The sequence below is a fragment of the Oscillospiraceae bacterium genome (assembly GCA_031265355.1).
In the GTDB taxonomy this organism is placed as follows: Bacteria; Bacillota; Clostridia; order Oscillospirales; family UBA929; genus JAIRTA01.
Window position 1 is genome coordinate 57,672 of sequence record JAISCT010000011.1, and the last position, 41,474, is coordinate 99,145.

General features: G+C 55.0%; 38 protein-coding genes (1 of these 38 only partly in view). 13 read left to right on the forward strand and 25 right to left on the reverse strand.

Annotated features, from left to right (window positions below; all coding sequences use genetic code 11):
* The 7 genes from mglC to LBK75_01420 form a co-directional block, all read right to left on the reverse strand.
* Positions 1-608 carry the beginning of a beta-methylgalactoside transporter permease gene (mglC, locus tag LBK75_01390; GenBank protein ID MDR1156952.1) on the reverse strand. 670 nt of this gene lie to the left of the window's left edge, so only the first 608 of its 1,278 coding nucleotides appear in the window; it begins with the start codon at positions 606-608; its stop codon lies off the left edge, out of view.
* Positions 605-2,131, reverse strand: a complete 1,527-nt coding sequence (locus LBK75_01395) for a sugar ABC transporter ATP-binding protein (GenBank protein MDR1156953.1) — start codon at positions 2,129-2,131, stop codon at positions 605-607. The genes mglC and LBK75_01395 overlap by 4 nt, the downstream gene beginning before the upstream one ends.
* Positions 2,132-2,394: 263 nt before the next feature.
* A complete protein-coding gene (locus LBK75_01400) occupies positions 2,395-3,525 on the reverse strand; it encodes a galactose ABC transporter substrate-binding protein (GenBank protein ID MDR1156954.1) in 1,131 nt (376 codons plus the stop codon).
* 183 nt (positions 3,526-3,708) lie between these two features.
* Positions 3,709-3,945 carry a hypothetical protein gene (locus LBK75_01405; protein MDR1156955.1) on the reverse strand — a complete coding sequence of 79 codons (237 nt, stop codon included), beginning with the start codon at positions 3,943-3,945 and terminating at the stop codon, positions 3,709-3,711.
* A gap of 10 nt (positions 3,946-3,955) precedes the next feature.
* Positions 3,956-5,011 (reverse strand): beta-methylgalactoside transporter, encoded by a 1,056-nt coding sequence (locus tag LBK75_01410; protein ID MDR1156956.1) that lies wholly within the window; start codon positions 5,009-5,011, stop codon positions 3,956-3,958.
* A 14-nt stretch (positions 5,012-5,025) separates the two neighbouring features.
* Positions 5,026-6,534, reverse strand: coding sequence for an ATP-binding cassette domain-containing protein (locus LBK75_01415; protein ID MDR1156957.1), 1,509 nt, complete (start codon positions 6,532-6,534; stop codon positions 5,026-5,028).
* 200 nt (positions 6,535-6,734) lie between these two features.
* Entirely contained in the window at positions 6,735-7,820 is a 1,086-nt protein-coding gene (locus LBK75_01420) for a galactose ABC transporter substrate-binding protein (protein MDR1156958.1), read from the reverse strand.
* A 380-nt stretch (positions 7,821-8,200) separates the two neighbouring features.
* Here LBK75_01420 and LBK75_01425 point away from each other — a divergent pair, with 380 nt between their 5' ends.
* The 3 genes from LBK75_01425 (at position 8,201) to LBK75_01435 (ending at position 11,729) form a co-directional block, all read left to right on the forward strand.
* The gene (locus tag LBK75_01425; protein ID MDR1156959.1) at positions 8,201-8,809 is read left to right on the forward strand and encodes a biotin transporter BioY; all 609 of its coding nucleotides are present in this window, start codon (positions 8,201-8,203) and stop codon (positions 8,807-8,809) included.
* A 369-nt stretch (positions 8,810-9,178) separates the two neighbouring features.
* A complete protein-coding gene (locus tag LBK75_01430) occupies positions 9,179-11,005 on the forward strand; it encodes a TIGR03960 family B12-binding radical SAM protein (protein ID MDR1156960.1) in 1,827 nt (608 codons plus the stop codon).
* The gene (locus LBK75_01435; GenBank protein ID MDR1156961.1) at positions 10,998-11,729 is read left to right on the forward strand and encodes a TIGR03936 family radical SAM-associated protein; all 732 of its coding nucleotides are present in this window, start codon (positions 10,998-11,000) and stop codon (positions 11,727-11,729) included. The genes LBK75_01430 and LBK75_01435 overlap by 8 nt, the downstream gene beginning before the upstream one ends.
* Before the next feature lie 7 nt (positions 11,730-11,736).
* Here LBK75_01435 and LBK75_01440 read toward each other — a convergent pair whose 3' ends face one another.
* The gene (locus tag LBK75_01440; protein ID MDR1156962.1) at positions 11,737-12,294 is read right to left on the reverse strand and encodes a sigma-70 family RNA polymerase sigma factor; all 558 of its coding nucleotides are present in this window, start codon (positions 12,292-12,294) and stop codon (positions 11,737-11,739) included.
* 12 nt (positions 12,295-12,306) lie between these two features.
* Complete coding sequence (locus LBK75_01445; protein MDR1156963.1) at positions 12,307-13,605, reverse strand: ATP-binding protein; 1,299 nt, start codon at positions 13,603-13,605, stop codon at positions 12,307-12,309.
* A 274-nt stretch (positions 13,606-13,879) separates the two neighbouring features.
* On the opposite strand from LBK75_01445, the gene LBK75_01450 reads away from it, so the two are divergent.
* Positions 13,880-15,508: a recombinase family protein gene (locus tag LBK75_01450; GenBank protein MDR1156964.1), complete on the forward strand. Its 1,629-nt coding sequence runs from the start codon at positions 13,880-13,882 to the stop codon at positions 15,506-15,508.
* A gap of 380 nt (positions 15,509-15,888) precedes the next feature.
* Here LBK75_01450 and LBK75_01455 read toward each other — a convergent pair whose 3' ends face one another.
* The 3 genes from LBK75_01455 to LBK75_01465 form a co-directional block, all read right to left on the reverse strand.
* A complete protein-coding gene (locus LBK75_01455) occupies positions 15,889-18,318 on the reverse strand; it encodes a response regulator (protein ID MDR1156965.1) in 2,430 nt (809 codons plus the stop codon).
* 104 nt (positions 18,319-18,422) lie between these two features.
* Entirely contained in the window at positions 18,423-18,797 is a 375-nt protein-coding gene (locus LBK75_01460) for a response regulator (GenBank protein MDR1156966.1), read from the reverse strand.
* 125 nt (positions 18,798-18,922) lie between these two features.
* Positions 18,923-19,723: a TetR family transcriptional regulator gene (locus tag LBK75_01465; GenBank protein ID MDR1156967.1), complete on the reverse strand. Its 801-nt coding sequence runs from the start codon at positions 19,721-19,723 to the stop codon at positions 18,923-18,925.
* 223 nt (positions 19,724-19,946) lie between these two features.
* On the opposite strand from LBK75_01465, the gene xth reads away from it, so the two are divergent.
* A complete protein-coding gene (xth, locus tag LBK75_01470) occupies positions 19,947-20,705 on the forward strand; it encodes an exodeoxyribonuclease III (protein MDR1156968.1) in 759 nt (252 codons plus the stop codon).
* A 38-nt stretch (positions 20,706-20,743) separates the two neighbouring features.
* Positions 20,744-22,369: an S-layer homology domain-containing protein gene (locus LBK75_01475; GenBank protein MDR1156969.1), complete on the forward strand. Its 1,626-nt coding sequence runs from the start codon at positions 20,744-20,746 to the stop codon at positions 22,367-22,369.
* A gap of 118 nt (positions 22,370-22,487) precedes the next feature.
* Here LBK75_01475 and LBK75_01480 read toward each other — a convergent pair whose 3' ends face one another.
* The 4 genes from LBK75_01480 to LBK75_01495 form a co-directional block, all read right to left on the reverse strand.
* Positions 22,488-23,561, reverse strand: coding sequence for a response regulator (locus tag LBK75_01480; protein ID MDR1156970.1), 1,074 nt, complete (start codon positions 23,559-23,561; stop codon positions 22,488-22,490).
* A gap of 109 nt (positions 23,562-23,670) precedes the next feature.
* Positions 23,671-26,472: a response regulator gene (locus LBK75_01485; protein ID MDR1156971.1), complete on the reverse strand. Its 2,802-nt coding sequence runs from the start codon at positions 26,470-26,472 to the stop codon at positions 23,671-23,673.
* Positions 26,473-26,644: 172 nt separating this feature from the next.
* Positions 26,645-28,078 carry an adenylosuccinate lyase gene (purB, locus tag LBK75_01490; protein MDR1156972.1) on the reverse strand — a complete coding sequence of 478 codons (1,434 nt, stop codon included), beginning with the start codon at positions 28,076-28,078 and terminating at the stop codon, positions 26,645-26,647.
* Positions 28,075-29,355, reverse strand: a complete 1,281-nt coding sequence (locus LBK75_01495) for an aminotransferase class I/II-fold pyridoxal phosphate-dependent enzyme (GenBank protein MDR1156973.1) — start codon at positions 29,353-29,355, stop codon at positions 28,075-28,077. Before LBK75_01495 ends, purB begins: the two co-directional genes overlap by 4 nt.
* A gap of 329 nt (positions 29,356-29,684) precedes the next feature.
* On the opposite strand from LBK75_01495, the gene LBK75_01500 reads away from it, so the two are divergent.
* The 4 genes from LBK75_01500 (at position 29,685) to LBK75_01515 (ending at position 32,568) form a co-directional block, all read left to right on the forward strand.
* Positions 29,685-30,590: a cation diffusion facilitator family transporter gene (locus LBK75_01500; GenBank protein ID MDR1156974.1), complete on the forward strand. Its 906-nt coding sequence runs from the start codon at positions 29,685-29,687 to the stop codon at positions 30,588-30,590.
* Between the two features lie 97 nt (positions 30,591-30,687).
* Entirely contained in the window at positions 30,688-30,942 is a 255-nt protein-coding gene (locus tag LBK75_01505; protein MDR1156975.1) for a type II toxin-antitoxin system prevent-host-death family antitoxin, read from the forward strand.
* A complete protein-coding gene (locus LBK75_01510) occupies positions 30,935-31,279 on the forward strand; it encodes a type II toxin-antitoxin system RelE/ParE family toxin (protein ID MDR1156976.1) in 345 nt (114 codons plus the stop codon). Before LBK75_01505 ends, LBK75_01510 begins: the two co-directional genes overlap by 8 nt.
* A 59-nt stretch (positions 31,280-31,338) precedes the next feature.
* Complete coding sequence (locus LBK75_01515; protein ID MDR1156977.1) at positions 31,339-32,568, forward strand: ATP-binding protein; 1,230 nt, start codon at positions 31,339-31,341, stop codon at positions 32,566-32,568.
* 55 nt (positions 32,569-32,623) lie between these two features.
* On the opposite strand, the gene LBK75_01520 is transcribed toward LBK75_01515, so the two are convergent.
* From LBK75_01520 to LBK75_01555, 8 genes are all read right to left on the reverse strand, one after another.
* Positions 32,624-33,178 (reverse strand): hypothetical protein, encoded by a 555-nt coding sequence (locus LBK75_01520; protein ID MDR1156978.1) that lies wholly within the window; start codon positions 33,176-33,178, stop codon positions 32,624-32,626.
* 82 nt (positions 33,179-33,260) lie between these two features.
* Positions 33,261-33,566: an SdpI family protein gene (locus tag LBK75_01525; GenBank protein ID MDR1156979.1), complete on the reverse strand. Its 306-nt coding sequence runs from the start codon at positions 33,564-33,566 to the stop codon at positions 33,261-33,263.
* A gap of 211 nt (positions 33,567-33,777) precedes the next feature.
* Positions 33,778-34,329 (reverse strand): hypothetical protein, encoded by a 552-nt coding sequence (locus LBK75_01530; protein ID MDR1156980.1) that lies wholly within the window; start codon positions 34,327-34,329, stop codon positions 33,778-33,780.
* A 134-nt stretch (positions 34,330-34,463) separates the two neighbouring features.
* The gene (locus LBK75_01535; GenBank protein ID MDR1156981.1) at positions 34,464-35,789 is read right to left on the reverse strand and encodes a hypothetical protein; all 1,326 of its coding nucleotides are present in this window, start codon (positions 35,787-35,789) and stop codon (positions 34,464-34,466) included.
* Between the two features lie 886 nt (positions 35,790-36,675).
* Complete coding sequence (locus tag LBK75_01540) at positions 36,676-37,245, reverse strand: accessory gene regulator B family protein (GenBank protein ID MDR1156982.1); 570 nt, start codon at positions 37,243-37,245, stop codon at positions 36,676-36,678.
* On the reverse strand, positions 37,205-38,563 hold the full coding sequence (locus LBK75_01545) for a GHKL domain-containing protein (protein ID MDR1156983.1): 1,359 nt from the start codon (positions 38,561-38,563) through the stop codon (positions 37,205-37,207). Before LBK75_01545 ends, LBK75_01540 begins: the two co-directional genes overlap by 41 nt.
* A 3-nt stretch (positions 38,564-38,566) precedes the next feature.
* Positions 38,567-39,274, reverse strand: coding sequence for a LytTR family DNA-binding domain-containing protein (locus LBK75_01550; protein MDR1156984.1), 708 nt, complete (start codon positions 39,272-39,274; stop codon positions 38,567-38,569).
* 90 nt (positions 39,275-39,364) lie between these two features.
* Positions 39,365-39,496 carry a cyclic lactone autoinducer peptide gene (locus LBK75_01555; protein MDR1156985.1) on the reverse strand — a complete coding sequence of 44 codons (132 nt, stop codon included), beginning with the start codon at positions 39,494-39,496 and terminating at the stop codon, positions 39,365-39,367.
* Between the two features lie 294 nt (positions 39,497-39,790).
* Here LBK75_01555 and LBK75_01560 point away from each other — a divergent pair, with 294 nt between their 5' ends.
* The 3 genes from LBK75_01560 to LBK75_01570 all read left to right on the forward strand — a co-directional run bounded on the left by LBK75_01560 (position 39,791) and on the right by LBK75_01570 (position 41,059).
* Positions 39,791-40,030 carry a DUF3791 domain-containing protein gene (locus tag LBK75_01560; GenBank protein MDR1156986.1) on the forward strand — a complete coding sequence of 80 codons (240 nt, stop codon included), beginning with the start codon at positions 39,791-39,793 and terminating at the stop codon, positions 40,028-40,030.
* A gap of 55 nt (positions 40,031-40,085) precedes the next feature.
* A complete protein-coding gene (locus LBK75_01565) occupies positions 40,086-40,322 on the forward strand; it encodes a hypothetical protein (protein ID MDR1156987.1) in 237 nt (78 codons plus the stop codon).
* Positions 40,323-40,480: 158 nt separating this feature from the next.
* Positions 40,481-41,059: a DUF4364 family protein gene (locus LBK75_01570; GenBank protein MDR1156988.1), complete on the forward strand. Its 579-nt coding sequence runs from the start codon at positions 40,481-40,483 to the stop codon at positions 41,057-41,059.
* 80 nt (positions 41,060-41,139) lie between these two features.
* On the opposite strand, the gene LBK75_01575 is transcribed toward LBK75_01570, so the two are convergent.
* On the reverse strand, positions 41,140-41,474 hold a 335-nt coding region (locus LBK75_01575; GenBank protein ID MDR1156989.1), incomplete at its 5' end, for an S-layer homology domain-containing protein.

Here is a 41,474-nt window from a genome sequence, read left to right on the forward strand (position 1 = left end):
ATAAGGCCGAAACATATGCAGGCCCCGATGGCGATGAGAATCGGCCAGATGACGGAGATGTCTATGTACTTGCCAAAGAACAGATGTCCGTAATCTGCGTTTTGCAGCATCGAACCGACGATGACGGCCGAGAGGCCCACCATGCGGCCGGCCGACAGGTCCGTACCGGCAATGATCAGCGAGAAGCAGATGCCGAGGGCGATGACGAGGCGCGGGGACGCGAGTTTGAAGATGTCCAGCACCACCGTCACCTGCATGAACATCGGCTGGATGACACAGATGACGCCCACGAGCACGAGGAGCGCGATGATGATGGCGTTGTTGAAAAAGAACTGCGAGGCCGTCCGACCGGAGATGATCACTTCACTACTGAGTCTGGCGCGCCGCAGGAACTGCACGCCGCCCCTGAGAAACAAAATGATACCGATGAGCACGACCAAAATCGGAAGGTCATAAATCGACGCCTTCAGTGACGTATTCAGACCGGGGATCACGGCGCCCAGAAGGCCTACCAGAAACAGGGCTCCCCCCGCAATGATGAAGATCATGGAATACGACGTCCGAGAGAGGGAAAAGCCGCTGCGGGCACCCGCCTGAGAGCTGTTCATGACACTTCCTCCTCAATATGTTGCGTCTCGAATTGGGTGGCGAGGCGCATGATTTCCACCTGGCTGAAGGTGGAGGGATCGTCTAAGATGCCGGTCACACGGCCTTCGCACATCACCATGATGCGGTCGCTCATGCCGAGGAGCTCGGGCATTTCGGAGGAGATCATGATGATACTCTTGCCCTGCGCGGCCAGGCTGTGCATGATGGTATAGATCTCAAACTTGGCGCCCACGTCGATGCCGCGGGTGGGCTCGTCGAGAATCAGGATGTCCGGCTCCGTGAGCAGCCAGCGGGCCAAAAGTACTTTCTGTTGGTTGCCGCCGGAGAGATTCTCCATGAGAACAGAAAGACTCGGCATTTTGACGTCGAGTTGTTTGCACCCCCGGTCGGCCGCCTCAATGCGGCGGCGGCCGTTCAGCACGCCGGCCCTTGCATAATTTTTTTGGTTGGCAATGACGGTGTTGTCGAGCACCGAGAGGATGCCAAAGATGCCCGTGGCCCGGCGTTCCTCGGTGAGCAGGGCAATGTGGTGCTTCTTGGCCTTGCGCACATTGTCGACCTCGACCCTGCTGCCGTCCTTGTACACAATGCCGCTGCGCAGGCCGCGCAGGCCAAAGAGCGATTCGACGAGCTCGGTGCGCTGGGCCCCCACGAGACCGCCGATGCCTAGGATCTCCCCGCGCCGCAGCTCAAAGTTGACGTCGCGAAAAGAGCGCAGGTTTGAGGACGAGTAGTTCTCCGTCTTCAGTGTCACTTCCGTGCCCGGCGTATACTCTTTTTTGGGGAAACGGTGGGTGAGGTCACGGCCCACCATGCGGTTGATGATGATGTCGGTGGTGAGTTCGCCCGCGGGCCAGACGCCCACGTTTTTGCCGTCGCGCATGATGCTTACTTCGTCGGAGATCTTGAGGATCTCCTCCATCTTGTGCGAGATGTAGATGATCGCACGGCCCTCCGACCGCAACCGGCGGATGATTGTGAAGAGATGTTCCACCTCTGTCTCGGTGAGCGAGGAGGTGGGCTCATCCATGATGATGATTTTCGCGTTGTAACTGATGGCTTTGGCGATTTCCACAAGCTGCAAGGTGGAAGCCGAGAGATCGCCCGCCAAAACCTCGGGCTGGACGTCGAGGTCCACCTGTTTAAACAGTTCCCGCGTCTGTTCGGCCATGGCCCTGTGGTTGACCGCGCACAGCATCTTGGGGAACCGGCCCAGCCAAATGTTTTCCATCACGGGGCGGAAACGGATGGGGTGCAGCTCCTGATGGATCATGGAGATGCCGAGATCCAGCGCCTGCTTGGACGATGTGATCTTGGTGGGGGTCCCGTCCAGAATGATCTCGCCGGCGTCTTCCTGATAGATGCCAAACAGGCACTTCATCAGCGTGGACTTACCGGCGCCGTTTTCACCCATCAGGGCGTGGACCGATCCGGGACGCAACTTGAGATTCACATTGTCCAGAGCGACAACGCCGGGGAATATCTTGGTAATGTTGTTCATTTCCAGAACATATTCGCCCATGCAATTGATCCTCCTAGAGGCCTTGCCGGATCCGCGGCGCCACGCACCAAAGCGGGGCCGTGAAACCCGCGGCAAGGGAGATTTTTCATATGCCCGAGGACAGGAAGATACAGCCGGCGTGCCGAGAACACGCCATTCTCCATAGATGCTATCGCGAGGTACGGAACGGGGGACGCGTAAGCGCCAGCTTCCGCGTCCCCCGTCGTATCATGACGCTTTGGCAAGCAAACTCGTCATGTCAAGTTCTTGCGCAGACGATGTGATTACTGGAAGTCCGTGTAATTGTCAACGGTGACCTTCACATAGGGGATCCAGACATATTTGCCGTCTGTCACCGCATAGCCGATGTTGGCTTCGTTGATCTCAAGCCCCTTCGCGGCGGCATTCGCGATCTGCACGGTGGCGGCGCCCTGGTTCACGGCGTCGTTCAGAACCGTGCCCAGCAGCTCGCCTTTGCTCATGGACTCCAGCGCCGGCGCGGTGGCGTCAACGCCGACCACCGGGATGTACTTGGTAGCGTCGCCGGTGTTGTAACCGTTCGCCTTCAGGGCCTCAAGGGCACCGAGCGCCATGTCGTCGTTGTTCGCGAGCACGGCTTCGATCTTGTCCAGGCCGATGGAGGAGATCCATGTGTTCATGAGGTCGGTCGCCTTCGGTTTGTCCCACGTGGCGGAGTCGATGGCGAGCAGAGAGTCGTCGAGGTTCTGGTCGGAGTCGACCGCAAGATTGGCTTCCACGAGAGCCTTCTGGGAGTACTCGGTGCGCAGCTCGGCGTCCTGGTGGCCTTGCTCGCCCTTCAGCAGTACGTACTGGAGCTTGCCGTCGCCGTTTTTGTCAACGCTGGAGTTTGCATTCCAATAGTCAACGAGGATCTGGCCGGACATGGTGCCGGACTCCTCGGCCTTTGCGCCGACATACCAGATCTTGTCATACCCCTGCATGACGTCGGCTTCCGGCTCACGGTTCAGGAAGACGACCGGCAGATCAGCGCTGCGGGCCAGATCGGTGATAGAACCGGCGGCGGTGCGGTCAACGGCGTTGATGGCCAGCGCGTTGACGCCCTTCGTGATGAAGGCTTCCACCTGGCTGTTTTGGGTGGGCTGGTCGTTGCGGGAATCTTGGATATCCAGCAAGGCGCCGAGGCCGGTGGCGGTGTCTTGCATGGCGTTGCGCACGCCGGTCATGAAGGTGTCGTCAAACTTGTAGATGCAGGAACCGATGTTTGCTGTGGCGGCGGCCGGCGGGGGTTCGGGGGTGTCGTCGCTCGCGGGCGGGGTGGGCGTGTTGGTGTCACCGCTGGCCGGCGGGGTGGGTGTGGGGGTGGTATCTCCACCACAGGCGGCTACCGAGATAACCAGGAGCAGGGCAATCGCGAGCACCAAGAACTTTTTCATGCTTTGTCCTCCTTATTATGATATTGAATCCGCATGCGAACAACCAAATTGCTTGCCCACACAAACAAATTATAAACAACGTTTTCTCAAAAGGCAATAGAAATTTTTCGTCTTTTCCTTAAAATTTTTCTATTCTAGGGCCTCTGACGGCGCTATACCTGGAACGCAGCCGGCGGTCGACTTCTATGATTTTAAAAATATTCCAATTGCAATGGCTACGATCAACGCGGCGCAAACGATGCCGATGACAATGTTCATCGTACGAACGGACACATTGATACGAGCATACAGATTGTCCCGCAAGCGCCTCCGCACCGCCCTCTCGCGCTCGGCAAGCGCCTTCTCTCGCGCCGCCAGTTCGGCTTCGCGCTGGACGAGGGGGGTTTCTTCATCGCCTGTGAGAGAATTCTTGTTGTCCATGATCTACTCCTTACTTTTTGACCAGGTACTTCCTTACATCGATGGACACGGCCAGAATGATGATGAGGCCTTTGATGATGTACTGGAGGTAAGGGTTGACGCCGAGAAAACTCAGCGAGTAGTTGATCATCTGAAGCAAGACGACGCCAATCACCACCCCGGGGATGGTGCCGACACCGCCGGAGAAAGAGACGCCGCCGATGACGCAGCCTGAGATGGCATCCAAGTCGTAGTTGAGACCCGTGCCTGTGTTGACAGATTGGATGCGACCGGCCTCCAGACAGGCGGCCACACCGTACAGCACGCCCGCGACCAGATAAACGCCCATGATGTTTTTGGCAATGTTGACGCCGGACACGGCGGCGGCCTCTTTGTTTCCGCCAATAGCGAACATGTTCTTGCCCAGTGCGGTCTTGTTCCACACCACCCACATGATAACGGCCGCGACGGCGAAATAAATGATGAGGTACGGCAGCGTGAACCCGCCTGATCCATCCTCTTTTTTCTTGATAATCTCGAAGCCGCCGTTCACAAAGTTCAGGAACGTCTGGTTGAAAGAGGAGAGCGCCTGTGCGCCGTTCTCCTGACTGTCAATGTAGATACAGGTGACGCCGAAGGCGATGAGCTGGGTGCCCAGCGAAACGATGAAGGCGTGCAGATTTAGTTTAGACACGCCGAAGCCATTGATCGCGCAGAACACCATCGCGATGGCGATACTGAGCACGAGCGGCACGATCACCGGCAGATCCGTCGTGATGTTTTTGTACATGCGAGACGCGTAAGTCACGGACTGCATCAGGGAAGCGGACACCGCGGCACAGACGCCGACGATGCGCCCGGCGGACAGGTCGGTACCCGCCAGTACGATCATACCGGCGGCGCCGAGCGCCAAAATACCCCTTGTGGAGGCTTGGGTGAGAATCTTGGTGAAATTAGAAATCGATAGAAATGCGGGGTTGATCGAGATGACCACGACGATCATCAAGCCAAGGATGATGTACAGTGCGTAACTGAGCAAAAAATCGTTAACTTTCTGCCTGTTTAAGGGGGATTTTGTATTCTCCATCGTTGATCCCTCACTCAATTGTATTTGGCGGCCAGACGCATGATGTCTTCCTGCGCGGTTGCCTTTACCTGTTCGTTGATTTCCAGTGCCCCCGCAAGCCGACCGTTGGACATGACCAGAATGCGGTCACAGATGCCGATGAGCTCCGGCATTTCAGAAGAAACCATCACAATGCTTTTTCCACGGCTCGCCAAATCGATGATCAACTGGTAGATCTGATATTTGGCGCCCACGTCAATGCCGCGGGTGGGTTCGTCCAGAAGCAGTACGTCGGGGTCCGTGAGCAACCAGCGGCCCAGAATGACTTTCTGCTGGTTCCCGCCTGAAAGCGAACGGATGTGGGTCTTGTAGCTAGGCGTCTTGATGCTCATGGAATCAATCGCCCAGTTGGTGTCTTTGAGCATCTTCTTTTCGGAAAGCAGCCCGTAGTGGTTGTACGCGGGGAGATTGGCCAGCACGGTGTTGAAGAGGATGCTTTGCAGCGGGATGATCCCGGTGGCGCGGCGCTCCTCTGTGAGCAGTGCGAACCCGTTTCGGATCGCGCGCTTGGAATCCCGGTTGTCTACCTTCTGCCCCCTGAGGGTCACACATCCATCGCTGTGGTGCGCGATCCCAAAAATGGTCTCCACCAGTTCTGTTCTGCGGGAACCCACCAGACCGGAAACGCCGAGGATCTCTCCCTTGCGCAGTTCAAACGACACATCGATGCAAGAGGGCATATATTTTCCGGTGAGACTCTGCACTTGCATAAGTACTTCACCGGGTACATTCTTTTTAGGCGGGAAACGGTTGGTCAGCTCGCGGCCGACCATCAGCCGGATGATTTCATCTGTGGTAAGGTTGCTGGCCTGCTTGGTGGCCACCCACTGTCCGTCCCGCATGATGGTGACATCATCAGAGATTTGCAAAATCTCCTCCATTTTATGGGAAATATAAATGATGCCAACACCCTTGTCCCGCAGTTTGAAAATGATTTGGAAGAGATGTTCTACCTCCTCGTGCGTCAGAGAAGATGTCGGTTCATCTAGCACAAGGATTTTGGCGTTGTAAGAAACAGCTTTGGCGATTTCTACCATTTGACGTTGCGAGACGGAAAGCTTGCCGATCATGAAGCGGGGATCTACATTAATATCCAAATCTTGAAAAATTTCTTTGGTTTTTTCGTACATGAGCTTGTGACTAATCAGACCGTTTGCTTTGGGGAAGCGCCCCAGCCAAAGATTTTCCATGACACTGCGCCGCAATACCTGGTTCAGTTCCTGATGCACCATGGCCACGCCGTTTTCCATGGCCTGCCTAGGGTTGTCAAACCGCACTTCCTGCCCTTCGATACGAACGGTACCACTGTCTTCGCGATATACGCCGAACAAGCATTTCATCAGTGTACTCTTGCCTGCGCCGTTTTCTCCCATCAGAGAGTGTACGGTGCCTTTTTGGAGCACCAGATGGACATCGTCCAGGGCTTTGACGCCGGGAAAAGTTTTGTTGATGCCAATCATCTCTAAAAGAGCAGACTGTTCCATCCGTCGTCTCACCACACTTTCAGTATTACTCTGCCGAGTGATGCTCTTTCAGGGTCGCTCTGATCACATTGGGGACGCACCGGCAACTTGCTGGATGGCGAGTTTCCGTATTAGCACAAGCCGGGGCTTTCCCGCAGGGAAAGCCCCGGCCGGGCCATGGTCGTGTTATGCGCCACAAAAGGCGCCGTGCCGCAGATTGATTACTGGACGGGCGCGTACGGAATACGCACGGACACGCCGTCGTCGGCCAGGGTGTACCCCGTGCCTTCCAGCACGTCGGCCTTGCCGAGCGCGGCGTTTGTGGAGATGGCCACAACCGCTTTGCCCATGGCGTCGCCGTCCTGCTTGACGGTCGCGGCCATTTTGCCGGTGTTGATGGCCTCAAGGCCCGCGTCGGTGGCGTCCACGCCGATGACGGGGATCCACTTCTCACTGTTGGCCGCCGTGTTGTAGCCAACGCCGTTCAGCGCAGCGATCACGCCGAGGGCCATGTCGTCATTGTTGCAGAAGACGGCCTCAATCTTGCCTTCCTGCGCGCCGAGGATGGCCTCCATCTGGGCTTGCGCCTGATCGGACGCCCAGTTGGCCACCACGGGCTCGCCGTTGATATTTTCCATCGTCATGCCGCGGGCCTCTGCCTGGCTGATGGAATACGCGGTGCGGGCCTCCGCTTCGGGGTTGCCCGGCTCGCCCTTAAAGACGAGGAACTGGCATTTGCCATCGCCGCTCAGGTCAAAGTCGGGGCTGGCCGCCCAGAGGTCGGCCAGCAGGTCGCCCTGCATCACGCCGGCTTCGGAGGCGGTGGTGCCGATGAAGATGCTGCCGGAAGACTCCATGACGGACTTATCGGGCTCACGGTTGAAGAACACTGCGGGGATGCCGGCCGCGACCGCTTTATCGGCCAGACCCTGTGCGGAACCGGCGTCAACGGCGTTGATCACGATAACGTCCACGTTCTTCTCAATGAGAACGTCCAGCTGGTCATTCTGCTTGGACTGGTCACCCTGGCCGTCCTGCATGTCCAGTGTGATCTTCACGGAGGACGCCTGGGCATACTTATCGATGGCCGCGCGAACGGTGGAGATGTAAGTGTCGTCGAATTTATAGATCAGGACGCCAAAGGTGACTTCGTCGGCAGCGGGGGGCGGAACGGACTCGGGTGGGACGGGCGTGTTGGTATCGCCGCTTGCCGGCGGGGTGGGTGTGGTGGTGTCTGCGGGCGTGCCGCAAGCGGCCAGAGAGAACACCAACAGCAGAGAGAGGCCGATGAACAAGATCTTTTTCATGGAATAAACCCTCCTTATTATGATGCGGCGACGTATAGGCTTACGAGACCGCACAGTTCGTCACTGGGAGCTTCCAGTGACATACCCATTATACTTCAAGATTTTTAAAATTTCCAGAGATATTTTTCAAAATTTCCAGAGAAAATTTTCGTTTATACGAGATAAAAAGAATTTTTATACAATTTATCGCAACATTAATTGTATATTATCACATGTCCCAATATATTGGGATCACAACGCGAAATTGTTTTTTCTCCGCACCGCGCAGGTCCGCATCGAATATGTATTCACAATTGTCAATATAAAATTTTTTTATATTGACAATTGGCTGTGCCTTCTTTTATAATGCTATTATTGAACGAGTTTAAGGAGGATGCGATATGCCGCCGACACCGCAGACCGCTGCGCCGAAGACCGCGGAACATCCGCCCGCGCCGAAGGCGCCGCCGCACGGGGCAAAAGGTATCCGGGCGCGCGATCTCGTCTTTTGTGCGCTGTTTGCCGCGCTGAGCGCGGTGCTGTCTCCGCTCACAATCCCCATTGGGCCCGTACCCGTCGGCCTTGCGCATGTGTCGATCTTTCTGGCGGCGGGTCTTTTGGGCGCGAAATACGGCGCCGTGAGTCAGGTGGTATTTGTGCTGCTCGGCGTTATGGGCGTCCCCGTGTTCTCGGGCTTTCGCGGAGGACTCGGGGTGTTGGCCGGCCCCACGGGCGGGTTCATTGTGGGGTATATCCTGTGCGCGTTCCTCGTCGGTCTGTGGCTTGACCGCCGCGGCCGGTCGCTGCGCGTGCTGGTGCCGGCGATGGTTTGCGGCCAGCTCGTGACGTACCTGCCGGGCCTTCTCTGGTACATGTATCTGACACAGACGGGCCTCGGCGCCGCGCTGCTCGTCTGTGTTCTCCCGTTTTTTGTGGGCGACGCCGCAAAAATCGCGCTCAGCGCCATATTGATCCGCAAACTCTGGCCACGTCTGCACCGCGGACCATGAAAAAAAGCCTCAGGGTCTGTCGAAAAATAACCTGTACATTTGACTTGCCCTTTTGCGCCCCGGCCGCGTTGCCGGAACCCTTGAATACTACAAGTATTCGCGGAACCAAGCGCCTTGCCGGGACACAAAATTGCTGCGCCAACTGCACACTTTATTTTCCGACAGACCCTTATCGCAAGGCGGCCATGCAGGCCTGCGGCGCCGGCGTCCGCTTTCGCCGCGGAGCAGATTGAAAAAAGACCGCAAATCTGGTACAGTAAGGGGTATGGACGCACGAAACGCGCCAGACCCCACTTTTTACGGTTGAATTTGGTAAAAATTGGTATATTTATGGAACTTGAAGTCGGCGAAAGGAATTGCGAAGCGGTGATGAACAGACTTGAGGATCTCCTGCCCACATTGCGCAAGCCCGCCCGCTATGTGGGCGGCGAATACAATGCCGTCATGAAGAACAAGGACGCGGTCGAGCTGCGGGTGGCCTTTTGTTTCCCCGACACGTACGAGATCGGTATGTCACACCTCGGGACACGCATTTTGTATGGACTCATGAACGAGCTGGACTTTGTCTGGTGCGAGCGGGCGTTTGCTCCCTGGACGGATATGGAGACCATGCTGCGGACGGAGCGCCTGCCGCTGTGGGCGCTGGAGAGCGGCGACCCGCTTTCGGCCTTCGATGTGTTGGCCTTCACGCTGCAATATGAGCTTTCCTATACCAATGTGCTGAACATGCTCGATTTGGGGGGGCTGCCCATACGTGCGGCGGACAGGGACGATGCTGCGCCCTTAGTCATTGCCGGCGGCCCCTGCGCCTTCAACCCGGAACCCATGGCGGACTTCATCGATCTGTTTGTGATTGGGGAGGGGGAGGAGGTCACGGCGGAACTCATGGATTTGTTCCGCGCGCGCCGGCGTCACGGCTGGTCCAAGGCCGAGACGCTGCGCCGGGCCGTATTGCTGGAGGGTGTGTATGCACCCTCGCTGTATGCGGTATCTTATCGGGAGGACGGCGCCGTGGCGGCCGTGGCGGCGCAGCCCGGCGCGCCCGCGCGGGTGACAAAGCGCATTGTGCGGGACCTAGACAGTGTGTATTTTCCCGTCAAACCGCTGGTGCCAAACACCGAGGTGGTACACGACCGGATCATGCTGGAGCTCTTTCGCGGCTGCATCCGGGGCTGTCGTTTTTGCCAGGCGGGGTTCACGACGCGTCCGGTGCGCACCCGCTCGGTGGAGACGCTGGTGCGGCAGGGTCTCACGTCGCTGGCCGCCACCGGGTACGAGGAAATCTCGCTGACATCGCTCTCGACGAGCGACTACCGGCCGCTTGAGGGTCTGTGCGACGCTCTGCTAGGCGAGTGTCAAAAGCGCCGAGTGGGGCTGTCTCTGCCTTCACTGCGGGCCGACTCCTTTTCGCGCGCGCTGATGGAGCGGGTGCAGTCGGTGCGCAAGAGCGGCCTGACCTTTGCCCCCGAGGCCGGGAGTGCCCGTCTGCGGGATGTCATCAACAAGAACCTGACGGAGGAGGACCTGATGCGCGCCTGCGGCACCGCCTTTGAGGGCGGGTGGAACCATGTAAAGCTTTATTTCATGTGCGGGTTGCCCACAGAGACCGATGAAGATCTCGCCGGCATTGCGGACCTGGCCCACAAGGTGTATGCGCTGGGCCGTGCCACGGCGGGTCGGGCGCGCGGCGTGGGCGTCACGGTGAGCACAGCCTGTTTTGTGCCAAAACCCCACACGCCGTTTCAGTGGGAGGCGCAGGACAGCGTAGCGGTCTTTGCCGAGAAGCAGGCGTTCTTGCGCGCCCGGCTCAGAAAGCAGATCACCTTCCGCTGGCACGCCGCCGACACGAGTTTTCTGGAGGGCGCGTTGGCCCGCGGCGACCGTCGGGTGGGCGCGGCGGTGGAGGCGGCCTGGCGGAGCGGCTGCCGTCTGGACGGCTGGAGCGAGTGCTTCTCGTCGGAGGCCTGGCACAAGGCCTTTGCGTCGTGCGGGCTCTCACTGGCCTTTTATGCGGCCCGCACGCGCGCCGAGGACGAGGTGCTGCCTTGGGCGCACATCTCCGCCAGTGTGGACAATGCGCACCTGTGGCGGGAACGGACGCGCGCCTACGCCGGCACGGCTTCGCCGAACTGCCGGGAACATTGTCTCGGTTGTGGGGCATCCCGTCTGCTCGCGGGGGGTGTCTGTGATGGATAATCTTGTAAGCCCTGGGGTGCACACGCCGGACGATGCCAGAGCGGAGCCGGCGGTCCGCCGCAAAATGCGGCTGTTGTTTGAAAAGACGGGACCCGCCCGGCTCATCTCGCACCTCGACCTGATGCGTACGCTGCAGCGCGCCTTTGCCCGGGCCGAACTGCCGCTGGCCTTTTCAGAAGGATTCAATCCGCATCCGTACCTGTCCATCGCCCGTCCGCTGTCGGTGGGGGTGGAAAGCCGGTACGAGCTGCTGGATTTCGGTTTGGCTGATGCGGTGGATCCGGATGCGCTGCCGGCGTGCCTGAACTGCGTGCTCCCCGCCGGCGTGCGGGTGCGGCGCGCCTACCCGGCGTCGGAGGGCCGGAAATCTTTCGTCGACATCGCCTGGGCCGGTTATGAGATCCGCCTTGCATGGGGCCGCTCGGCCGCCCACGCGGCGGATGGCCTGCGCGCCCTCTTTGCCGGGGGTCCGCTGCCCGTCCTGAAGAAGAGCAAGCGGGGAGAGCAGACGATTGACATCGCGCCGCTGATCCGGCTATTTGCGCTGACGCCGGAGGAGGAGGGCCTGCTGTGTATGGACGCGGTGCTGGCGGCGGGCGCCGCCTCCTTGAATCCGTCGTATGTCCTCGAGGCCATCCGGCGTCACGCCCCGGCGCTGTGGCCGGACCGTCAATCGGTGCTCCGCGTTTCCCTGCTGGACGCCGACGGGACGCTGTTCGTATAAAGGGCGGTCAGGGGACCTCGCTCTCCTGCGCCCGGTAAGCGGCCTCCAGTTTCCCAAGCGCCTTCTTCTCCAGCCGCGACACATAGGAGCGGGATATATGCAGATGGACCGCCACTTCCCGCTGTGTCAGCGGACAGGCCCGGTGCAGGCCGTAACGCAGTTCGATGATCTCCCGTTCACGGTCGTCCAGTGTCTCCTGCACGAGGCGGCGCAGTAACACGGCGCTCTCCGCCTTCTCCATTTGTTCCAACACCAGGTCGTCGGCCGACAGCACATCGATCAGTGCCAGCGCGCCGCCTTCCTTGTCCGTATCGATCGGTTCGCTCAGGGAGATCTCCCCGGCGCGGCGGCGCTGGCGGCGGAAGTACATAAAAATTTCATTTTGGATGCATTTACAGGCATAAGTGGGCAGCTTGACATCCCTTTCCGGCCGGTAGGACGAAATGGCCTTGATGAGGCCGATCGTACCAATGGAGAGCAGGTCGTCCTGATCCGACGCGGTGGTGTAATATTTTTTGAACAAACCAAGCGAAAGGATATTTTGAGTTGATTTGTTTGCAAACAAATCAACAGACCCTTAATATGACTCCAACGTTTCTACCGCCCAAAGCGGAAGATTCAACAGCCAGTCGTCCTGCTTATAATCCGCCATAGAGGTACGAATGGACACAGTTGGATTGAACTTCTCCCGGTATGCCTTTAAACTTTTTGCCTGCAAATTGACCTCGGCTTTGACCTCGATGGGGATGATGACGCTGCCTGTATCGACGACGAAGTCTACCTCGGCGGTACCGTGCTCGGCCGTCCAGTAGTGTGTTTGGATGCCTTTCAGCGTTTTGAGCTGCTGCAACACGTATTGCTCGGTCAGCGCGCCCTTGAATTCCCGAAACAGCTTGTTGCCGTCCAAAAGAACACCCTGGCGAAGCCCCACAAGACAGGAGAGCAGCCCCACATCCACCAAAAACAGCTTGAACGCTTTTAGATCCTCGTAGGCCTTTAGGGGCAGGTGAGGGGCGGTAACCCGATGCACCTTGTGGACAAGCCCGCAGTCGGTCAGCCAAAGCAAGGCGAGTTCATATTCCTTCGCCCGCGCGCCCTCTTTGACGAGCCCGTACATGAACTTCTTGTTTTCCCGGGTCAACTGCGCCGGAATGCTGCTCCAGAGCATCCGGATGTGCGGCACCACTTCGTTGGGTGCGTGTTTGGAAAAATCCTGCTCATAAGCGGCGAGAATACGCTGCTGAATCTCTCGGACTTCATTAAAGTCCCTGTTCTCACAAAAACTCAGCACCACCTCCGGCATACCGCCCACATAGTAGTAGTGCTTCAACAGGTCAATATAATCCTGTTTAAAGGTGACAGCCATCTCAAAATCGCCTTTTTGCAGCAGCGCTGCAAACTGTTCCTTGCCCATTGCCGCCATAAACTCAAAAAATGACAGTGGACACAAGTCGAGAAACTCCACTTTGCCCACGGGGAACGACGTGCCTTTGTGCAGCGCCACGCCCAGCATGGAACCGGCGCAGACAATCTGATATTGCGGCGCGTCCTCATCGAAATATTTCAGGCTGGTCAGCGCCCTTGGTACCTCCTGCACCTCATCGAAAATCAGCAGCGTGTTTTCAGCATCGATCTTGTGCCCGGCGTAGAGCTCCAGGCCGGTCGTCAGACGATCGATTTCTAAGCTGCCCTCAAATAGATTCTTCATCCGTTCGTTGTTGTCAAAGTTGATGTAGACCACCTTGTCATAGTAGGCGGCCCCAAATTCTCTCATCAGCCAGGTCTTGCCCACCTGACGGGCGCCGCGTATGATCAGAGGCTTGCGACGGCGTTTCGCTTTCCACGCCTTCAAGTATTCCATTGCCGTACGATACATAGTGATCACTCCGCATAAAATCTAACCACATTATAGCATATAATAACAAAAAATCAAGCGATTTTTTGCACCCGTATTTTTTGCACCTGAAAATCATAAAGTCTTGGAGAGGTGATGGTGATGGAAAGTGTGCGAAGAGACATTCTAGCCGCTTTGCTGAAACGGCTTTTTGCACGGGGACTCATTGCGGAGTCGACATACCAAGCGGCCAGAAATTCTCTGGATTCTTCCCTGAGTGGGCCGAAGGCATGTTTGACAGAGGGGGCGACGGCGGATGGAGGTTCGAAAAATACGGGCTGAAATGCGGCAGGGACGGTCGATTTTCGACCTGCCGCTGCGAGTTACCTTCTACGCGAGGGTGTCCACAGAAAAATGCGAACAGCTCAACAGCCTTGAAAACCAGATACAGTATTATACGGAGCTGATTGAAAGCCAAGCAAATTGGACATACGTCGAAGGGTATGTCGACGAGGGAATCAGCGGGACAAGTACAAAAAAGCGGGATCGTTTCAATCGGATGATAGCGGACGCCAAAGCGGGGCGCTTTGACTTCATCATCACGAAGGAAATATCCCGCTTTTCACGCAGTACGCTGGACAGCATCCGGTACACGCAGGAACTTCTGGAACACGGCGTGGGCGTACTGTTCCAGAACGACAACATCAATACGCTGGACTCGGACAGCGAGTTTCGGCTGGTCGTCATGGCCGGCGTCGCCCAAGACGAAGTGCGCAAACTCTCCGAACGCCTGCAATTTGGTTTTCGCCAGTCCATCCGTAACGGCCGCGTGCTGGGCAACGACAAGATATGGGGCTATGACAAAAAAGACTGCCAATTGACCGTCAACGAAGAAGAAGCGGAAGTGGTGCGTCTTATCTTCGATCTTTATGCCCAGCAGGGTTTGGGCCTCCGCCGTTTGTCACGGACGCTCTATAACATGGGTCACACCAGCCGCAAGGGCAACGAGTTTAACGTGCTGACGATCCGACACATCCTCACAAACCCCAAGTACAAGGGTTGGTACTGCGGCCACAAGACGCAGTCCCTCGACTATCGCAGCAAAAAAACCGCCTGCCTCGATGAAAGCGAATGGATTACCTATCCGGACCCGAATGTGCCCGCCATCGTCTCCGAGGCGCTCTGGGACAGGGCCAATGCCCTTTACAAATCCCGCGGCGCGCAGATGAGGTCCCATCAGAGCGCGGCGACATTTCACAACCGCTATGCTTACAGCGGCAAGCTCATCTGTGAAGAGCACAAAACCGGCTTCCACCGGCGGGTGCTCAAAAGTGCCGGTGGAAGCAAAGAGGTTTGGCAGTGCCGCGTTTACCGCCAGCGCGGGCGCGCGGCCTGCGCCGCGCCGCAGCTTCGGACGGCGGAACTGGATGAGATCATGGCGAAGATTTTTACCGGTCTCATACGAGATCCCAAAGCCATTGTTGACGCACTCGCCGCCGTCATCCGAAATGTATCCGACGAACGCGGCTGCGAGCGTGACACCGCGAAACTGGAAGCAGAGATGACTCGGATACAGGCAAAAAAAGAGCGTTTGTTGGAGATGAGCGTGGCGGACGCTCTCAGCATATCGGAATTTAAAAGCCGCAACGACAGCTGCAACAAACAGCTGTTTGCAACAAAAAAAAAGCTGGACGCCCTGCAGGCTGAACGGACAAAGTCCGCCGCCACAGAGAATCCGGCGTCAATCAAGGCCGCCCTTCAGCGGGAACTTAATTTTGCCGACGGCATCCACTCCGAGCTGGTGGTAAGCATATTGGACCGTATCGTAGTCAAGAAGGACAGTACCAAAGAGGATATCCACTTGGAAATCCACCTGAAGTGCGGACATCCGCGGGATGTGCGTTTTCGGCGGGAAAAATCGTCCCTCCGCTTGATGTGTTTTTAATGACGTGTGCGACAAGACGCATATTTTTTTCGATCAGCAGCGCACGCATGCTCAGGTCCCCGGCGGCAAGTCGTTCGAGCGCCTCCTTCTCCTCCCGCGCGGAGAGCGGGCGCGGGAAAGATCCCGTCGGTCCGCCCAGGCGCAGCGACAGGGAGAGTCCGTGCATGAGCAGCAGCAGCGCGATAGAGAACATATCGGCCTCCTCCTTGCGCCTCACGGCGCAAGGGAGGGCGGCGGCTCAGCGCCGCGCGCCCTCCCTACTGTTGGTCGCGGGAGGGAGGCCTGCCCGGGACTGCCAGCCCCCCGCGTAATGTACTCTATGAGGCGGGTCGATTGTCCTATACGGTTTTTTTGCCCGCCGCCGGCCCGGGCTCTCAGCTCTATACGGTGACCTTGTCCTGCGCGGGAAGCAGACCGGTGAGTTCCCGACAGACGTCGGCGGCGGTGTCGTAATCGAAGGACGCCACCAGTTCGCAGAGCGCAGCCAGCCGTTCCTCCATCAACTCGTTGTAGGCGGCGTGCCGCAGGGCAGCAGCGGCGGCGTCCGCCCGGTCCGTGTCGCACTCAAGGCAAGCCTGTGCCAGCGTGTCCAGCGTCTCCCGCAGCCGGCCGGTATCGATGGCCTGTTTCTCTTCGGTCCCGACGGCCTCCGTGAGAGACGTCTTCGCCAGCGCCGCGCCAAAGTCCTCCGCAGCGCGGCAGAAAGGGTCCGTCTGCCGCCGCGTCGTGTCTTCGTCGCCGTCTTTGGCCGCCTGCTCCAGCCGAAACGCCCATTCGGCCAAAGACGCGTGACCCAGGTTGGCACAGACACCCCGCATCGCGTGTACCGCGATCGCGTAGTCGCTCCACCGCTTGTCTCCGGCAAAGGCGCGGAGATCGGCGAGCCCCTGCGAAAGTCCTTTGCAAAACTGGCGCAGCACCCGAATGTAAGTCTCGCGGTGGCCATTCACATGGGAGAGGCCGGCCTCTACGTCCAGCCCCTCGACATTGGCGAGTACGGCCAGCAACGGTTCGTACCGGCTGCCCTCCGCCGGCGCTTCGTCGGCGCCGTCTATCGATTCTGTTCGGCTGATCTTGTCGGCCGGCAACCAGCGGGCTAGGATCTTATTCATCTCCGGGGCTTCGATGGGCTTTAACAGATAATCATTCATGCCGGAGGAGAGAAAAAGTTCGCGGCTGTCGCCCACCGCGTTCGCGGTCAGCGCGATGATGGGCAGATCTTCATAGCGCCCACCCAGTGCTCGGATGTGTGTGGTGGCCTCGACGCCGTCCATGATCGGCATCATGTGGTCCATGAATACGAGATCGTAGGCCTCCGCCTGCACCTTTTCGATGGCCTCCACGCCGTTGACCGCCGTGTCCGCCTTGATGCTGTGCGTCGCCAAAAAGCCGAGGGCTACGGTGAGATTGATCGAGTTGTCGTCCACCACCAGAATCTTGGCTTCCGGCAACGCGATGACGCGTCGGACGTCGCCCTCAAGAACCAGATTGGCGGGATTGCCCTCGATAAGCGGCAGCAGGATCGTGAAGACGGACCCTTTGCCGTACTCGCTGGAGATCAGAATCTTGCCCTCCATCATGTCCACAAGCCGTTTGGTGATCGAGAGCCCCAGGCCGGTGCCAACGATACTGCGGTTTTTGACATTGTCGAACTGCTCAAAAGCGTCGAACAATTTGGGGATATTCTCCGGCTGGATCCCGATGCCCGTGTCTTCCACCCGGATCGAGAGGACGTCGCGGCCGTCGTCCCCGGGCACCCGGCGCACGTCCAGCAGCACATGGCCCGCACGCGTGTACTTGAGGGCGTTGTTTAAGATGTTGGTGACCACCTGCCGAATGCGCACTTCGTCTCCAAACAGGACCTGCGGGACGTCGTCCTCCAGATGGCAACGGAATTGCACCGGTTTTTCCGACGCTGTGAACTTCATGAGCGAACAGAGGTTGTCGTACATGATGAAGAAGTCGAAATCCGCGGGAACCAAGTCGAGTTTTCCGGCTTCGATCTTCGAAAAATCCAGAATGTCGTTGATGATCTGCAACAAAAAATGAGACATTTTGCGGATGTCGGAAAAGTAGCGCTGCTGTACCTCATCCAGATTTTCGGTGTGCACCAGGGCGCTCATGCCGATGATCGCGTTCATCGGCGTGCGGATCTCGTGACTCATGCTGGCCAGGAAATCGCTCTTGGCCCGGTTGGCCTGTTCGGCCTGCTTTTTGGCCCGCAGCAGATCGGTGGTGTCGTTGAGCTGTAAGAGGATGCCGTCAAAGTCACCCCCTTTGTCGAACATCGGCGACGTGTGGACGATGTAGTTGCGAACGTCGCCGCGGCGCCCCAGATCGATCACGATCTCCGCGTGGATGATCCGGTTTTCCTCCAGGGCGCGCATAAGCATCCGGTTCGTTTGGTCAAGCAGCGACTCGTCGTCCATGGCCATCCGATAGACCTCTTCGTAGGTGCGCCCGTTGATCCACCCGAAATTCTCGATTCCGGCCGCCTTGAGGAAGGAATCCGTACAATAGGCAAAACGGCCGTCTTTGTCAAGCAGGATGATGATGTCCTCGCAGTGCGCGAGCAACATGTTCAAATACTTCTCCTGCCGAGACTTCTCGGTGAGCAGGGCGTTCGTGAAACGCGTGCGCACGGCAAACGCGCGTTCCATGCGGTTCATGGTTTGAAGCGATACGTCCATCTTCCGGTTCAGCTTGGCAATCTGCCTGGTGAGCGCCGCATTTTCCGCGCGCAGGCGCGCCAACTCGTCTTCGGCCGACTCCGCGGTCGTCTCCGGGGCGGTGTTGACTCTCTCGTCCATAGTCGGCTCCTTTAATAACGTGGGTTGCACCTGCAACCCACAACCCAAATTCTTGTTTTTGTTGCCGCGAAGCGGCAACAAAAACTATAATATAGATCAAAAGATCACGCAAGGCCGAGCACGCGCCGCACCTTTTCCCGCAGGGCCTGCGAATCAAACGGCTTGACCAGATAGTCCTTCGCGCCGACTTTGGCCGCGCGGGCGATGAAATCCCGCGTGGCGTGCGCGGTTACAAAAATAACCGGGATATCTCGGAAATCCGGGCTCTTTTGCAGCTCGTTCATCACGTCGAACCCCGAGAGCCCCGGCATCTCGATGTCCAGCAAGATGAGATCAACCTGGATGCGCGCGAGCGCCGAGAGAGCCATTTGGCCGGACTTGGCCAGTCGCACCGAGAACTCATCGGAGAGGAGACTCTGGAGGATTTGCAGATTGGTCGGCATATCGTCCACCGCCAGAATGATTTTTTTGTTTTCCAAAGAATCGCCTCCTACGATATAGGTGTGCCGACTTCCCTGAGCCCCGGTGCGCCCAGAGAATAAACACACCCGCTTATACTATACTAAAGCCGCCGGGGAATGTCAATTTATTTCAGAGGCGCCCTTCAGTGCGCGTCGATGGAAACCGGAGCGTTTAAGTCCGTGATGTTGTGCATCAGGTACTCGCCCAATCGCTTTTGGTACCGGTCGAGCATTGTGATATGGCTTGTATCGGCGTCGATCAGCCAGATCATAAAGGCGAAGCAGCGAAGCATGACACGGTACATGGCCATCTCCTGGATGTCCATCGGTGCGAACCGGCCGATCTCCACCGCCCGCTCGAAGACATGCGATACATACTGCAGACTGGAGTCCCAGAAGATGAGCTGAAAGATCTCCTTCGCGTGGTCGTCGATGAACGCGCGCTGAAAGATGATCTTGGTACAGGTGAGCATCAACTCCCGGTACTCCGGCCTGAAATCGTAATAGACGCAGTCGAAGATCTCCTGCAGAGTACCGTTGCGCAAGATTGGCTCAAGTTCATCCACGGTGGGTCTATCCACCGTATAATAGTGGGCGAAGAAGTCGTAGATGGCGTCCAGAATTTCCTGTTTGGACTTGAAATGGTTGTAGAACGCACTCTGTGTGATGCCGACTTGGTCTGTGATGTCCTTCACCTTGACAGTGTCGTAGGAGTGGGTGGAGAAGAGCTCCACCGCTTCTTCGAAGAGCTTCTTTTTTGTACCGCGAAACATGAGATGCGACGTGTTGGAGCGGATGGGGCAGGGGGTGGCGGACGGAATGAACCAAATGCCGCCGCGCTTCACAGCATCTGGAATTTTCTCATTTCGGCACAGACGCTGGACATATTTGTCCGAAATATCCCATCTCTTTGCGATCTCTTCCACGGTCAGGTAATCAAACATGGACATTCCTCCGAAATCTGAAATTTTTGAAATTAATGATATAGCTGTTCAAATTGATCTCTCATGAAGACAAGATTGTAATATTGCATTCATATTATAACACCTTATCCTGGAAAAATCAAATGATTTTCCACGTGTTTATACTTTGTTCAAAAATAGAGGCGCCCGATTGCACATGAGGCGGTCTTGTGATATACTGGACAAAACGGGGAGGGAGTGGACGATGAAGCTGGTATCGTGGAATGTCAACGGGCTGCGCGCCTGTCTGGGCAAGGGTTTTTTGGAGAGCGTTCGGGCGCTGGACGCGGACGTTTTTGCGCTGCAGGAGACCAAGATGGCGCCCGGCCAAGCGGAGATCGACATGCCCTGTTACGCGGAGCATTGGAACACGGCGTGCAAAAAGGGCTACTCCGGCACGGCGGTGTTCACGCGCGTGCCGCCGCTGTCCGCCGCGACGGACATGGGCGTGGCTGAACACGATAAAGAAGGTCGGATCATCACATTGGAGTTTCCGTCTTTTTTCTTTGTGAACGTTTACACGCCCAACGCACAGCGGGATCTCGCGCGGCTTGCGTACCGCATGCGCTGGGAGGACGATTTTAGGGCATTTTTATGCGGCCTGGATGCGCAAAAGCCCGTGGTTGTCTGCGGAGACTTAAATTGCGCCCATCAAGAGATCGATCTCAAACATCCGGCCGCCAACCGCCGCAACGCCGGGTTCACGGACGAGGAGCGTGCCAAGCTGACGGCACTGCTGGAAGCGGGATTTGCCGATACCTTTCGTACGCTCTACCCGGACAGGCGCGACGCTTACACTTGGTGGTCGTACTTTTCTCAGGCACGCACACGAAATGTGGGCTGGCGCATCGACTATTTTCTGGTGTCCCGGCGCCTGCTGCCCCATGTGCGGGAGGCCGCCATCCACCCCGACGTCCACGGCAGCGATCACTGCCCGATATCTTTGACAATTGACGACAATTGATGATTGATGTGATGGAATGACAGGGGAGGGTGGCGTTGATGAGGCGTGTTGCGGCGGTGGTTGTTTTGTTGGCGTTTGCGATTGGGGGGGCCCGGGGCCGGCCGGCGCGGGCCGCGGCCGATTTTGCGGATGTGCCGTCGGACCACTGGGCGGCGGCGTACATACGTGAACTGCGCGATCTTGGCGTCACAGACGGCGTGGGCGACAACCAGTTCGGCCTCGGCCGGTCCGTCACGCGGGCTGAGTTCGCGTCGTTTTTGTGCAAACTCATGCGCTGGGAGGAGATTCGGCCCGCACAGGGGCACTTTGAGGACAGCCGCGACGGCGCGTGGTACTACGGATTTATCGAAACGGCGCTCGCGCACGGGGCCATTGCGGCGGATGCGCCGCGGTTCAGGCCGGATGAGCCCATCACGCGGGAGGACATGGCGGTGATGGTCGTGCGCACGCTGGGTTATGACGCATTGGGGATACGCCTGGCTGTACTCGGCAGCCCATTTCCGGATGTGACGGGGCATGCCGGGTACATCACGGCGGCCAAAGATCTGGGCATCATCGACGGTATGAGCCCCACACGCTTTGCGCCCGGTGAGACCGCCCTGCGTGAACACGCGGCGGCCATGATGATGCGGATGTACCGGCTGGAACAAAATCGGGCCGGTTTTTCCAACGCCTTCTATGCAGTTCGCTCCGCCGGGCAGATGGACCTGGTGTCCTCGTTTGACGCGGTGAGCTTCGGCTGGAGCCGGCTGACGCTGTCCGGCGGGGTTTTGACGCTCGACAGCGCCGCGTCGGGCGGCAGCGAGTATGCCGTACCGGACGGCTACGAAGAGCCGTTCGGCAAAGCCTCGGGAGAGACCCTGCTGATGGCCGCGGTGAGTGCGGCGGACAGTGTGGCGATCATCGGCGACGGCGCGCTCCGGGCGCGGGCGGCACAGCTGCTGGCGGACGCGGCGCGCGACGGGGTCCCAGCCGCGTCGGGCGGGCGGCCTGTCTTCGATGGGATCGTCGTCGATTTCGAGACGCTGCGCGGGGTGCAGGCGCAAAACGACTTCAATCGTTTCCTCACCGATCTGCGGGCGCGGATGCCCGCGGGCCGGCGCCTCTACGTAGCCGTTCACCCGCGGCGGCGGCCCGGCGTGGCCGTCTATGACGGTTATGACTATCGGACAATCGGCGCGCTGGCGGACAAAGTGATCTTGATGGCACACGACTATTATCCCAAGCGTCTGACCCAGGCCGAGCGGGAGGCCGGTGTGACGCATACGCCGGCGGCGCCGCTGGATGAAGTATATTACGCGCTGCGCGCGATCTGCGACCCCGACACGGGGGTGGCGGACCGGAGCAAGGTTCTGCTGCAGATTTCTTTTGACGCCGTGCAGTGGAAGATGCAAAACGGCGTGATTCTCAACGAGACGCCTTACGCGCCCGCGTACAGCGCCATTGAAGCCCGTATTCAGGCCGGAGCCTCCGTCACGTTCGACCCGGTGGCTCAGAGCCCGTGCGTCGCCTTCCGCGACACGCAAGACAAGACCGACAATATTATATGGTACGAGGACGCCCGCAGCGTGAAAGCCAAGGCCCAACTGGCCGCGCGCTTCGGCCTCGGTGGTCTGTCATACTGGCGCCTGGGACTCATCCCAGACGGGATCGTCGTCGACTGACCATATCCGTCTGCTGCGTCGCCGCTCTCCCCAACTATACAAAATAAAAATTTTGTATAGTTGGGGAGAAGGATTCAAGACGACCATGCCAGGCACAGTTTTTTGACGCCCGGACTCGCTATTGGCTCTGTGCGATCTCTGCGAACTGTCGGGCCACTTTGTGGAACACCGTGACCAGAATCGGATCGAAATGGGCGCCTTTTCCCTCGTCGATGATTCGCTCGGCCTCTTCGACGGAAAACGGTTTTTTGTAGGGGCGCGCGGAGATCAGCGCGTCGTATACGTCGGCAATCGCCATCAAACGTCCCTCCAGAGGAATTTCTTTTCCTCTCAGGCCAGCCGGATAACCGGAACCGTCCCATTTTTCGTGATGTGTGCCCGCGATAATTTTTGCGTGATGCAAAAATGCGTTTTCCGCCGTGGTCTGTTCGATCCGCCGAATGACATCCACCCCGACCGACGCGTGATTTTTCATCTCCTCAAACTCCTCCGACGTAAGTCGGCCGGGCTTGTTCAGAATCAGATCGCTGATGGCAATTTTACCCACGTCGTGGAGCTGTGCCGAGGGGAGCAGGAATTCCAGATCCCAGCCGGATATTTCATCTTGATAGATATCTTCCTCCAGCAGTTTATCCAGCAGCAATTTCAGGTATTTCTGTGTACGGATCACATGGCCGCCGGTCAGCCCGTCCCGAAATTCCACCATCTCCGCCACCGTGCTGAGCACCGCGTTTTGCAGTTCTACCACCTGCGCGGTCTTTTGCCGGACCATCTCCTGCAAATTGTCGTTGTAATGTTTCAGTTCTTTTTTCTGCGACACAATCAGCAGGTGATTTTCAATGCGTTTGAGCAGCAGCGGCGCGCTGAAAGGCTTTGTCACATAATCGATGGCACCGAGACGCAGCCCCTCCAGTTCGCTGTCTTCGCCAATCTTTGACGTCAGAAAGATGACTGGAATATCCGTCATTTTTTCGTCATTTTTAAGTGTTTGAATGGCCGTATATCCGTCCATGTCCGGCATCTCAATGTCCAGAAGAATCAGATCAGGCATTACGTTTTTCAAGAGTTCAAAAAGCTTGACCGCCGAGGGGATTGGGTATACTTCGTAGGTGTTTTTCAACATATTCTTGCCGATGGAAAGATTTGCCATATTGTCGTCCACCAGCATGACCTTGTAACGTCTGTTTTCCATAACGTGCTCCTTTTCAACCCTATGCCGGCCGCCTCAGGCGTCCGGCGTATTGATACCTCCCCTCTACCCTGTCTCTTTTTATAAAAATTCTGCTTTTATAAATCTATTTCTAAAGAACGGACAATCGCTCTTGAATCTGTTGAAGGTCCATCAGGGCCACGCGATCCTTCAGCCACGTTATTAAGTCTGACTGGGTTTCGTATTCATAGTCTTTCAGCTCGTCCATGGCTTTGTCTACACCGTCCATGTCGAAGTTCGCACAAGCCTCCTGCAACCGATGCAGGGTTTCGGTGTCCGGCGCTTCCTTTTTGACCTTTTGTGTCCCTTTGTCCACCGTTTCCAGCATGGCGGACAGTTCTGTAATCAGTTGCTCGGCGGCCCGGATGAACGCCTCGTTGTTGGCCTTTACAAAAGCGATATCCCCAGCCTTGGCCGCGTGTTCCAGCGCCTCCGCCTGTTTGCCCACCGCGTCGGCGCAAACACCGTAGCTGCTGCCCTTGATGCCATGCACAACGACCGCGTACGCCGGCAGAGTCTCTTCGCTGTACGCGCGCACCTGTTTGAGCAGGGAGGGCGTGTTCTCGGCGTAAGATTGCAACACTTCGAGGTAGGTGTCCTCATCGTCCAAAAACCGTTCAAGTCCCTTCTTCCAGTCGAGACCGGCGATCTCCCACGCCTTCGTCGGCTTGGCCGGGGCGGGCGCCGCCTCCTGCTCCGCCGCCGCTTCACCGTTCTGAGCGGCGGTGAGCGCCTCCTCCTGTTCTTTGTCGCGCACCCACCGTCGGATCAATTCGTCCATCCGTCCGATGTCGATGGGTTTGGAGAGAAACGCCTGAAAGCCGTGCCGCAGGAACATCTCATCGTTGCCGATGATCGCATTGGCCGTCAAGGCGATGATCGGCACATTCTTTGCGTAGTCCGTTCCGATTTCTTCCCGAATGATGCGCACGGCCTCAATGCCGTCCATACCCGGCATCATATGATCCATAAAGATGGCGTTGTAACGCACCTTCTCGTTTCGCACGAGCGCAATGGCCTGCGGACCGCTGGTCACGCAGTCCACTTGCATGCCGTAGGACTTCATCATGCCCCTGGCGACATCCAAATTGGTGGACACGTCGTCCACCACCAGCACTCTGGCGTAGGGCAGCCGGATGCGTACCAGATTCGCGTTCCACGTGCGCTTTTGTTCCAGGTATTCAAAGTGCTCCAGATGTTCCGTTACTTCGCGCCCGATCGGTACATCCGTCGCGAACCCCTGCCGGAAGCGCACGGAAAAGACGCTGCCCTTTCCATATTCGCTCGTCACGGCAATGTGACCGTCCATCATCTCTGTGACTCTCTTGGTGATGGCGAGACCCAGCCCGGTGCCCTCGATGGTACGGTTACTCTTGGTGTCCACCTGATTGTAATCGGAAAACAGCTTTTCCACATCTTCCGGACGGATGCCGATACCGGAATCTGTTACGCTGGATACCACCCAGACGTTTTCGCCGTCTCTCTCACAGGAGAGGCGCCACTCCACGATTCCCTCTTGCGTATATTTAAACGCGTTGCTGAGCAAGTTGTTGAAGATGCCCTTCACCTTCAGCTCATCTCCGAACATCCGGCACGGCAGCGTCGGATCTATGACCGGGACAAATTTGATGGACTTATCTCCAATGCGCATGATGTTCAAAGAAATCGTATCGTTGATCATGCTTGGTACATCGTATTCAACCGGAATGAGTTCAAACTTCCCGGATTCAATCTTGGAGATATCCAAAAGATCGTTGACGATACCAAGCAGTGTGGCGCCGGAATTGTGTATCTTTTCAAGATTCTCTCGCATCTCCCCATCCGCAATTCCCTCGTTGAGAATCAGCTCGGAAAGGCCGATGATTGCGTTGAGCGGGGTGCGCATTTCGTGGCTTGTGTTGGCCAAAAAACGACTCTTGGCCTCGGAGGCGTGCTTGGCTACTTCATTTAATTCGGCGAGGCTTTCATTTTGTTCGTTGATCTTACTAAAAGGTTTTGCCAGGCCGCCTGAGAGCAGCAGAGACGCCAAAAAACCGAGTGCCAGAAAAATGAGCGCGGCAAGCATCAACCCCTGCTGTACGTGCGTGGCCGGGCTCTCCGAAAGCGGCGCCACCACGCCCAGCACCCACCCCATACTCGACCCCGTAATCGACATATAGAAGCAGATGCGTTCGACACCCTGGTAATCGTATTCACCCACACCCCGGCCTCCCTGGATCATTTGACTGTAAAATTCCCCCATCGTCTTCACACTCGGATCCCTTTTGGCCCGTTCGATGTAGTTGTGACGTTCTTCCACCATGAACGGGCGAATGTTCGCTATCATGGTGCCTTCCCCGTCCAGAATGAAAATATTCCCTGTTTCCCAAATCCGGAAGTCAGACAGCAAGTTACTGAACAGATTGCCGGGCACCGTCGCGGACAGCACGCGCGCCCCCATCGGCACGCAGACGTCGAACACGAGCACTCCGCTTGCATCCCGTCTGGTCGTTGAGATGACAGAATCCCCCGCAAAGGCCTTTTCGATAAAACTGCCGCCGATCAGGCTGAGCGGCGCCGGTGCAAAGCCGCAGGACGTCACGATCTTTTCGCGGTCGAACACTGCCAGTGCCATAAACGTCTCATGAGACGCCAGCTGTTCCTCCAGCAACAGATCCAGTGTCTCATCCGGTGCGTCCAGCAGATACTGCGAGACGGAAAAGACGTCGGCCTTAAGCAGCGCTATCTGGGTGCTGATCAAGTCGTCCGCGATTTCGCCGATCACTTCTATGTGGCTTTTCACCGTTTCGACAAGGTTATTTTGCGTGAAGATGAGACCCATGCCCAAGTTGGCCATGGTAATGACCACCACGATGAGCATGATAACGAGAATGATTCTGACACGGATCGACATAGTGCGTTCCTCACACATTCCGAAGCCAGCGCCACCGGGCCGCCTCTGCTTTTCAAAAAATTTCCAATCTGTATTTTCTATAGTATCGAAAGAAACGGGGATGGAATTAATTCCCTCCCCGTTTCCGCCCTTTTTTTTCGCATCGTCTCGGTCCGGCCCAATGGACGCAAACTCAATTGCGCACGTCCGTGTCGATGTCCTCTTCGGGATACGCCGAAAGTCTGGGTCGAACCACGCCGCACAGGAATTCTTCTACTTGTACCGGTGCGCGGCCCACGTAACGTTCCGGCGCCAGGCCGGCTTCGATTTCGGCCAGGGTCAGCCCAAAGGCCGGATCGCCGGCGATGCGGGCCGCCAGGTCGTTCGGTTCACCCCGGTCCTTCACCGCGCGGCCGGCTTCGATCGCGTGCACTCGGATGCGCTCATGCAGCGCCTGCCGGTCGCCGCCGCGTGCCACCGCGTCCATCAGGATATTTTCGGTGGCCATAAACGGCAGTTCCGCCTCGATGTGCCGCCGGATCACCGGTTCGTGCACCGTGAGCCCGCGCGCCACGTTGTCGTAGAGATTCAAAATGGCGTCCACCGCCAAAAACGCCTCCGGCACGGCGATGCGCTTGTTGGCGGAGTCGTCCAGCGTGCGCTCGAACCACTGGGTCGAGGCCGTCATCGCCGTGTTCAGCGCATCCACACAGACGTAGCGCGCCAGCGACGCGATCCGCTCGCAGCGCATCGGGTTGCGCTTGTACGGCATGGCGGAGGAACCGACCTGGCCGGCCTCGAAGGGTTCTTCGATCTCTTTGAGATGGGACAGCAAGCGGATGTCGGAGGCAAACTTCGCCGCGCTCTGCGCGATCCCGGAGAGGGTGTCGAGTACAAAGGCGTCCACCTTGCGCGAGTACGTCTGCCCGGAGACTGGCACGACGCCGTCGAAATCCAGCGCCCGGGCGATCGCCGCCTCCAGCGCCCGCACTTTATCGTGATCGCCGTGGAAGAGCGCCAAAAAGCTGGCCTGCGTGCCCGTGGTACCTTTGGAGCCGAGCAGTTTCAGCGTGCCGATCCGATGCTCCAGCTCGTCCAGGTCAAGCAGCAGGTCGTAAAGCCACAGAGATGCGCGCTTGCCCACCGTGGTCAGCTGGGCCGGCTGAAAATGCGTGTATCCCAACGTGGGCATGTCCTTATATGTCTCGGCGAAACGCGCGAGCGCGCGCGCCGTGCGCACCGTTTTGTCCCGCACGAGGCACAGCGCGTTCCGCATGATTAAGATGTCCGTGTTGTCGCCCACATAGCAGCTCGTGGCGCCCAAATGGAGGATTGGCCGCGCGAGGGGGCACTGCTCCCCATAGGCGTGGATATGCGCCATGACGTCGTGGCGCAGACGTTCTTCCCAGTACGCGGCCCTATCGTAATTGATCTCGTCTCGAAAACGCTCCATCTCGTCGATCTGTTCTTGCGTGATCGGCAGACCCAGTGCCCGCTCGGCCCGTGCCAGCGCGATCCAGAGCCGCCGCCAGGTGGAAAATTTTACATCGGGAGAAAACAGCCGCAACATGGCGCGGCTCGCGTAGCGCTCCGCCAGCGGACTTTCGTAACGATCGCGCGCACTCATGGTTTCCTTTCCTCCAATCGCTTCTCGACATACGCCAGCTTGGCGCAGACACAGAGCAGTTCCATCGAGACCCGCAGCTCGTCGACCGACGGATAGGTGGGCGCGATACGCAGGTCCGCGTCGTGCGGATCGCACTGATAGGGCCAGGTCGCCCCGGCCCCCGTCATGATGACGCCGGCCTCCCCCATCAGCGCGACAGTGCGCCGCGCGGTGCCGGGTGTGAGCTCCAAACTGACGAAATATCCGCCGCGGGGCGCATACCACGAGGCGATGCCTGCGAGCCCTTCCGACAGCACCCGGTCCACAGTCTCAAACTTGGGCCGGAGGAGCGCCGCGTGGCGGCACATGTGGGCGCGCACACCGTCGATGTCCCCCAAATAACGCACATGGCGGAGCTGGTTCAGCTTGTCAAAACCGATGGTCTGAAAGAAGATCGCCTGCCTCGCATGCGCCAGCGTCTGCGGTCCCGCCGCGAGCGCGGAGATCCCCGCGCCGGGGAATGTCACCTTGGAAGTAGACGCAAATTGGATGACGAGCTCAAGGTGGCCCGCCCGCGCACATGCCTGCCAGATACCGGCGAGCGCCGGCGCGTCCTCATAGAGCGCGTGTACCGCGTAGGCGTTGTCCCAAAAAACCCGGAAATCGGACGCGGCGGGCGTGAGAGCCGCGATGGCGTGCACGGTTTCGTCGCTGTACACATAGCCCTGAGGATTGGAAAATCTTGGTATACACCACATGCCTTTGACGGCGGGATCGGCGACGAGAGACCGCACCGCCGCCATATCCGGGCCGTCCGGGCGCATGTCCACGGGGATCATCTCGATGCCGAAGTGTTCACAGACGGAAAAGTGACGGTCGTACCCGGGCGAGGGGCAGAGGAACTTGACGCTTCCCTGCCGTATCCACGGCTGCGTGCCGCCGCCCATGCCGTGGGTCATGGCGCGGGCGATGGTATCGAACATCAAATTGAGGCTGGAGTTGCCGCCCACGATCACGGTTTCCGGCGGCGTGTCCATGATAGCCGCCATCAGCGTCTTGGCCTCCGGCAGCCCGTCCGGCACCCCGTAGGTGCGGGTTTCGACCCCGCCGATCTTGCAGGCTTCACCGCGCGTGACGGCGGTGAGCAGCCCCTCGGACAGGTCGAGCTGGTCGAGCCCGGGCACGCCTCTGGCCATGTTGAGCTGCAGGCCCTTTTGCCTGTAACTTTCATACGTCTTTTGCAATTCCGCTTGCCGCGCATGCAGATCCTCTCCGCTCAATTCAGACCAAGCCGGCACAATCATCTCTCCTTAAGCATCTCAGACCCACGAACCCAAACGGGCATTTTTGAAAGTCTGAGGGTGTTCAACTTGCATATCATCATCATATGCTATGAACACGGAGATGTCAATTGGGAATTTAGGCACTATCGATTTGGTCCTCGTAACGTCCTTTGCAAGTCTTTCAGAACATCCTCGTAAAAACCTCGCTTCACTTGACGGGGTCGCACGGCATATGGTGGAGTTGAGTGCCCAGCGCACGCCGCCGGCCTCAAGTTGGCGGGCGGACCGTCCGCGGTGGGGAGTGCCCCATCGGGTGTCTGCCCGAGAGGGAGGCTTCCCCATTCATGGAGGCGAAACACGCTGCGCGCACGGTTCTGCGCGTCTCACGCCACGGCATTGCCGTCAACTTGCTGCTGGCCGGCTTCAAACTGGCGGCCGGCCTGATCGCCCACTCGTCCGCGATGATCTCGGACGCCGTACACACACTTTCCGACGTCCTGAGTACCGTGGCCGTGATGATCGGCGTGATGCTTTCCAGCCGGGCGTCAGACAAGGAACACCCTTACGGGCACGAGCGCCTGGAGTGCGTCGCGGCCATCGTGCTCGCGGCCGTCCTCTGCGCCACCGGCGTCGGGATCGGTTATATGGGCGTACGGAGCGCGCTGGCAAGGGCCTCGTCAAGCGGCGCGCTGGCCGCGCCCGGTCTGTTGGCGCTTGTGGCGGCGGCTGTCTCGATTCTTGTGAAGGAGGGGCTTTACCGCTACACCCGAGCGGCGGCGGAGCGGACCGACTCCTGCGCTCTGAAGGCGGACGCCTGGCACCATCGCTCGGACGCGCTCTCGTCCGTCGGCAGCTTCGCCGGCATCCTCGGCGCGCGGCTTGGCCTTCCGATTCTGGACCCGCTGGCCGGCGCCATTCTCTGCGTGTTCATCGTCAAGGCGGCCGTCACAATTTTCCTCGATTCCGTCGCCCGGATGACGGACCGGGCCTGCGACGACGAGACGGCGGCCCAGATCTTCGCGGTGGCAGCCCGGCAGTTTGGCGTGCGGGGCATCGATCAATTCCGGACGCGGCTCTTCGGCAGCCGCATGTACGTGGACGTGGAGATCCGCGCCGACGGCGCGGTTCCCCTGCGTGAAGCCCACGACATCGCCCAACGCGTCCACGACGCCATCGAAGCGGAATTCCCTTCCGTCAAACACTGCATGGTCCACGTAAACCCGGACGACAAAACAAACGAGCGCCTCTGACGATGTATTTTTGATGCGTTTGTCCCGAGTGTTGTAAAGTTTGATGTTGTATTTTACGAATAAAAGTGCTATACTGTCAGCAGAAGGAGTTGATGGTATGCCGAATATCAAACCGGTTTCGGATTTGCGAAACTATAATGAAGTCTTACGTGGGGTGAGCATGGGCGACCCTGTATTTCTGACAAAAAACGGACGCGGACGCTATGCGATTCTTGATCTGCGCGAGTACGAAAAAACACAGGCAACGCTCAAACTCATGTCGGAACTTGCCAAAGGTGAAAAAAGCGGGCATGAACAAGGCTGGCTTACATCGGAGGAAGTCGAGGTAAGTTTGGGTGTAAACAATGGGTAAAATCCACTACTCACGGGAAGCAAGGGCAGATCTTGCGAACATAAAAGAATACATCAGCGGAGAACTTGCCAATCCGGGCGCGGCGCTTCGGACGGTCGCCCATATCACGAAGCGGATACGGGAAACGGAACGGTTTCCCGAAATAGGCGCTCTGCTTTCGTCAATCGTAGATATTGACACAAATTATCGCTTCCTCGTCTGTAAAAGCTACCTCGCGTTTTACCGTATCGAGGGACAGGATGTTTATATCGTCCGTGTGCTTTACGGAAGCCGGGATTATCTTGCTATCCTTTTTGGAGAACTGCCACAGGATGGCGAAGAAGAGCAAAAAGCTTGACAAAATCGCTCGTTCTGACTATAATGGAATTGAACTCCATAATAGTCAGAGGTGAGGTTGTGTATTACCACCGTCATATAGAACCCGTCATCGCGAGAATTGCGGGACGCAAGCCTGTCGTCGTCCTCACCGGCGCGCGTCAGGTCGGCAAATCCACGATGCTCCGCGAGACGTATCCGGGCATCCGTTACGTCACACTGGGCCGCCCGCTTGTGCGGCAAAGCGCGCTTGACAACCCGTCGCTGTTCTTCGAACAGTGTAAGCCGCCTGTCGTCGTGGACGAGATCCAAAAAGCGGCGGGGCTTTTTGATTATGTCAAAGACATCGTAGATGAGGACAAGACCAAAGGGCAATTTTACTTGACTGGTTCTCAAAGCCTCATGCTGATGAAAAACATCGGTGAAAGCCTCGCCGGACGCGCCGGAGTCGTCAAACTGCTTGGTATGTCGATGCGCGAACTGGACGAAATATCTTACCGCGCGCCCTTTCTACCCACGCCAGGACATTTTGCGGCGATGGGGGATGCGGGCGCGCGGTTTGACTACGACAGGACCGTGTCGCGGATTCACAAGGGATTTTTCCCGGAGTTATATGAAATCGCGAGCGACCTCAAGGATTGGTCGGACTACTACAGTTCCTACTTCCAGACATATATTGAAAAAGATATCCGAGGTCTGCTGAACATTCAAGACGAATCCGCTTTTATCAAATTTGTGAAGGGCGCCGCATCGCTGACGGGAGAAATGCTGAATATGCGGACGCTCGCGGAACTCTGCGGCAAGGATGAGAAAACCGTGCGCAAGTGGCTCTCCGCGCTGGAGTCGAGTGGGCTTGTGTATCTGTTGGAACCGTACTACAACAACCTCGGGAAACGGCTGATTAAGACGCCAAAACTGTATTTTCTCGATACGGGGCTTGCCTGCTTTCTACTCGGATGGAACACGCCGGAGCAGCTCACAAACGGCGCGATGTGGGGGCATATCTTTGAGAGTTTTGTGTTCGCGGAGGTGCTGAAAAGCTACTACAACGACGGCAACGTCACACCGCCGCTCTACTACTACCGCGACAAGGAAAAGAACGAAATCGACCTCATCATCAAGGACGGCGGCACGCTGCACCCCGTTGAGATAAAGACAACGAGCGATCCCTTGAGATCGATGGTTTCAGCTTTCTCACTGCTTGAAAAGCTCTCAGGTATCAAGGTCGGCACAGGTGCGGTGGTCTGTATGGCAAAGGAGATGCTGCCGCTGACAGAGAACGTACAGATAGCGCCGGCGGCGATGATCTAGTAGGCTGTGTCACCTAAATATTTACAGGAGAAAAAGCGAGAGCAACCATGCGGCGTTATGCAAAACTATCTATTGTTGCTTTCAAGGATTGGTAAAGTTCTACACGACGCTGTGCGCCTCCAGCGATATTGTACCATACGCTCTCATCTGCGCCCCGTTGTTCTGATATTTTAACGGCGCTGTCGTAATTAGGACGTGGATATATGGTATTTCGGTCATCATCGAAAATGGTAAATATAAACACATTCGGCACATCACTTCCGGACGATATTTTCTTGATAAATTGAAGTTCTATCATATCGGCCGGTGTGGAATAGCTAGGTACAGCTGTGGGCTGAAATAGTTTTCTTATAAAGCGACTATCATACAGTATGTCATAAATTGCCTGAATCTCCGATTCCGCTGTGAACGTAGCGTTAGACAATGAGGATTCCTCCTCCACCCCAGGCATTATTTTCATTTGTATGACATCAATTCTCGCGACTTGATCTCGTGGAATCATCACATTAAAACGCAACGGAATCAGATAGGTCAATCCGACAGAAAGCAGACATAGAGCAAGGATTCCTACCACCAATTTGACTCGATGTTTAACAAGAAATGTTTTCAATTTACTTACCTCCTCAAATTAAGGTTTGCCACTTCGATGCTGACATATACACTTACCATATATTCGCCATTTTTAAGATGTTTTATCGCCTTAATGCTATCTCGGTAAGTATAATTCCTATAATCATCACCGCTAATTGAATGCTAACAGAAAAATAATAGGCAATTATATATGTTTCATAAATGGCATTATTTATAATACATATAAATATGACAATAAGACTCAAAATAAATAAAATAGATCCTGCTTTTTGTGAGTATTTAGAATAGTATATATGAGCAAATCTCCAGGATTCTATACTAGCCATTGAACGTTTGGTGCGAAAACCAATTACTTCATTTATTTTCTTCGGCCCTCCCCTCTTCCAGGCAAAACCTAAGATTATCATTATTACAGGCAACATCATTATTAATAAACATATAAAAACCTTCATATTGACTTCCATACCTCATCTTAACCCGAGTTTTCAACCGAAAACCCACGAGGTTACCCTTACTACTTGCTTCCGATGCCTGTATTCTACCATATTTTACATCTGCTTGCAAGCTGTTTTTATCCTGTTTGCAGTGAAAATTCCATATGCCGAAAATTCTCAACAGTTATCTTATTTCATTATCCTGAGCATCATAAAAAGTATAGCTAAATTCTGATTGAAAATTAGGAATAGGGATAAGAATAACTGAAGGAATATTGTGAACTTCAATGGTAACGATTTCATTGATACTATAATGATTTATTAATATCTTTACAAGCTCTGGGTTGTTATTGAGCACAAGTAGAAATCTTTCACTTTTATCATCCTCTACTGTATAGTGGTAATAATAAATATATATATCTGCTGCACGTTTAAGAAGACGCTCTGAAAAAGAACACTTAACCAACCGAACGGAAGGGTCATTGACATTCCTAAACGTGGCAATGCCAATCTTATTTGACTTGTGTTCTATAAAGCCAACAATTCTATGCGATTTAAGTAAATCAGAATCAAACAATTCTACATCGACTATAGCCTGTCCAGTAGTGTCAATCAAAAAGTCAGCTATTTGTTCAGCTGGAGGCCTTAAATCTCGTAATTTACGCCATACTATAAGTGACGCTATACATATTACTATGAGGCATATCAGAAAAAATAGTCTTCTTCTTTTATTCACCTATGTCACGCCTTTCTGTATGCTCAATTATTTTGAACAGTTATCTGCTCACAAAGGAGACTGCATTCAGCAGCCCCCTTTGTGGTGATAGTGTTGAATTTTTAATTCTTATCCTACTTGAATCTGTTTGACTTTCAGTTGACAGCTATATTAACATTATGATCGCAATACAATGGATAAACTTCCATTGTTCCTGCATTAATAACATCAATATTCCACCTTGCCTTCATAGAAGAAGAGCTACGAGAAGCATTCCCATAATCTCTCAGAGCGGAAATCACCTCGAAATAGTGACCATTCTGAGTAAGCTTAAAATCAGAATCCATCACTGTCTTTATACTTCTTGTATAATTGCCATTAACGCCGTTAGTATAGCCAGTATAAATAGAATTAATGTCAACATAATGTGATCCTGAGAATGTGAGTGGAAAACTGTAAGTGAGAGCAAGCACACCTAACGATATACTAATGTCAGCCGAAAGGCTCCCGCCCCATCCATTACTCTGAACATACCCATCCAATGTCGTGCTTTTCCATGCTGTATTCCCAACAGAAATTTGAGAAAGGCTAAGCCCGTCAATATGAAGATATGAACTAGTATTAGAGTTTAAGGAGGTGCTGACACTAAAACTCATGCTCTTTTCATATACCTCAAAGCGATAGTATTGATTTACTTCCTGTCCAATAGGCACATTGGAATAATCAACATTTGTAAACCATTTGATTGTATGCGTTTGAGTCTCGCCCATATTGGAGTATGTTTTTGTGCAATACCAATATTTGGTATTCGAAATTGCTCTTAGTAATGATACACCTTGTATGTCTTCACCAAATTCACTTGAGATGGGTTCGAAATTTGTCGCAGCCCACGCACCCAATAAAGGGGTGATATCCAGAGAGGCAATGTAAGCGTCGCTAAGGTTTAAGGTAACATCAAATACTTCAATCAAAAAGTAATCACGAGTTTCCGATTCTTCGTCTAATAGATATACTTTCAAAATTGAGCTGACATTTTCATTTTCACTTTCAAAGTATGCGATAGTGTTTACAACATCCGCAGTATAACTAAAATTTACCACATTAAAACGAGAATCGGACGCGACTCCTGCAAAAAATACAACGCTAGCATCTTCTGTTCTACCTACAAGTTCACCTTCAATCTCAATTTCCTCACCATCTATATTTGCAGTGACATTGATAGAAGAATCTGAGTTCGAGTTGATGCTTACGTAATCGTTCTCCACAGTTGTTGATTCATCAATAGTAGCGCTAACCAAATTAGTACCTGTGTTATTAATGTCTGTTGCGTGTGCGATGTTCGCTTGGTAAATTTGAGTATCTTGACTAAAGGAATCACTGTAGACAACATCATTAAACCATGCAAATGCCGTAAAGTTGCTCATGCTCATAGCGAGTGTGAGAACAAGTGCGATGATGATTTTCGTTGTTTTGCTTTTCATACTCTTTCTCCTATCAATTTTTATTTTCACCACTATTATCAGACGCCTCTGCCGACACTCGCAGTGATTAGTGTCGAATTTGACCAGACTCACTCGTGAAGAAGCGTGCGCGTAATAGAGATACTATTCCGTCATGTAAATATTGAACCCTTACTCCACTTCAAGTCTATTGCTTATCGGGCGACCTTTTTTTAATATTGAACTTCCCTGCGTCTATATCTTAATAGAAACGCGTTACGCTTGAGGTCATTACACCAGCCTCATCGCCGTCTCCGACCTGCGGCCGGACACGCGGCGGACATGTTTCTGTTTTCCAGCGTGCTGGAGCTCTATCTCTGCCTAAAGAGCCGGCCTTACGGCCACTTTTATTACGAGATCTCCGGGGAGTCAGTGCTCCGCCTCCAAACGCTGGCGACACTTGCTTTTGAGGAGAATAAGGATACTCAGAGGAGTACGTCATGAGTGCCACAGAGGCTTAGTTAGGAAGAGTGATGCCTTCTCGGTAGAGCATCACTCTTCCTAGAAAACCAAATGCAGTTAAATTCATGCTGTCTGAGATCGCTTTGTAGGGCGAGTTCCTGGTGAAGTTTGTATACCAATGAAGTTAGCGCTCGCCGCTGACCGGCGATTTACTCCATTGCTCCGCTATCCACTCTCTATAATCTACGGAGGCAGCGAAAAAAATTGTATGTTTTTCAAACTTTCCTCACTCTCCTCGTCGAAAATTTTGTAAAGCTAACACGTGTGATCTGTCTCTATCTTACCACAAACATATTGTGCTGTGTGCAAAAAGTCATAAGAGGTCATAAATTTGTCACGAATGGGGAAAATCGTTATTCACGCCAAATTTGATACCACTCAGGTCACCACAAGCAAAACGCTGACATCAGTTCCTTTTGATCAAATTCTTTCCATGCGCCGCCAGCATCGAAAATGCCACCACACCAAGCCCCGTAGACATCGCTATGCCAATATGAGCGGATACGCCCCAAATTAGGATGGCACTCAAAAATGCCCCGAGTACAGCGGCGACCCGTGCGTATTTGCGCATTTTTAGTCTTTGGCCGGCACTCATCTTGACATTCACATGGGGCACGGGGGCAAGTTTGTAAACGACGACAATAGATAGGCCGGCCACAATGGTGGCCGCCATGGGAGAGATGTGGGGCAAAATAAACATCACACCCCACCAGCCAATGTACATGATCAGGAAGCACCGCAAATGCGTTTGGGCATGGTAGCCGCCGCCGTACGACTGCAAGGGCAGAATGACCGCGAGAAGTGCAATGCTCTCCGGCACCTTGCCTATCATGGCAGCTGACACCAGAACAGAGGCGAGATTCAACACCGTGTGGATCAACAATTCCAAGCCGTACTCATAAATGTCTTCGTCCAGCTCTTGAATCACACCCGTCTCACTCCACCTGCTCGTTACTCTTTTGATGAGCGCTGTCATCTGTTCTCCCTCCTTGCGCCGGAACTAACGGCAATATGACATATGTCCCAAACACACCATTGTCATGTTCGCGCAATACATGGCCATGATACTTCTCTACAATGGAATTCACATATTGTATCCCAATTCCGTGAAACCATTTGTCTTTCACGGTCAGATAATTCTCCCCCTCTCTTTTGATCTCACCGTTGAAGCTATTTTTGATAGAAAGCACCAGATTTTTTCCCTTCACCAGAAGAGAAAAGGAAATAAATCTCGCTTGTCCCGTATCGCCAATGCGCTCACAAGCTTCTATGGCATTGTCCAGCAGATTGCCTGCAATGGCACAGATATCATTGTCCTCAATGAGGTTGTTTTCGGGATATATAGTCTGTATATCAATTTCGATATTGCGAGAGTGTGCTAACAGCATTTTCGCACTTACCACGGCGTCCAGTACTGGATTTCCAGTTTGTAATGCAGTATTTTTCTGTGCGGGATCTACACTGATTTTCTCCAAATATTCCAATACTTTCTCAGATTTTCCGCTCTCGACCAATGCCCGCAAGGCAATCAGATTGTTCTTATATTCATGTCGCCATGTGCGCATATCAGTATACATGGCGTCAAGCTCCTTAAAAAAGTTTGACTCCAACTCCAGACGCTGCAAACGTGTGGAAAGATCAACATTGCGGGTCTCCTCGCGAACGAATATTTCATACATCAAAAATATTCCGATTAAGATAAACAAAAGCCCGACCGCAAGCCATATCAACATGTCGTTTGCCCTTGCATCAAAATTCGATAGATTCAACAGAATAGAGAGCAGGCACAAAAAAGTTAATATGACCGTACAAAAAAGCACAAGGATAGGTTTCTTTTTCAAATTGTGCACATGGAGTTGTTTCTTTGCCAAAACAAAAAACAGTATAAGCTGGATGCTCTTGATCAAAATCATTGCAAGCAGCCGTGAGTGATCTTGATATTGCCGCGTACTTTCAATACTTACATTGGTAAGAAGCGCGGCCAAACCTGCCCCTGCCAAAGAACTCCCGAGCATCAAAGCAAACACAAAAACAACGCCAAATACCTTCTGAAACAATTTGCCGCGTTTGGCCAAACACAGATAAACAATAAGAATTCCATGCGTTATATAGTCATAAAAAGACAAAGACAAAAAGGTGGCAATAAGCCCCCAAACAACCAGACACAGCCACACGCACAATTGCGGAGCCATGGACTTACTCTTGGAAACATATCGATTGTGTAGAAAATACACCTTCGCCAGGCACTCAACCAAAACAGCTAATGTCTCGATGACAATCCATTCTACTCTCATATTTTATCGCTCCGTATATAAACGAACGAAGGCGTCATTGACTTTTTTCGAATTGTTGCGGCTGATGGAGAGCGTTTCCCCGCTTGACAGAAGGAGCGAATCCTTATATACACAGTCTACTTTAAAAAGATTTACAATGCAAGAGCGGTGGCAACGAATGAAATAATTCGGCAATATTTCACTCAATTCTTCGGCAGTCTTACGCAACTCATAGGTTTCCTTTTCAGTTTGAATACTAGCGGTATGAGACGACATAGAAATGTAATAAATATCGTCATAGAAGAGCTTCATCTGCCCGTTTTCGTTCGACGCCACCAGCATGGCTTTCCGGCGGGAATTCCAAATGGTACACGCCTTGTCCATGATCGGCAGCAGTTTTGCCGGCGAGAGAGGCTTGATCAAATAATGTAGGGCATTTACGTCATATCCTTTCAGGCTGTACTGAGCGAAGCTTGTGACGAAGACAATCATCATATTTTTGTCTGTCTTTCGTATGTAGTGCGCCAATTCAATGCCTGTCATGCTTTTCATCTGGATGTCCAAAAAAACGAGATCGAATGAGATATCCTCCGGCCATACGGCAATGAATGCCTCGGCACTGGGATAACAGAAGATATTCGTCTGCACCTTCCGGGAAGCCGCCCAATCCTCAACGGCATCGACGAGGCGCTGCTGCATGTTCGGCGCGTCGTCGCAGATGGCAATGCGCACGGGGAATCACCTCGCCTTATCGTGATAAGCGTACAGAACCACCTGTGGAAGCAACATGGGCTTTTCCACAGGCTGATTCTGTCAGAACGCTCATTTTGCCAGTTTTTCAGGCACTTTCGGCTGGTACCATCCCAGGTCACTCGTCAGCCCCGCGCCCTTTGACGCGACGCGGTATGTGAGCGCGGCAAGCGCTTTAGCAAGCGGATGCGTGAATTTTTTCACAACCAAGCCCTCCTTCCCTTGCGTTTATCTGGAACATTGAAGCCAGTATACCACGTTTGCCTGCCTTTGAGAAGATCTTGGCGCAAGTGGCGGTAAATTTGGCGCGAACGGTGAAGAACACCCATTCGCGCCAAATTTTGCCCGTTCATGCGGCGAAACACGGGTGGGCCCAACCTGTTTGACAGTGATGGCTTTTGTGTGTATGTCAAAACATTTGACAAAATGCGCCCATCGGGTATACAATCGTCACATACTTGAGTATGATTCACCCAATAAAGTTAGGGGGTGGCGAGGATGGGTCAGAAGCGGGCGGAAATGACGCCGGAACAATCGTTTTTTTCAGTGTTCTGCATAGAAGCCGTGGCGGAAGCACTAGGCACAACGGGCGATAAAGTCTATGGAATGCTCACGGAGGATAGTGATATCCTCGACAGCTATATGATCCCTTGTTATGACGTGCTCCACACGCAGGGCAAAGAATGGGTTGTCAGCGACCTGCTCGGACTGATGAAAAAGCGAGGTGTGGTACAATGATACTGTACCACGGTTCGTATGATCAGTACATCAAATTCGTGGAAGCGAGGGAGATATGATGAAGGCAAACGCCGATATCAAGAACTACGTATATGACGGCGTGGTGAACGAATACGCAAAACTGGCCGGCGTTTCGCTCCGCGATGCCTTTGATACCCTGTACAAGTCACGCCTGTACGGCCAGATCCGCCGCGGCGTTTCCGATATGCACTGCCGCAGTGACGGCTACCTCGCGGAGGAATTGCTGCGCGAACAGCAAAATACAGCCCGCGCAAAGCAAGCGGCTCCATAAAAACAATTTACAATCGACAGCCAACCATGTACAATGGATGTGGTGGACCTCTGTGCAGCCGGAGGGCAAACGCCCCGCCGCCGGCACAGAGGCCCACAAAAAATATTGGGAATAATTGTCAATTATACATTGTCAATTGTCCATTGGGTTGTGAGAAGATGGCGCGGTATGGGTTTGGCGGCGGGAAGACGGATCTGAAGATCTTCGTGTTGTATGTCATGCGCCATATATCGGATCCGGTTGCGTTCGACCAGATGAGCGAGATGGTGCTGATCGACGACAATATCAATTATTTCCTTTACTGCGAATGTGTTGCCGAGCTGCTGGAGAGCGGACTCATGCGCAAGGAAACAGATAAGGACGGCCGGGAAACCTATCTCATCACGCCGCGCGGGAGCGAGACCGGCCGTATCGTCGAGAGCAGCGTTCCGTTTTCGCTTCGGCGAGCCGCCAAGGAAACCGTGCTGATTGTCCTCAACCGGATCCAGCGGCATGCGCGTCTTGAGGCCCATGTGATCGAACGGGACGGCGAACCGCTCGCGAGCATCAAAATGACGGACGGACGGGACGCGATTTTGCAAATGGAGCTCATGACAGGCAGCCATGCGCAGGCGCGGGAAATCTGCGGAAATTTTCTGCTCCACGCCGAACGCATCGTGGACCGCGTGCTCCGCTCTCTGTTGGAGCCGTACGACGACGAGGAGACGACTGAGACAAAGGACGGGTTTTCCGAATAACTGACGAAGTTCAGGGGTTCAGGTGGCAAAAGGACCGCTTCCCGGTTGCGGGAGACGGTCCTTTTGTTGTTTGGAATCTATTAGGCGGCGGACTGTGACGCTTCGCTTGTGGCGGCCGCCTTGGGGGACCAGATTTCGCTGCCGTCCGGCCGGACGGCGACGTTGTAGCGGTCATGGTCCGTGGAGGCCTCTACGATGTCTGCGTAGGCCCAGTGGGCCCTCGGCAGGTCGGTGAATGTCGCGATGTCTTCTGGGATATCCTCCGTGTGGAGGATGCGCTGCAGCATGCGGTTGATCACCGTCACGACCTGGGCTCTGCTCGTCCGCTCGTCCGGCCGGAAGGTGCCGTCCGGGAAGCCCTGGACCCAGCCGCGCGTCGCCGCGCTGTTGATGTAGCTGAGCGCCCAGTGTGTGG

Excerpts from the sequence above, each read along its gene's own strand:
- LBK75_01395 (MDR1156953.1), bottom strand. The coding sequence starts at position 2,131 with ATGGGCGAATATGTTCTGGAAATGAACAACATTACCAAGATATTCCCC.
- LBK75_01400 (MDR1156954.1), bottom strand. The coding sequence starts at position 3,525 with ATGAAAAAGTTCTTGGTGCTCGCGATTGCCCTGCTCCTGGTTATCTCG.
- LBK75_01405 (MDR1156955.1), bottom strand. The coding sequence starts at position 3,945 with ATGGACAACAAGAATTCTCTCACAGGCGATGAAGAAACCCCCCTCGTC.
- LBK75_01410 (MDR1156956.1), bottom strand. The coding sequence starts at position 5,011 with ATGGAGAATACAAAATCCCCCTTAAACAGGCAGAAAGTTAACGATTTT.
- LBK75_01415 (MDR1156957.1), bottom strand. The coding sequence starts at position 6,534 with ATGGAACAGTCTGCTCTTTTAGAGATGATTGGCATCAACAAAACTTTT.
- LBK75_01420 (MDR1156958.1), bottom strand. The coding sequence starts at position 7,820 with ATGAAAAAGATCTTGTTCATCGGCCTCTCTCTGCTGTTGGTGTTCTCT.
- LBK75_01425 (MDR1156959.1), top strand. The coding sequence starts at position 8,201 with ATGCCGCCGACACCGCAGACCGCTGCGCCGAAGACCGCGGAACATCCG.
- LBK75_01430 (MDR1156960.1), top strand. The coding sequence starts at position 9,179 with ATGAACAGACTTGAGGATCTCCTGCCCACATTGCGCAAGCCCGCCCGC.
- LBK75_01435 (MDR1156961.1), top strand. The coding sequence starts at position 10,998 with ATGGATAATCTTGTAAGCCCTGGGGTGCACACGCCGGACGATGCCAGA.
- LBK75_01445 (MDR1156963.1), bottom strand. The coding sequence starts at position 13,605 with ATGTATCGTACGGCAATGGAATACTTGAAGGCGTGGAAAGCGAAACGC.
- LBK75_01450 (MDR1156964.1), top strand. The coding sequence starts at position 13,880 with ATGGAGGTTCGAAAAATACGGGCTGAAATGCGGCAGGGACGGTCGATT.
- LBK75_01455 (MDR1156965.1), bottom strand. The coding sequence starts at position 18,318 with ATGGACGAGAGAGTCAACACCGCCCCGGAGACGACCGCGGAGTCGGCC.
- LBK75_01465 (MDR1156967.1), bottom strand. The coding sequence starts at position 19,723 with ATGTTTGATTACCTGACCGTGGAAGAGATCGCAAAGAGATGGGATATT.
- xth (MDR1156968.1), top strand. The coding sequence starts at position 19,947 with ATGAAGCTGGTATCGTGGAATGTCAACGGGCTGCGCGCCTGTCTGGGC.
- LBK75_01475 (MDR1156969.1), top strand. The coding sequence starts at position 20,744 with ATGAGGCGTGTTGCGGCGGTGGTTGTTTTGTTGGCGTTTGCGATTGGG.
- LBK75_01480 (MDR1156970.1), bottom strand. The coding sequence starts at position 23,561 with ATGGAAAACAGACGTTACAAGGTCATGCTGGTGGACGACAATATGGCA.
- LBK75_01485 (MDR1156971.1), bottom strand. The coding sequence starts at position 26,472 with ATGTCGATCCGTGTCAGAATCATTCTCGTTATCATGCTCATCGTGGTG.
- purB (MDR1156972.1), bottom strand. The coding sequence starts at position 28,078 with ATGAGTGCGCGCGATCGTTACGAAAGTCCGCTGGCGGAGCGCTACGCG.
- LBK75_01500 (MDR1156974.1), top strand. The coding sequence starts at position 29,685 with ATGGAGGCGAAACACGCTGCGCGCACGGTTCTGCGCGTCTCACGCCAC.
- LBK75_01505 (MDR1156975.1), top strand. The coding sequence starts at position 30,688 with ATGCCGAATATCAAACCGGTTTCGGATTTGCGAAACTATAATGAAGTC.
- LBK75_01510 (MDR1156976.1), top strand. The coding sequence starts at position 30,935 with ATGGGTAAAATCCACTACTCACGGGAAGCAAGGGCAGATCTTGCGAAC.
- LBK75_01525 (MDR1156979.1), bottom strand. The coding sequence starts at position 33,566 with ATGATAATCTTAGGTTTTGCCTGGAAGAGGGGAGGGCCGAAGAAAATA.
- LBK75_01535 (MDR1156981.1), bottom strand. The coding sequence starts at position 35,789 with ATGAAAAGCAAAACAACGAAAATCATCATCGCACTTGTTCTCACACTC.
- LBK75_01540 (MDR1156982.1), bottom strand. The coding sequence starts at position 37,245 with ATGACAGCGCTCATCAAAAGAGTAACGAGCAGGTGGAGTGAGACGGGT.
- LBK75_01545 (MDR1156983.1), bottom strand. The coding sequence starts at position 38,563 with ATGAGAGTAGAATGGATTGTCATCGAGACATTAGCTGTTTTGGTTGAG.
- LBK75_01560 (MDR1156986.1), top strand. The coding sequence starts at position 39,791 with ATGGGTCAGAAGCGGGCGGAAATGACGCCGGAACAATCGTTTTTTTCA.
- LBK75_01565 (MDR1156987.1), top strand. The coding sequence starts at position 40,086 with ATGATGAAGGCAAACGCCGATATCAAGAACTACGTATATGACGGCGTG.
- LBK75_01570 (MDR1156988.1), top strand. The coding sequence starts at position 40,481 with ATGGCGCGGTATGGGTTTGGCGGCGGGAAGACGGATCTGAAGATCTTC.